48 protein-coding genes and 1 pseudogene (2 of these 49 only partly in view) are annotated in these 57,671 nt (G+C 71.5%); 17 read left to right on the top strand and 32 right to left on the bottom strand.

Going from position 1 to position 57,671, the window contains the following annotated elements:
* Together FHU34_RS14240 and FHU34_RS14235 are read right to left on the bottom strand one after the other, a co-directional pair.
* Window positions 1–1,709 carry the 5' portion of a phosphocholine-specific phospholipase C gene (locus tag FHU34_RS14240; protein WP_145780586.1) on the bottom strand. Its footprint begins 361 nt before the window's first position, so the window shows 1,709 of its 2,070 coding nt (coding positions 1–1,709); the start codon lies at window positions 1,707–1,709; the stop codon falls past the left edge of the window.
* A gap of 79 nt (window positions 1,710–1,788) precedes the next feature.
* Entirely contained in the window at window positions 1,789–2,715 is a 927-nt protein-coding gene (locus FHU34_RS14235; RefSeq protein WP_145780584.1) for an AraC family transcriptional regulator, read from the bottom strand.
* A gap of 102 nt (window positions 2,716–2,817) precedes the next feature.
* Between FHU34_RS14235 and FHU34_RS14230 the strand changes: the two genes are divergently transcribed.
* From FHU34_RS14230 to FHU34_RS14190, 9 genes are all read left to right on the top strand, one after another.
* Window positions 2,818–3,648 (top strand): NmrA family NAD(P)-binding protein, encoded by an 831-nt coding sequence (locus FHU34_RS14230; RefSeq protein ID WP_145780582.1) that lies wholly within the window; start codon window positions 2,818–2,820, stop codon window positions 3,646–3,648.
* 97 nt (window positions 3,649–3,745) lie between these two features.
* Entirely contained in the window at window positions 3,746–4,795 is a 1,050-nt protein-coding gene (locus FHU34_RS14225; protein ID WP_145780580.1) for an SEC-C domain-containing protein, read from the top strand.
* Between the two features lie 89 nt (window positions 4,796–4,884).
* Window positions 4,885–5,631, top strand: a complete 747-nt coding sequence (locus FHU34_RS14220) for a metallophosphoesterase (RefSeq protein WP_145780578.1) — start codon at window positions 4,885–4,887, stop codon at window positions 5,629–5,631.
* A gap of 2 nt (window positions 5,632–5,633) precedes the next feature.
* Window positions 5,634–6,269: a LysE family translocator gene (locus FHU34_RS14215; RefSeq protein WP_145780576.1), complete on the top strand. Its 636-nt coding sequence runs from the start codon at window positions 5,634–5,636 to the stop codon at window positions 6,267–6,269.
* A 122-nt stretch (window positions 6,270–6,391) separates the two neighbouring features.
* A complete protein-coding gene (locus tag FHU34_RS14210) occupies window positions 6,392–7,558 on the top strand; it encodes an ROK family transcriptional regulator (RefSeq protein ID WP_145780574.1) in 1,167 nt (388 codons plus the stop codon).
* 50 nt (window positions 7,559–7,608) lie between these two features.
* Window positions 7,609–9,417, top strand: coding sequence for an alpha-galactosidase D (locus tag FHU34_RS14205; protein WP_145780572.1), 1,809 nt, complete (start codon window positions 7,609–7,611; stop codon window positions 9,415–9,417).
* An 80-nt stretch (window positions 9,418–9,497) separates the two neighbouring features.
* Window positions 9,498–11,909, top strand: coding sequence for a glycosyl hydrolase family 95 catalytic domain-containing protein (locus FHU34_RS14200; protein WP_145780570.1), 2,412 nt, complete (start codon window positions 9,498–9,500; stop codon window positions 11,907–11,909).
* The gene (locus FHU34_RS14195; RefSeq protein ID WP_145780568.1) at window positions 11,909–13,135 is read left to right on the top strand and encodes an SGNH/GDSL hydrolase family protein; all 1,227 of its coding nucleotides are present in this window, start codon (window positions 11,909–11,911) and stop codon (window positions 13,133–13,135) included. The genes FHU34_RS14200 and FHU34_RS14195 overlap by 1 nt, the downstream gene beginning before the upstream one ends.
* A 92-nt stretch (window positions 13,136–13,227) precedes the next feature.
* On the top strand, window positions 13,228–13,722 hold the full coding sequence (locus tag FHU34_RS14190) for a DUF2231 domain-containing protein (RefSeq protein ID WP_145780567.1): 495 nt from the start codon (window positions 13,228–13,230) through the stop codon (window positions 13,720–13,722).
* A 40-nt stretch (window positions 13,723–13,762) separates the two neighbouring features.
* Here FHU34_RS14190 and FHU34_RS14185 read toward each other — a convergent pair whose 3' ends face one another.
* The 12 genes from FHU34_RS14185 to FHU34_RS14130 all read right to left on the bottom strand — a co-directional run bounded on the left by FHU34_RS14185 (window position 13,763) and on the right by FHU34_RS14130 (window position 28,140).
* Complete coding sequence (locus FHU34_RS14185; RefSeq protein ID WP_145780565.1) at window positions 13,763–14,416, bottom strand: DUF998 domain-containing protein; 654 nt, start codon at window positions 14,414–14,416, stop codon at window positions 13,763–13,765.
* Between the two features lie 126 nt (window positions 14,417–14,542).
* Window positions 14,543–17,878, bottom strand: a complete 3,336-nt coding sequence (locus FHU34_RS14180; RefSeq protein ID WP_244311669.1) for a S8 family peptidase — start codon at window positions 17,876–17,878, stop codon at window positions 14,543–14,545.
* Window positions 17,879–17,980: 102 nt separating this feature from the next.
* A complete protein-coding gene (locus FHU34_RS14175) occupies window positions 17,981–18,973 on the bottom strand; it encodes an LLM class flavin-dependent oxidoreductase (RefSeq protein ID WP_145780563.1) in 993 nt (330 codons plus the stop codon).
* Window positions 18,970–19,296 (bottom strand): TIGR04076 family protein, encoded by a 327-nt coding sequence (locus FHU34_RS14170; protein ID WP_145780561.1) that lies wholly within the window; start codon window positions 19,294–19,296, stop codon window positions 18,970–18,972. The genes FHU34_RS14175 and FHU34_RS14170 overlap by 4 nt, the downstream gene beginning before the upstream one ends.
* Window positions 19,293–19,667: a nuclear transport factor 2 family protein gene (locus FHU34_RS14165; protein WP_145780559.1), complete on the bottom strand. Its 375-nt coding sequence runs from the start codon at window positions 19,665–19,667 to the stop codon at window positions 19,293–19,295. Before FHU34_RS14165 ends, FHU34_RS14170 begins: the two co-directional genes overlap by 4 nt.
* Window positions 19,668–19,701: 34 nt before the next feature.
* A complete protein-coding gene (locus FHU34_RS14160; RefSeq protein ID WP_145780557.1) occupies window positions 19,702–21,345 on the bottom strand; it encodes a DUF885 domain-containing protein in 1,644 nt (547 codons plus the stop codon).
* On the bottom strand, window positions 21,342–22,580 hold the full coding sequence (locus FHU34_RS14155; RefSeq protein ID WP_145780555.1) for an amidohydrolase family protein: 1,239 nt from the start codon (window positions 22,578–22,580) through the stop codon (window positions 21,342–21,344). Before FHU34_RS14155 ends, FHU34_RS14160 begins: the two co-directional genes overlap by 4 nt.
* Window positions 22,581–22,590: 10 nt before the next feature.
* Window positions 22,591–23,568: an ABC transporter ATP-binding protein gene (locus FHU34_RS14150; protein WP_145780552.1), complete on the bottom strand. Its 978-nt coding sequence runs from the start codon at window positions 23,566–23,568 to the stop codon at window positions 22,591–22,593.
* Window positions 23,565–24,542 carry an ABC transporter ATP-binding protein gene (locus FHU34_RS14145; protein ID WP_145780550.1) on the bottom strand — a complete coding sequence of 326 codons (978 nt, stop codon included), beginning with the start codon at window positions 24,540–24,542 and terminating at the stop codon, window positions 23,565–23,567. The genes FHU34_RS14150 and FHU34_RS14145 overlap by 4 nt, the downstream gene beginning before the upstream one ends.
* A 1-nt stretch (window position 24,543) precedes the next feature.
* A complete protein-coding gene (locus FHU34_RS14140) occupies window positions 24,544–25,443 on the bottom strand; it encodes an ABC transporter permease (protein WP_145780548.1) in 900 nt (299 codons plus the stop codon).
* Entirely contained in the window at window positions 25,440–26,525 is a 1,086-nt protein-coding gene (locus tag FHU34_RS14135; RefSeq protein WP_208744998.1) for an ABC transporter permease, read from the bottom strand. The genes FHU34_RS14140 and FHU34_RS14135 overlap by 4 nt, the downstream gene beginning before the upstream one ends.
* Window positions 26,526–26,535: 10 nt before the next feature.
* Window positions 26,536–28,140, bottom strand: a complete 1,605-nt coding sequence (locus tag FHU34_RS14130; RefSeq protein WP_145780545.1) for an ABC transporter substrate-binding protein — start codon at window positions 28,138–28,140, stop codon at window positions 26,536–26,538.
* A gap of 284 nt (window positions 28,141–28,424) precedes the next feature.
* Between FHU34_RS14130 and FHU34_RS14125 the strand changes: the two genes are divergently transcribed.
* From FHU34_RS14125 to FHU34_RS14105, 5 genes are all read left to right on the top strand, one after another.
* Window positions 28,425–28,961 (top strand): cupin domain-containing protein, encoded by a 537-nt coding sequence (locus FHU34_RS14125; protein ID WP_145780543.1) that lies wholly within the window; start codon window positions 28,425–28,427, stop codon window positions 28,959–28,961.
* A 125-nt stretch (window positions 28,962–29,086) separates the two neighbouring features.
* Window positions 29,087–30,970: a Xaa-Pro dipeptidyl-peptidase gene (locus tag FHU34_RS14120; RefSeq protein WP_145780542.1), complete on the top strand. Its 1,884-nt coding sequence runs from the start codon at window positions 29,087–29,089 to the stop codon at window positions 30,968–30,970.
* 719 nt (window positions 30,971–31,689) lie between these two features.
* Window positions 31,690–32,352, top strand: coding sequence for a C39 family peptidase (locus tag FHU34_RS14115; protein WP_145780540.1), 663 nt, complete (start codon window positions 31,690–31,692; stop codon window positions 32,350–32,352).
* 248 nt (window positions 32,353–32,600) lie between these two features.
* Window positions 32,601–33,545, top strand: a complete 945-nt coding sequence (locus FHU34_RS14110; protein ID WP_145780538.1) for a DUF1996 domain-containing protein — start codon at window positions 32,601–32,603, stop codon at window positions 33,543–33,545.
* A gap of 70 nt (window positions 33,546–33,615) precedes the next feature.
* On the top strand, window positions 33,616–34,272 hold the full coding sequence (locus tag FHU34_RS14105; protein WP_145780535.1) for a DUF305 domain-containing protein: 657 nt from the start codon (window positions 33,616–33,618) through the stop codon (window positions 34,270–34,272).
* 17 nt (window positions 34,273–34,289) lie between these two features.
* Here FHU34_RS14105 and FHU34_RS14100 read toward each other — a convergent pair whose 3' ends face one another.
* The 14 genes and pseudogenes from FHU34_RS14100 to FHU34_RS14035 form a co-directional block, all read right to left on the bottom strand.
* Complete coding sequence (locus tag FHU34_RS14100) at window positions 34,290–35,111, bottom strand: HpcH/HpaI aldolase/citrate lyase family protein (protein WP_145780533.1); 822 nt, start codon at window positions 35,109–35,111, stop codon at window positions 34,290–34,292.
* A complete protein-coding gene (locus FHU34_RS14095) occupies window positions 35,111–36,298 on the bottom strand; it encodes a CaiB/BaiF CoA transferase family protein (RefSeq protein WP_145780531.1) in 1,188 nt (395 codons plus the stop codon). The genes FHU34_RS14100 and FHU34_RS14095 overlap by 1 nt, the downstream gene beginning before the upstream one ends.
* Window positions 36,295–38,253, bottom strand: a complete 1,959-nt coding sequence (locus FHU34_RS33665; protein WP_145780529.1) for an SUMF1/EgtB/PvdO family nonheme iron enzyme — start codon at window positions 38,251–38,253, stop codon at window positions 36,295–36,297. The genes FHU34_RS14095 and FHU34_RS33665 overlap by 4 nt, the downstream gene beginning before the upstream one ends.
* Entirely contained in the window at window positions 38,250–39,188 is a 939-nt protein-coding gene (locus FHU34_RS14085) for a ribokinase (protein WP_145780527.1), read from the bottom strand. Before FHU34_RS14085 ends, FHU34_RS33665 begins: the two co-directional genes overlap by 4 nt.
* Window positions 39,185–40,549, bottom strand: coding sequence for an ADP-ribosylglycohydrolase family protein (locus tag FHU34_RS14080; protein WP_145780525.1), 1,365 nt, complete (start codon window positions 40,547–40,549; stop codon window positions 39,185–39,187). Before FHU34_RS14080 ends, FHU34_RS14085 begins: the two co-directional genes overlap by 4 nt.
* Complete coding sequence (locus FHU34_RS14075; RefSeq protein ID WP_145780523.1) at window positions 40,546–41,694, bottom strand: ADP-ribosylglycohydrolase family protein; 1,149 nt, start codon at window positions 41,692–41,694, stop codon at window positions 40,546–40,548. Before FHU34_RS14075 ends, FHU34_RS14080 begins: the two co-directional genes overlap by 4 nt.
* A 4-nt stretch (window positions 41,695–41,698) precedes the next feature.
* Complete coding sequence (locus FHU34_RS14070) at window positions 41,699–42,991, bottom strand: ABC transporter substrate-binding protein (protein ID WP_145780521.1); 1,293 nt, start codon at window positions 42,989–42,991, stop codon at window positions 41,699–41,701.
* Between the two features lie 39 nt (window positions 42,992–43,030).
* Window positions 43,031–43,870: a carbohydrate ABC transporter permease gene (locus tag FHU34_RS14065; protein WP_088989072.1), complete on the bottom strand. Its 840-nt coding sequence runs from the start codon at window positions 43,868–43,870 to the stop codon at window positions 43,031–43,033.
* A 1-nt stretch (window position 43,871) separates the two neighbouring features.
* Complete coding sequence (locus FHU34_RS14060; protein ID WP_145780518.1) at window positions 43,872–44,807, bottom strand: carbohydrate ABC transporter permease; 936 nt, start codon at window positions 44,805–44,807, stop codon at window positions 43,872–43,874.
* Window positions 44,804–45,907: a LacI family DNA-binding transcriptional regulator gene (locus tag FHU34_RS14055; protein ID WP_244311668.1), complete on the bottom strand. Its 1,104-nt coding sequence runs from the start codon at window positions 45,905–45,907 to the stop codon at window positions 44,804–44,806. Before FHU34_RS14055 ends, FHU34_RS14060 begins: the two co-directional genes overlap by 4 nt.
* A gap of 192 nt (window positions 45,908–46,099) precedes the next feature.
* Window positions 46,100–47,739, bottom strand: a pseudogene (locus FHU34_RS14050) (ABC-F family ATP-binding cassette domain-containing protein).
* Window positions 47,740–47,950: 211 nt separating this feature from the next.
* Entirely contained in the window at window positions 47,951–48,130 is a 180-nt protein-coding gene (locus FHU34_RS14045; protein ID WP_145780516.1) for a hypothetical protein, read from the bottom strand.
* 14 nt (window positions 48,131–48,144) lie between these two features.
* Window positions 48,145–48,885 (bottom strand): alpha/beta fold hydrolase, encoded by a 741-nt coding sequence (locus FHU34_RS14040; RefSeq protein WP_145780515.1) that lies wholly within the window; start codon window positions 48,883–48,885, stop codon window positions 48,145–48,147.
* A complete protein-coding gene (locus FHU34_RS14035) occupies window positions 48,882–49,511 on the bottom strand; it encodes a TetR/AcrR family transcriptional regulator (protein ID WP_145780513.1) in 630 nt (209 codons plus the stop codon). Before FHU34_RS14035 ends, FHU34_RS14040 begins: the two co-directional genes overlap by 4 nt.
* A 140-nt stretch (window positions 49,512–49,651) precedes the next feature.
* On the opposite strand from FHU34_RS14035, the gene FHU34_RS14030 reads away from it, so the two are divergent.
* Window positions 49,652–50,755, top strand: a complete 1,104-nt coding sequence (locus tag FHU34_RS14030) for an aldo/keto reductase (protein ID WP_145780511.1) — start codon at window positions 49,652–49,654, stop codon at window positions 50,753–50,755.
* A gap of 84 nt (window positions 50,756–50,839) precedes the next feature.
* Here the strand turns inward: FHU34_RS14030 and FHU34_RS14025 are convergent, their stop codons facing one another.
* The 4 genes from FHU34_RS14025 to FHU34_RS14010 all read right to left on the bottom strand — a co-directional run bounded on the left by FHU34_RS14025 (window position 50,840) and on the right by FHU34_RS14010 (window position 55,360).
* The gene (locus FHU34_RS14025) at window positions 50,840–51,805 is read right to left on the bottom strand and encodes an alpha/beta hydrolase (RefSeq protein WP_145780509.1); all 966 of its coding nucleotides are present in this window, start codon (window positions 51,803–51,805) and stop codon (window positions 50,840–50,842) included.
* A gap of 77 nt (window positions 51,806–51,882) precedes the next feature.
* Window positions 51,883–52,779 (bottom strand): acetyltransferase, encoded by an 897-nt coding sequence (locus FHU34_RS14020; RefSeq protein ID WP_145780507.1) that lies wholly within the window; start codon window positions 52,777–52,779, stop codon window positions 51,883–51,885.
* A 157-nt stretch (window positions 52,780–52,936) separates the two neighbouring features.
* Entirely contained in the window at window positions 52,937–54,133 is a 1,197-nt protein-coding gene (locus FHU34_RS14015) for a low temperature requirement protein A (RefSeq protein ID WP_145780506.1), read from the bottom strand.
* Window positions 54,134–54,331: 198 nt separating this feature from the next.
* The gene (locus FHU34_RS14010) at window positions 54,332–55,360 is read right to left on the bottom strand and encodes a glycoside hydrolase family protein (protein WP_145780504.1); all 1,029 of its coding nucleotides are present in this window, start codon (window positions 55,358–55,360) and stop codon (window positions 54,332–54,334) included.
* A 318-nt stretch (window positions 55,361–55,678) separates the two neighbouring features.
* On the opposite strand from FHU34_RS14010, the gene FHU34_RS14005 reads away from it, so the two are divergent.
* Window positions 55,679–56,719 carry a LacI family DNA-binding transcriptional regulator gene (locus tag FHU34_RS14005; protein WP_145780502.1) on the top strand — a complete coding sequence of 347 codons (1,041 nt, stop codon included), beginning with the start codon at window positions 55,679–55,681 and terminating at the stop codon, window positions 56,717–56,719.
* Between the two features lie 20 nt (window positions 56,720–56,739).
* Window positions 56,740–57,671 carry the 5' portion of an FAD-dependent oxidoreductase gene (locus tag FHU34_RS14000; RefSeq protein ID WP_145785583.1) on the top strand. Its footprint extends 694 nt past the window's final position, so the window shows 932 of its 1,626 coding nt (coding positions 1–932); its start codon is at window positions 56,740–56,742; its stop codon lies off the right edge, out of view.

Here is a 57,671-nt window from a genome sequence, read left to right as displayed (position 1 = left end):
CCGGACCCGATCGTCCAGGTGTCGGTCAGGTGCTTGCCCGGCTCGACGGTGTAGCTGCGCGGGGCGTCCGCGCTGCCGGCCTGGCGGACCTGGAAGACCGCGGCGGCCCCACCGGTGTTGCGGAAGTCGATGCGCAGCGAGTCGCCGTCGCGCCGCCCGTCGGCGTGCAGGGTGTACGGGATGGCGCGCGCCGGGCGTACCCCGTGCTCCTGCTTCGGCAGCCGCTGGTCGGTCGGCGGCACCGGCACCTCGTCCGGGTGTCGGACCAGGTCCTCGGGCTTGAAGTCGTCGGTGTCGGGCAACCTGACGTCACGTGTGCGGTTGGGGTGCCGGAAGTCGAAGGCGCTGGTCAGGTCGCCGACGACGGCGCGCCGCCACGGGGTGATGTTCTTCTCGATCAGGTCCGGACGGCCGTGCCCGAACCGCGCCTCCAGGAACTTGATCAGCGAGGTGTGGTCGAAGACCTGCGAGTTCACGTAACCGCCGCGCGTCCACGGCGAGACGATGACCATGGGAACCCGGATGCCGAGGCCGTAGGGCCCGGCCGGGTGGTCGGCGTCGCCCGGGAAGATCTCGTTCGTGGTCGGCACCGTCGACTGGCCGTGCTCGCGGCTCTGCGGAGGCGTCGGCGGGACCACGTGGTCGAAGAAGCCACCCTCCTCGTCGTACGTGATGATGAGCGCCATCTTGCTCCACACCTCGGGGTTCGACGCGAGGATGTCGATGACCTGCGAGATGTACCAGGCGCCGAACGCCGGCCCCCAGTTCGGGTGCTCGGTGTACGCCTCGGGAGCGGTGATCCAGGAGACCTCCGGGAGGCGTCCCGCCTCGACGTCGGCGCGGAAGTCGGCCAGCAGCGCCTCCGGGTCGCGGCCCTGGGTGCGGACCTCGGTGCCGGTCTTGGCCTTGTCGGCGAGCGGGGTTCCGGGCTGCGCGTTCTGGTACTGGTGGAAGTAGAGCAGCGAGTTGTCGCCGTAGTTGCCGATGTACGGGTCGTTCGTCCAACCCCAGGAGCCGGCGGCGGTGAGGCCGGTGCCGACGTCCTGGTAGATCTTCCAGGAGATGCCGTTGCGCTCCAACCGCTCCGGGTAGGTCGACCAGTCGTAGCCGGCCTCGGCGTTGGTGATGACCGGTCCGCCACCCTTGCCGTCGTTGCCGACCCAACCGCTCCACATGTGGTAGCGGTTCGGGTCGGTCGGCCCCATCAGCGAGCAGTGGTAGCTGTCGCAGACGGTGAACGCGTCCGCGAGCGCGTAGTGGTACGGCAGGTCCTGGCGGGTGTGGTAGGTCATCGCCGTTACGCCCTTGTTCGGCACCCACCTGTCGAACCGGCCGTCGTTCCAGGCGGCGTGCCCGTCGTTCCAGCCGTGCGGCGGGTCCGGCAGGAAGGTCTGGCCGAGGTCCTTCACCTCGGGGCGGAAGGGCAGCAGCTCGTCGGCCCCGTTGGGCTGGTGCCACACGTCCTTGCCGGACGGCAGTGTCGCCGGATGGGGGTCACCGAATCCGCGTACGCCGCGCATGGTGCCGAAGTAGTGGTCGAAGGAGCGGTTCTCCTGCATCAAGATGATGACGTGCTCGACGTCCTTGATCGTGCCGGTCCGGTTGTTCGCCGGGATGGCGAGCGCCTTGCTGAGGTCCAGCGGGAGCGCCGCGCCGATCGCGTGGACCCCCATCGCCTTGAGAAACGTACGCCGATCCACAGTGCCCATAGCTCCGCCTTTGTGCGATCTGGTCGAGAAACTGGCGACCGGACGCTACCGACGACGGGTTGACGGCAGATGACCGTAGTTAGTTGGTTTTGCGACCACTCGACAACCGGCTCCGGGCCCTGCTCGGGCTCACCCCGTGGACCCGTTTGAAGGCCGCGCTGAAGCCGAAGGCGTCCGCGTACCCCAGTTGGTGTGCGACAGCGGCGACCGTCGCCGTCGATTCGGCCAGCACGTCGGCGGCCAGGGTCATCCGCCAGTCGGTGAGGTAGGTCAGCGGTGGCTCGCCGACGAGATCGGTGAACCGTTTCGCCAGTGTCGACCGGGAGACTCCGGCCTGCGCGGCCAGGCTCGCGAGAGTCCACGGCCGGCCCGGGGCGTCGTGCATGGCGCGCAGCACCGGGCCGACGGTGTCGTCGCTCAGCGCGCGGTACCAGCCGGGAGGCTCGGCGTCCGGTTGGTCGAACCAGTCCCGCACTGTGCACACCAACAACCAGTCCAGCAGGCGGTCGAGCACGATCTGGCGGCCGGGCCTGCCGGCGTCGAGCTGTGCGTCCAGGTAGTCGCGGAGCGGGGCGCAGTCGTGCTCGTCCGGGACGACGAGCACCGGTGGCAGCGCACCCAGCAGCCGTTGGGGCACCCGACCCCGAACGTGGTACACCCCGACGAGCAGCACGAGGCGCTCGGTCTGGTCCGCGCCCGTCGAGTCGATCGCCCCGGTCTGGCCGCGCCGGACGTCCCGGAGCTCCCCCGGCTGGAAGCTCGATCGCGGCTCGGCGGAGAAGGTGAACGGTGCCGGGCCGCGCGCGGCGGCGACCTCCCCGACCCGTACCAGGTGGGGCTTGTCGCTCTCCGGATGGGAGAGCCAACCCTCGCCGCGCAGCGGGACACAGAGCGTCAGCGGGGCGCCGTCGGTGAACCGCAGCGCCGAGGGCGGTGTCAGGACGGAACGGCCGAAGGCCGCGCCGTCCGCGTGCACGCTCCGCAGCAGACTGTCGAACGGGTCCATGACACCGACGATAGATCCCGGATGATGGCGCTCGGACGATCACACATGCCCGGCGTACGACAGCACATGGGCCGACCGTGACCGGTCGAGTTGACTCGTGGCATGACGACGGACGCACAGTCGATACTCGTGATGGCCGGAACCGGTAAGACGGGCCGCCGGTTGGTACCGACGCTCCGGGTGGCGGGCCAGCACGCCCGGGCGGCCTCCCGCTCGGGCGAGGTGCGCTTCGACTGGTCGCGGCGGGACACCTGGGAGCCGGCTCTGGCCGGCGCCTCGGCGGTCTACCTGCTGGCCCCGGAGGACCCGACGCTGGCCGCCGACTTCGTGACGCGGGCGGTCGACTCGGGTGTGCGCCGGATCGTGGCGCTGTCCGGACGCGGGATCGACCAGGTTGGTGACTTCTCCCCCGGCATGGTCGCGGCGGAGACGGCCGTGCGGACATCGGGCGTCCAGTGGTCGATCATCCGGGCGAACAACTTCAGTCAGAACTTCAGCGAGGACCTGTGGCGCCAACCGCTGCTCGACGGCCGACTGGCCCTGCCGATCGGCGACACCCCGGAGCCCTTCGTCGACGCCCAGGACATCGCCGACGTGGCCGCGACGCTCCTGACCTCCCCCGACCATCACGAACAGGTGTACGACGTGTCGGGTCCTCGGGCGCTCACCTTCGCCACGGCGGTGGCGACGATCGCCCGGGTGACAGGACGTTCGATCCGCTATGTCGAGCTGACCCCGGAGGAGTACCACGCCGAACTGCTCGCCGAGGGTTATCCGGAGGAGACGGCCTCGGCGCTCAACCTCCTGTTCGACGGGATGCGCGCGGGCCATCTCGCCGAACCCGCCGACGGTGTACGTCGGGTGCTCGGCCGGGACCCGCTCGACTTCGACAGCTACGCCGCCCGGGCCGCGGCGGCCGGAGCCTGGTCGTAGTCCGCCCGGCACGCCTGGTCACGGCTCCGGCGGTGTGAGAGCGGCGTAACAGGTGATCTGCCCGCATACCGCGCGCACCCCGACGTACCGTGAGATCGTGCCGACGAGAGACGTACTCACCAAGGCTGACCTCGCTGAACTGCGCCGCTCGGCGCTCGGGACGGCCAACCCGCTCGGTGTCGCCGCCGACCTCGCGGAGGCGGCCGAGCAGGGCCGGCTGGAAGATCCGGACGACGCCGGGGACGCCCTGACCCTGGCCGCCGAGATCGCCGAGATCCGGGCGCGGCCCGAGGCGGCCCTGCGCTACGCGGAGCAGGCTGTGGCGGCGTACCCGTCCGGGGACGACCCGCGGGCCGGGTTCGCCCGGGCGCTACGGGCGCGGGCGCTGTTCCGGGCCGGCGGTCAGGACGACGAGGCGATGGCGGAGTTGACCGCCCTGCGCCCGTTGCTGCTCACGCAGCCCGACGCCCCCGCCTACGTCAGCGCGGCGCTGGACGTCGGTGGTCGTTCCGCGATCGCCGAGACGTGGCTGAGCGAGGCCGCCGACTCCGTGCTCAACGAGCGCGCGACCGCCGCCGGTTCGGCCACGTCGACCAGCACCGCGACGGACGCCGTGGTCGATCTCGGTCCGCCGGACGCGCCCGGTGTGACCTTCTTCCTGCTGCAACAACGGCATCGGGTACGCCGGAATCTCAACCTGCCGCACGACCGGCAGGACGACCTGGCGGACCGGTTGGAGACCCAGCTCGTGCGCCGGGCCGGCGAGCGCAGGGACGCCGAGTCCGACCTGCTCTTCTGGCCACGGGCCGAGTTCGACAGTTTGATCTCCCAGCATCCCGCCCTCGCCGAGGTGTACGGCCCGGACTGGGACGCGCACCGGGGCCGGTTGGAGACGGAGTTGGTGCGGCTGCGGGGTGCCGGTCAGGCGGGGTTGGGTGTGTTCGGGGCGACGGTGGCGGGGCTGACCGCGTTCGCCGGTCGACGTGACGGCGACCCGACCGACGCGGGCGTCCGGGCGGGGTACGCGGCCGAGGTGTCGGCGCGGCCCAGCGCGCGCATCCCGTGGCCACCGGAGCGCAACGACTCCTGCTGGTGCGGATCGGGCCTGAAGTACAAGAAGGACTGCCTGCCGCGTTCCCGGAGCTGACCACTGCGGCTATCGCGCTGCGGCCGCCGACCTGACCCGGAGTAGCGTCCCTAACGGCTTTGACGTCGATAGCCGTTAGGAGTGCCTTCGTGCTGGTCATCGCGCATCTCAGTGACACCCACCTCGACAGCCATCCCCGGTCGGCCGAGCGGACCGCCCGGGTCATGGACTACCTGCACGGCCTGCCACGACCTGTCGACGCGATCCTGATCACCGGGGACATCGCCGACCACGGCGAGGTGGCCGAGTACGAGACCGCCGCGAAGCTCTTCGACTCTCCGCTGCCGGTCATGGTCTGTCCGGGCAACCACGATGTGCGCGACGCGTACCGCAAGGGTCTGCTCGGTGACGACCGCGGCGGCGCCGGGCCGATCAACGCCCGCCACGACGTGGCCGGGGCGGTCTTCCTCCTCGCCGACTCCTCGGTGCCCGGCGCGGACGACGGTCACCTGGACGAGGAGACGATGGTCTGGCTCGCCGACGAGCTGGGTTCGGTGCCGGCCGAGACGCCGACGTTCATCGCCTTCCACCACCCGCCGGTGGTGCTGCACCACCCGGTCATCGACCCGATGCGGCTGCTGCGGGCCGAGCCCCTGGCCGAGCTGGTCGCCGCCCATCCGCAGGTCGTCGCCGTGCTGACCGGGCATTTCCACACCGCCGCCGCGAGCACCTTCGCGGGCCGTCCCCTGCGGATCGCCCCGGGTGTGGTCTCCACACTGCGGATGCCGTGGGAGGGCGAGGGCCCGTTGGCCACCCAGACCCAGCCGCCCGGCGTCGCGTTCCACGTGTACGACGACGCCGGCCTGCTCACCACCCACTACCGGGTCGTGGTCTGAGCATGCGCGGGGTCGCGGTGCTCGGCTTCCTGCTCGCCGTCGCGCCGATCACCGCCACGCCGGGCGCGAGCCTGACCCTGGTCGTCTCGCGGGTCGCCAGCGGCGGGCGGCGGCAGGGCTGGTGGGTGATCCTGGGTACGGTGACCGGGCTCTACGTGCACGCCACGCTGGCCGCTGTCGGCCTGGCCGCGCTGGTGCTCCGCTCGTCGCAGGCGTTCTGGGTGGTCAAGCTGGTCGGCGCCGGTTATCTGGTCGGGCTCGGGCTCTGGATGCTCTGGTCCGCGTCGCGCCGTCGCACGGAGGCGGGACGGCGACCGACGGTTTCCGCCCGAAGGCTGCCCTGGCGCGTGGACCACCCGTACCTGCAAGGGTTGCTCGGCAACGTGCTGAATCCCAAGGCCGCCGCCGTCTACCTCACGTTGGCACCGCAGTTCCTCGAACCGGGCCGACCGGTGCTGGTGCCGATGGTGCTTCTCGCCACGGCACACGCCGCGCTGGCCACCTGTTGGCTCGCCGGCTGGACCGTCGTCTCCGGTGCCGCCGCCCGGTTGCTCCGCACCGCATCGGTGCGCCGAATGCTCGATCGGCTGACCGGCGTGATCCTGGTCGGCCTCGGCGTCCGTGCGGCGGCGACCTGAGTCTGCAGTGGCCGCGCGCCTGCTCCACTCATCGGGCAGCTCGGCAGGCTGCCGACTCTAGGACGGAGCACTGAGGCAAATCAATACTTGAAGAAGTTAATTATTCGTCATAGATTTCGCCCATGTTTCCTGGCATCGACGCTGGTGTGTTCGCCGGCCCACCGGCGGCGACGGCGGTCTTCACGACGGTGCTGACCGAGGGGCCGGTGAGTCGGGTCGCGCTCGCGCGGCGGCTCGGGCTCTCCTCCGCCGCCGTCACCAAGGCCGCACGACCCCTCATCGACCTGGGTTACCTGCACGAACTGGCAGCCACCGAACGATCCGGCCCGGGTGCCGGACGCCCCGCTAGCCCTCTCGCGGTCCGCGCCGAACGCGAGTTCTTCCTTGGTGTGAAAATCACCGCCGACGAGGTGATCGGCGTGGTGTGCGACCTTCGCGCGCAGGTCCATGCCAGCGCCCGTCGGCCGCTGGACGCCCCCGACGTCGATGCCGTCCTCACCGAGGTCGGCCGGCTCGTCGAGGACCTGTTCGACGCATTCCCTGGCGACCGGAGTCTGGTCCGCCGGCTCGGCCTGGCCCTCTCCGGCGACATCGACCGCGGTATCGGCCTGGTGCGCTACTCGCCGTTCCTGCACTGGCGGGACGTGCCCCTGGGCCGACTCGCCGCCCGACGCACCGGTCTCGCCGTCACAGTGGAGAACGACGTCAAGGCGCTCACCGCCGCCGAGCACTGGTTCGGCGAGGGGGTGGGAGCCGAGTCGTTCGCGCTGGTCACAGTGGGCACCGGCATCGGCTGCGGGCTCGTCGTCAACGGTCGCCTGGTGTCCGGCTCGTACGGCGTGGCCGGCGAGATCGGCCACCTCACCGTCGACGCCGACGGCCCCGACTGCCACTGCGGCGGTCGCGGATGCGTCGAGGCGATCGCCGGCACCGACGCCATCGTGACGCAGGCCCGCGACCACACCGGCCGCCCCGACCTCACCATCGACGACGCCGTCGCCCTGGCCCGCGAGGGTCACGAACAGGTGCGAGCCGTCTTCACCCGGGCCGGGACCGCGATCGGCTGCGGCATCGCGGCCGTCGCGAACCTGGTCGGCCCCACCCGCATCGTCGTGTCCGGTGAAGGGCTGGCCGCGTACGACCTGTTCGACAGCCACATCCGGACGAGCTTCGAACGGCAGGCCTTCGGCGCCGCCGCACGGTGCCCCGTCTCCATCCGCCCGTTGCCCTTCGAGGCGTGGGCCCGGGGCGCGGCGGCCGTGAGCATCCAGTCGCTCGTCGTCCCCTGACCGGCCGTCCACGACCTGCTCGACCCATCCGCGCCACCAGGAGGTTGACCATGCCGTCACCGACAAAGCCCCGCACCCGAGTCCCGTTCGTCGCGGCGGTGCTGGGCGTGCTCCTCGCCGCAGGCGCCGTCCCGGCCCAGGCCGCGCCGACCGAAGCCGCCCCGACGGTCGCCCCGACGGCGGCGGGCCTCGCGGAGCGCCCCTTCATGGGGTGGACCAGTTGGACCATGCAGTCGTCGAAGTACCCGGGCCTGAACCCGGACGGCGACTACAGCTACCTCACCGAGGCCAACGTCCTGAAGCAGACGGACGCCCTCGCCGCGAAGCTGAAGCCGTACGGCTACGAGTACGTCAACATCGACGCCGGCTGGTGGCGGGACAACGCCTGGGTGCCGAGGTTCGACCAGTACGCCCGGCAGACACCCGACCCGGTGCGGTTCCCACGCGGCATGAAGGCCGTCGCCGACCACATCCACGGCAAGGGGTTGAAGGCCGGTATCTACCTGCCCGTCGGGCTGGAGAAGGAGGCGTACGTCAACGGTGCCGCGCCGATCTGGAACGCGCCCGGGTGCACCACCGCCGACGTCGTCTACCCGGACCTGCGGACCACCAACGGCTGGGACAGCGCGTACAAGCTGAACTTCGACAACCCGTGCGCGCAGAGGTACATCGACTCGCAGGCGCAACTGTTCGCCGACTGGGGTTACGACTTCCTCAAGCTCGACGGCGTCGGGCCGGGGTCGTTCAAGTCCGGTGACAACTACGACAACGTTGCCGACGTGGCCGCCTGGCAGAAGGCCATCGCCACCGCCGGCCGCCCGATCCACCTCGAACTGTCCTGGTCGCTGGACATCGGCCACGCCGCCGACTGGAAGCGGTACTCCAACGGGTGGCGGATCGACACCGACGTCGAGTGCTACTGCAACACCCTGGTCAGCTGGGAGAACTCGGTCGACGACAGGTTCGACGACGCGCCGGCCTGGAGCCGCAAGGCCGGCCCCGGCGGGTGGAACGACCTCGACTCGCTCAACGTGGGCAACGGCGAGATGGACGGCCTCACCAACGCCGAGCGGCAGTCGTACGCGACGCTGTGGGCGATCTCGAAGTCACCGCTGTATACCGGGGACGACCTCACCCGCCTCGACGACTACGGGCTGTCGTTGCTGACCAACCGCGAGGTCATCGCCATCGACCAGAATGGCGGCGCACCCGCCCGGCCGGTCACCCCGGCCGGTGACCAGCAGGTCTGGGGCGCGAAGAACCCCGACGGCAGCTACACCGTGGCCCTGTTCAACCTGGCCGACGCGCCCGCCTCGGTCACCGCGCACTGGGCGTCCTTCGGCTTCACCGGCAACGCCTCGGTCCGGGACGTGTGGAACCGCCGCGACCTCGGGACGAAGAAGAACACGATCACCGCGGCGCTGCCCGCGCACGGCTCGCGGCTGTTCACCGTACGGCCCGGTGCCGCCCTCGCCACGACCAGCTACGAGGCCGAGGCCCCGGCCAACACCCTGACCGGCAACGCCTCCGTCGGCGGCTGCGACGCCTGCTCCGGAGGCAGGAAGGTCGGCAACCTCTACGTCGGCGGCAAGGTGCGGATCAACGACGTCACAGTACGCAGGGACGGCATCTACACCGTCGCCGTCTCATACGTCAGCGGTGACGCGCGGTCGGTGCACGTCTCCTCCAACAGCGGCAACGGCACCTACCTGACGTTCCCGTCCACGGGTGACTGGGGCACCGTCGAAACGGTCACCGTCCAACTGGCGTTGAAGGCGGGCACCAACACCATCACGTTCGACAGCGGCACCTGGTACTCCCCCGACATCGACCGGATCGCCGTACCGCAGACCCTCTGACGTGCCCGGCGCGGCCCGGCGCAGCAGCCGGGCCGCACCGCCGCGCGCATCCGCCGAACGCCCAGGTTGGAGAACCCGACATGGATAACCGTCACCCCGAACCGCGCGACATCCACCCGAGCCGCCGCGGTTTCCTCGCGATGGCCGCCGCCACCGGCGCGGCCACCGCCCTCGGCGGGCTGCCCGCCTTCGCCGCGACGCCCACTCCCCGGCGGCCCACCGAGTCGCCGATGCTCGCCCCGGGCCTCGCGTCGAGGAACCAGCTCTGGTGGCAGTCGCCCGGCTCCGCCACCTCCATGATCGAGCAGGGCCTGCCTATCGGAAACGGCAGACTCGGGGCCCTCGCCAGCAACGACCCGTCCCGGGAACTTCTGACGATCACCGACGCCACGCTGTGGACCGGTGGCCGCAACGACACGCTCGACGGCGACGGTCAGTTCCCCTACGGGCGCGAGGACTTCGGCTCGCTGACCATGCTGGCCACGCTCACCGTCGACATCCCCGGGCACGACCTCGGCACCGTCGACACCTACCGCCGCACCCTCGACCTGGCGCAGGGACTGGTCACCACCGCGTACGACATCGGTGGGGTCGGCTACCGCCGGGAGATCTTCGCCAGCCGCCCGGACGACGTCATCGTGCTGCACTTCTCCCAGCAGGGCGGCGGCGCGTACACCGGCACCGTCACCCTGGCCGGCACGCACGGCGAGTCCACCACCGCCGACACCCCGGGCCGGTTCGCGTCGTTCGGCGCCTCCTTCGCCAACGGGCTGCGCTACGGGGCCGCCGTCACCGCGTACAGCGGCACCGGAGAGGTCGCGGTGACCGGCACGTCGATCGCCTTCACCGGCTGCCGGGACCTGACCGTCGTCGTCAGCGGCGGCACCAACTACGCCCCCACCGCCGCCACCGGCTTCCGCGACACGTCGGTGGATCCGCAACGGCTGGCCCGGGACAAGGTCCTGGCAGCCGCCCGCGCGTCCGTACGCGACCTGCTGCACACCCACGTCGCGGACGTCCGCCCGGCGTTCGAGCGGTTCGCCATCGACCTCGGGACGTCGGTCGCCCAACGTCAACTCGACACCTGGGAACGGTTGCAGGCGCGTTGGCGGGACAACGTGCCCGACCCGGAGTTGGAGGCGGCGTACCTCCAGTTCGGCCGCTACCTGCTGCTCTCCGGATCGCGGGGCAGCCTGCCGATCGGTTTGCAGGGCCCGTGGCTGGACGGCAACGACCCGGACTGGATGGGCGACTACCACAGCGACGTCAACATCCAGATGACCTACTGGCCGGCCGACCGAGCGGGCCTCACCGACACCTTCGACGCCTACGCCGACTACTGCGTCGCGCAGCTGCCGGTCTGGACCGAGGTCACCCAACGGCTGTTCAACACCTCGACCAACAGGTTCCGCAACACCAGCGGAAAGGTCGCCGGGTGGGCTGTCGCCTTCTCCACCAACCCGTACGGCGGAAGCGGATGGTGGTGGCATCCGAGCGGCAACGCCTGGCTCTGCCAGAACCTGTTCGAGCACTACGAGTACACCCAGGACCGCGCCTACCTGGCGAAGGTCTACCCGGTCATCAAGGGCGCCGTGGAGTTCTGGGAGACCCGGCTCGTCAGCATGACCGTCACCGACGCGGCCGGCGCGTCGCGCGAGGTCCTGGTCGCCGACCGGGACTGGTCGGCCGAGCACGGGCCGCAGGACACCAGGGGCAACACCTACTCTCAGGAGTTGGTGTGGAACCTCTTCGAGAACTACCACACCGCCGCCCGGGTGCTCGGCCGCGACGCCGACCACGCCCGCACTGTCGACGCGCTGCGCAAGCGCCTCTACCTGCCCGAGGTCAGCCCCACCTCGGGTTGGTTGCAGGAGTGGATGTCACCGGACAACCTCGGTGAGACCACGCACCGGCACCTCTCCCCGCTGATCGGGCTCTTCCCCGGAGACCGGATCCGCCCGGACGGCTCCACCCCCGCCGCGATCGTCGCCGGTGCCACCGCCCTGCTCACCGCACGCGGCATGAACAGCTTCGGCTGGGCCAATGCGTGGCGCAGCCTGTGCTGGGCGCGGCTCAAGGACGCGGAGAAGGCGTACCAGCTCGTCGTCACCAACCTGAAGCCGTCCACGAACGGCAGCAACGGCAGCGCCATGAACCTCTTCGACATCTACGAGACGAACCCCGGCCGGGGCATCTTCCAGATCGACGCGAACCTCGGCACCCCCGCCGCCATCGTCGAGATGCTCGTCTACTCCCGCCCCGGTCACGTCGAGTTGCTGCCGGCGCTGCCCGCCGCCTGGGCGTCCGCCGGTTCGGTGAGCGGCGTCGGCGTACGCGGAGGCTTCACCGTCGACCTCAGGTGGCGCGACGGGCGGGTCACCCAGGCGAAGCTGACGAGCGTCGGCGGCCGAGACACCACTGTGCTGGTCAACGGTCGGTCCCGTCAGGTCAGCCTTCGCCCCGGCGAGTCGGTCGCCCTGAGGAACGTCTGATGCGGGCCGGGTTCGCACGGCGTGGAACGGCCGTTGTCGTCGCTGCGCTGCTCTGCGTACCCCTGGCCGCGTCGCCGGCGCTGGCGCGAACTCGGCATGATCCGGCGGCCGGTGCGGACGGGCACTTCGCGGTCACCTGGGCCGCGAGTGCCGACCGGCAGGGCGCGGGGCCCGCAGAGCGCAGCTACCGGCTGGTCGTCCGCACCAGCGTCGGCGGGGACGCGCTGCGGATCCGCCTCACCAACGCCTTCGGCGAGCACCCGGTGACCTTCGCCAGCGCGTACGCCGGGTTGCAGCGGCAGGGCGCCGAGCTGGTCCGGGGCAGCAACCGGCGGCTGACGTTCGGCGGTCAACCGTCGGTGACGGTGCCGGCCGGGGAGACGGTGCTCAGTGACCCGCTGACCGGCAGGCTGGCCGCCCAGAGCAACCTCGTCGTCAGCCTGCACGTCACCGGTGCGCAGGGACCGACGAGCGGGCACGGCATGGCCATGCAGACGTCGTACGCGACCGCCGGCGACCACGTTGCCGAAGAGGCGGCGACCAACTGGACCGACACGATGACCGCCTGGTACTGGCTGGACGCGGTCAGTGTGCGGACGTCCACGGCGATCAGCTCGGTGGTGGCCCTCGGTGACTCGATCACCGACGGGTGGGCCTCCAGCACGGATGCGAACCGGCGCTGGCCCGACTACCTGTCCCGGCGGCTCCAGGCCGCCCCGGACAGCCCGGTCAAGGGCGTGGCCAACGCCGGCATCTCGGGCAACAAGGTGCTCGCCGACGGTGCCGGCGAGGCGGCGCTGCACCGGTTCGACAGTGACGTGCTCTCCCATCCGGGGGTCAGCACCGTCTTCGTGTACGAGGGCATCAACGACATCAAGGCCCACACCGGCGTCACCGTCGACGACCTGACCGCAGGTTATCGGCAGTTGGCCGAGCGGGCGCACGCGGCGGGCAGGTGCGTCGTCGGCGCCACGGTCACGGCGTTCAAGGGCTGGCCGGAGTACGACGCCGCCGGCGAGGCCGTGCGCCAGGGCGTCAACGAGTGGATCCGGCACAGTGGCGTGTTCGACGCCGTGATCGACTTCGACCGGATCACCCGCAGCCCGTATGACCCACAGGCGCTGCTGCCGTTCTTCGACAGCGGCGATCACATCCACCCGAACGACAAGGGGATGCAGGCGATGGCGGACGCCGTCGATCTGGCGGCGTTGCGCTGCGACAGCTGAGCGATCGACGGGGATGACACGCCCACGTGGTACCGATAGCGTCCTAGTGTGGACGATCAACGTCCAGGCCGATGTCACCGGAGGAGACGCCGATGTTCGAGGAGTTCATGGGCATCCCCGCCCACCCGCTGGTGCTGCACGCCGCTGTCGTGTTCGTGCCGCTGCTGGCGCTCCTGACGATCGGCTACGCGCTCGTCCCGCTGATCCGGCCGCACACCCGTTGGGTGCTGGGGCTGCTCGCGGTGGGTGCGCCGATCGCGGCCCTGCTGGCGAAGCTCACCGGCGACGCCTTCTTCGAGCGCATGCGTGCCGCCAACCGGGTGACCCCCGAGTTCCTGCCGACGCTGGAGACGCACCAGGAGTTCGGCGACATCACGCTCTGGGCCGCGATCCTGTTGGGGATCGTGGCGCTGGCACTGGTCTGGTTCGTCGCGCCGAGGGCCGCCGAGGCGAGCGCCGACGGACGGCCCTCTCGACCGCTGACCCTCGCGTTGCAGGTGCTGTCGGTGATCGCCGCCGGCATCGCCGTGTACTACGTGATCCGCACTGGCGACTCCGGCGCGAAGGCCGTCTGGGAAGGCCAGTGACCTCGGCCGCTCATCGGCGGCTGGTCCGACGAGACGCGCCTCAGCGGTCGGCGACGTCGTCGCGTGTCCTCCAGGAGAGCGCCACGAGCCACCCGGAGATGAGCACCGCTCCGATGGCGAAGCGGATGCTCGCACTTCCCTCGCTCCAGGGAAGGGCGGTGAGCACGAACGCGACGGCGGCGCTGACGGCACTGTAGAGCGCCCAGGTCCGGTTCCCCTGGCCGGCGAACCGTCGAGCGAGCAGCAGGCCGGCCGCGATCAGCGACAGGAACGCCGCCGCGCCGCAGACCGTGTGCAGGACGCTGCCCGTGCTGGCCTGGTCCGGAAGGCCGGTCGGGGCGCCCGGCGGCCAGCCGAGCCCGGGATCGGGGACGAAGATTCCACCGCCGATCATCGCCACCCCGTACACGCCGACCAGCACCGGAACCGCCCTGCCGGCCCGACCCGGTCGCAACGCCCGCCACAGGCCCACCCCGAAGGCGACGGCCAGCACACCGGTGCCCACGAACGCGGTGACCTGCAACCAGCCGAGGTCACCGCGGGTGAGTGAGCTGACCGCGTGCCGCCGCAGGTCGAACCCGGATCGGGTGAACGCCTGGCCGAACGACAGGACGGGAAAGAGGAGGCCGGCGACCGTGCCGCAGCCCAGCAGGAAACGGGTTGGGCGCAGCGGTGTCTCGGCGGTTGGCGTCATGGGCGTGCCTCTCGTTGTCGGCGTCGCGGTTCACCGTCACGACGAACGAGGTGGGATCGGATCGACACCGCGACACAGAACGGTGGTGCGACCCGGCCGGAGCCGGGCCGCACCACCGTGTTGACCTCAGCCGGCGTGGTACGCCCGGATGATGGTCTGGTCGACCCCGCTACCGCCGTTGGCGGTGGCCTTCACCCGCAGCGACACGGGCTGCCCGGCGGCAGCCTTCGGCAGCGCAACCCGGTAGCTGTCCCCGCTTCCGGTGACCCGGGCGGTCTTCCAGGTGGCGCCGTCGTCGGTCGAGGTCCAGACCTGGAACGAGGTCACCTTTTGTGTCTTCACACCGTGCGCCTGCCGGACGGCCAGCTCGGCCGTTCCGTCGACCGGATGGTTGTTGTGGTCCATCGGCAGGGCGTAGTCGACAGCGAGCAGCGGCAGCGGCACGCTCCCGGTCCCGTCGGGGCCGGCGGACCGGAACGTCCACGAGGTGTTGACCTTGGTCGAGATCGGCAGGATCAGACTCGTGTCGACGTCGAGCGTCACCCGGTAGTCGGCCATCGGCTGCGGAACGGTGAAATCGCCGAATGGGCCCGACCGCTCGTCGACCAGCTTGCCGTTGCGGTACAGCGACAGCTTGCGCTTCACGCCGATCGCCTCGCCCTGGAGGCAGTCGGCCCGCTGGTGCTTGTCGGTCAGCGACACCAGGTCGAGGTGCAGGTTGCCCCGGGTCCGCGACGGCGCGGTGGCGCAGCTCCAGTCGGCACCGGCCGGGTCGTCGTACCAGCCGGAGTGCAACGGCTGACGCGCCCAGATCTTGGTCTGCCGGCTACCCGGCTGGTAGCTGCGGGGTGCCTCGTCCGCGGCCAGCCCGCCGTAGACGCCCTGGTCGGCCCAGAGGATGTCGGGCGAGAGGTAGTCGGTCCGGCTCGGCGGCAGGTTCCCCTCGTGGGTCTGGGTCACCCCCACCCCGTCGCGGGTCATGCCGGTCCGGACCAGCTGGGTGAACATCTCCGGCGAATCCGTCTGGTGGAACCGCTCGTCGATCCGGGCCAGCTTGGCCTGCTCCGCCTTGTTCACCCGGAAGGCGGGGTCGGCTGGCACGCCGCCCGCGTACTCGTGCACCAGGTTGTAGCGGTACGGCTCGGCGGTGCCGGCCGGCGAGTCCAGGTTGACGGCCGCCCAGGTGCGCCGGGAGCCGACGGTGGGCTTGGGCAGCGCAGTGGTGCGGACCGTCGTCTTGGTTCCGTACCCGCTGATCTGGTGCCACCAGGCCAGGCCGTTCGACGCGGTCTGGACGTTGGTGAAGTCGGTCCTGGTCGGCGTGGTGGGTACCCCGTCGACAGTCGCCGTCACCGGCTTGGCTCGCGCCGGGTCGAGCGTCACGGTCCGGGTGCCGCGCACGTCCAGGTCGGCCTCGGCGGCGAGCGTCGTCTCCAGCACGTCACTGTCGACGTAGTAGGCGACCGAGGCGCCGAACACCGAGTACCGGCCGGCGGGAACCCTCAGGGTGAAGGTGTCTCCGGGAGTGCCGGACCCTCCGCCGTAGTAGAGCGTCGGGTCGGTCAGGTTGGCGACCATGAGGTTGATCCAGCTCTCCGCGCCGTCCTTCAGGCCGGGCATCGGCTTCGTCCGGATCGTCAGGTCGTAGCTGGGCGGCTCGACGTAGAAGCTCACCGGGGTCGTCGCGACGACCTTGCGGCCGGAACGGGCGGTGACGGTGGCCAGGTAGAAGCCCGGCCGGGCGGCCAGCGCCGCGCGGTTGATCCGCACTGTCGCACCGTCGGTCGCGCCGCGCTTGAGGGTGACCCGGTTCGTCGACAGCGACGCCGCGCCGCGGGGCACCGGCTGGCCGTCGTGGTTGACCACTGCCACGTCGAGATCGAGGACGGTCGTCGACTCAGCGGTCCAGCTCAGCTTCGCCTCGCTGGTCCCGGACTGCGGGTACGCGAACGTGCCGAGGTTGACCACCGGTTGGTTGCTGGTCGGGCCACCGAGGGCCCGGGCCGCGTTGAGCCGGCCGGCTCCGACGGCGTACGCGTCGACGCCGGTCAGCGGGTCGGCCGCGCCGACGAGTGCGGCCTTGAGCTGCTGGCCGGTCCAGTCCGGGTGGCGCTGGGCGAGCAGCGCGGCGGCGCCCGCCGCGTGCGGGCTGGCCATCGAGGTGCCGCTGATCGCCTCGTAGTGCTTGTCGATCGGGTCCTGCAGGTTGGTGCCGGCGGCCCGTGCGGCGACGATGTCGACACCGGGTGCGACCAGCTCCGGCTTTGCCACGTGGCTGGTGACCAGCGGTCCGCGGCTGGAGAAGTCGGCGAGCTTGTCGTCGCGGTCGACGGCGCCGACGGTCAACGCGCTGGCGGCGGAACCGGGCGAGGAGATGGCCGCGCCGCTGTTTCCGGCGGCGATGACGAACAGGGTGCCGGTGGACTTACTCAGACCGTCGACGGCGAGCGAGAGCGGGTCGTTGCCGTCGTCGGCGTCGCTGCCGCCAAGGCTCATGTTGATGACGTCGGCGCGGGGGGCGGCCCACTCCATGGCCGCGATGATGCCGGAGTCGTCGCCGTAGCCGTGGTCGTCGAGGACCTTGCCGATCAGCAGCTTGGCGTCGGGCGCGACACCGCGACGCTGGCCGTGTGCGGCGGCGCCGGTGCCGGCGATGGTCGAGGCGACGTGCGTACCGTGGCCGTTGTGGTCGACGGCGTCGCCGCCCTCGGCGGTGAAGTCGGCCCGGTCGGCGACCCGCCCGACCAGGTCCGGGTGGGTGAAGTCGGCACCGGTGTCGAGCACCGCGACGGTGGTCCCCTTGCCGGTGTAGCCGGCCTTCCAGGCGTCCGGTGCGGCAATCTGGTCCAGGTTGCGGTCCAGGCCGGCGTGCTGTCCGCCGCCGGTCAGCGCGGTGGCGTGGACCTTGCGGTCGAGCCAGACCTTCTTCGCGCCGGCGAGCAGCGAGTTGGTCGCCAGCTTCGCGGTGGCCGGGCTCTTCTTGGGTACGCGGCCGGCAACCGCGCCGATGCTGGGCAACGGCAGCACGTCGCCGAGAGCGGCGACCCGGGCGGACGCGGTGGCGGGCTGCACGATGAGCGGCAGCTCGGCGGAGTTGTCGTCGTCGTACCCGTCCGCGATCAGCGTGGTGACGTCGAACAGGTCGGGGTCGAGGACCGGGCCGACCTGGGACGCGACGCGGGCGGGGACGACGTGCAGGTGACCGTCGGGGCCGCAGCTCTGGTTGATCACCGCGTTCTCGTCGACCGGCCGGATCGTGGCCTGTGGGCACCCCGAGCCGGTGCTTCGGACGGTCACCACGTCGCCGGTCAGCAGGGTGACGGTGTGCGTCTTGCCGTTCGCCAAGGCGGCGGGTGCGCCGGGTCGGTCGATGCCGCCGGCTGTGGCCGAGCCGCCCGGTAGGGCGGTCAGCGTCGTGGCCGTGACGGCAACCGCCATCAGCCACCGCGTTCTCCTGAGCATGGTGCTCCTCGTCTAATGTGGACGAAAGCGCCTCTTCGGGCGACTCCCTTCAAGATCATATGCACGAATACACGATCTTTTAAGGCCCGCGACGAGGGGTTTTCACCGCCGTAACAAAGGGAGCACCCGCCGGCCGAGCAGGTCGATCCCGCCGCGCGGCGTCAACCCGTGCGGGGTGCCGAACTCCACCCGGCTCGCCCCGGCGTCGAACACCGCCGCGGCCTGCGAGGCCACGTGCTCGGGTGTGCCGGAGAAGGCGAACAGGTCGAGCAGGTCGTCACCGATCAGCGCCCCGGCGAGGTCGTCCTCCCGACGACCGACATGCTGCTGGATCCGGGCCAGCAACTCCGGGTCCACCTCGATCGTCGGGTCGTGGGCGGCGACCACCGCCAGGTACATGGCCACCTCCCGGCGGGCCACCCGCCGGGCCACCACACCGTCCTCGTCGACCACTGTCACCGCCCCGAGCACGACACCAGTGCTCTCGCGGTCGGGGGTGGCCGCGTCGTCCAGCCAGGCCCGCATCAGCCGGGCCATCGCCGGGTTCGCCGACCCGCCGACCTTGACCTCGCCGGCGAACCCGGCCGCCGCCCGCGCGGTCTGCCGCCCCCAGGTGCCGACCAGGACCGGCACGTCGGCACGGGCCGGGCTGTACCGCAACGACGTACCGGGCGCCACAGTGAACTCGCTGCCCTGGAAACCGCCGTCGTCACCGGCCAGCAGCATCCGGACGACAGCGACAGTCTCGACGATGCGTCGGATGGGCCGGACCTGCGGCACGCCGATCTCGTCGAGCCAGGTGCCCCGGGCCAGCCCGAGGTAGGCCCGGCCGTGCGAGGCGAGATCCAGTGCAGCCACCTGGCCGGCGACCTCCACCGGGTGCATGGTGAACGGGTTGAGGCACGCCACGCCGAGGCGGATCCGGCTGGTGTGCCGGGCCGCCACCAGCAGCGGGAAGATCGGCGGTTGGTACATCAGGTCACCGAAGACCGACAGCACGTCGAACCCGTGCCGCTCGGTCAGCTCGGCCAGCTCGGCGTACTCGTCGGCGGACTTGTCGGACTGTAGGCCGATCCCGACCAGCCCTTCGCTCACGTCAGCTCCCCGGTGGGGATCTGCCGGCGGCCGGTCCGCTCGATCCGCATGATCAGGCGCTCCTCCGGGTCCGGGCAGGCGACATGGCTGTCCTGGGCCAGCCAGTCCCCCTCGGCCAACTCCCGCTGCTTGGCGGGGATCAGGGGCAGGCACGCGGCCAGCGCGTACAGGCAGAAGTGCCCACCGGCCGGGATGGTCAGCCGGTTCGACTCGGTCACGTCGAAGTGGTCGCCCGGCTGGAGACCGCACACCGAACGACCCTCGATCCGCTCCACCACGACGCGCAGGTCGTACAGGTCGGTGGTGGGTTCCTCGACGCTCATCGCACGGCCTCCGCGTGGTGGTGCACGATCCGCCAGGTGCCGGCCTCGCGGCGCAGGACGTCGGTCACCCGGAAACACTCGTCCGGCCGGGCGTCGGCGAAGCGGGCCCGCAGCACGTAGCGCACCAGGCCGGTGTCGCCCCAGGCGTCGGCGTGCAGGTGTTCCGGCGCGACCGACAGCGGCGGCGGCCCGGCGGCCCGGGTGGCCCGTCGGTCCCGCAGGTCGTCCAGCGCGCCCAGCCCGGACAGCAGGCCGTCGGCGTCGGATTCCCAGAACGTCAGGTCGGGGTGCAGGTGCGCGTCGAACGCCTGCCGGTCGCCGAGCGACCGGTACAGGTCGGTGATGGTGGTGGTGAGCTGATCAGCGCTCATCGGCTGTCACTTCCGATCCGAGGGGTACGACAGGTCAGGGCAGGTGGGCCAGACGGGCGCGCAGCGGGTCCAGTCCCATGGGTCCGAGCGCCAACGCGGTGTGGTGGAAGCGTTTCCGGTCGAACGCGGTCCCCTCGCGCTGTTCGGCGTCCCGGCGGGCCTGCTGCCACAACCGCGCCCCGACCTTGAAGGCGAGGGCCTGCGCCGGCCAGCCGAGGTACCGGTCCACCTCGAAGCGGGCCGTCTCGGCGTCCAGTCCGGCGACGCGGGTCAGGACGTCGACAGCGAGCGCCGGAGTCCACCGCCGCTCCTCGGTGAAAGCGTTGCCGGCCGGGATCGGCAGCCCGAGGTGCAGGCCCAGGTCGATGACCACGCGAGCGGCCCGCCACATCTGGCCGTCGAGCATGCCGAGACGCTCGGCCGGGTCGGCGTACAGGCCGATCTCGTCGGCCAGTCGCTCGGCGTAGTGCGCCCAGCCTTCGGCGTACCCGTGCACCTGGCAGAGGTGGCGCTGCCAGGGGTGCAGGTCGGCGGTGGTGAGGGTGAGCGCGTGCTGGAGGTGGTGGCCGGGCAGACCCTCGTGGCAGAGCGTCCCGACGTGCCGCCACACCGGCACTGTCGACTCGCCCGAGGGCACCGACCACCAGATCCCGCCGGGCCGGGTCAACGACGGGTCCGGCGGCGTGTAGTACATGACCCCGGACGTGGCGGGGCTGATCCGGCACACCACCCGCCGGGTGGCGGCCGGGATGTCGAAGTGGGTGCCGTCGAGCGCGTCGGTCAACTGCTCGGTGCGCTGCCGCAGCCACTCCTCCAGGGCGGGACCGGCCGGCACCCGGCGGGCCGGATCGGCGTCCAACGCCGCCCGCGCGGCCGCGACCCGCCGGTGGCCCAGCTCGCGCGCCACGGTACGCAGCTCGGCGGCGGTGCTGTCCAACTCGGCCCAGCCGTACGCGTACACCTCGTCGAGGTCGATCGTCGCGCCGAGGAAACTGCGCGCGGTGACCCGGTAGAGGTCTCCCCCGACACCGTCCACCTCGGACGCCACGGGTGCCAGGTCGGCCCGGAGGAACGCGGCGAAACCGGAGGTGGCGGCGGTGGCCAGCCGTGCGCCCAGGTGCAGCTGCCCGGCGAGCGGGCCACCGGGGTAGCCCTCCACCAGCCGCCCGTAGAAGTCGGCGCGGGTCCACGCCGTGCACTGGTTGGCGACCACGAGGACCTGCCGGCGGGCGACCAGGTGTCCCTGCTGCGCCGACCGGCGCAGCGTGGTGGCGTACCGGGCGAGGGCCTCGGGCACCTGACGCAGGTGCGCGGCCACCACCGCCCAGTCCTCAGCGGTGTCCCGGGGCAGGTTGTCGAAGATCTGCCGGAGCAGGTGCACCGGGGTGGCCAGCGGGGCGAGCAGCCGGGTGGTGAAACCCGCGTCGTACAGGTCGACCTCGCTGGCCAGGCGGTCACGCAGGGCATCGACCAGGGCCGGCTCGCCGAGGCCGTGCGCGCTCGCCGAGGCGGCTGCCGTCGCGGTGCGTCGGGCCAGCTCCGCGCGGGCGTCGAAGCCGTCCGGCGACAGGTCCGGGACCTGCGACACTGGTGTACGCCCCGCCGCCTCGGCGGCCTGCGGGTCCAGCTCGGCGAGCGCGTCGAGGTACCCGTCGGCGACCTGGGTGATGCTGCTCATCGCGGTACGCCGAGCCGGCCGTGGTCGTCGCGGTACGCCACCCCGCCCTTGAGTACGGCGTGCAGGGTGCGCAACGCGGAGACCGAGCGGGTCGGGTCGTCGCGCAGCACCAGCAGGTCGGCGTGCCGGCCGACAGCGATGCTGCCGAGGGTGTCGGCGTGACCCAGCCACTCGGCGGGGCGGACGGTGGCGGCCTTGAGCGCGTCCGCGACCGGCATTCCCGCGTCCACCATGAACTCCAGTTCGCGGACCGTCGCGGTGGTCTCGTCGTAGCCGGCGTGCGGCGGCATGTCGCTGCCCAGCGCGATCGGTACGCCGTTGCGGATGGCGTGCTGGAGGCTCTCCCAGTGTCGAGGGCCGGCCGCGAGGGCCCGGTCCATCAGCCAGCCGGGCACCCCGGAGTCGCGGAAGAACTGCTCGCACCGACTCACCACGATCGTCGGCACGTACCAAACACCCCGCTCGGCCATCAGCCGCGTGACGTCGTCGGTCAGCTCGTACCCGTGCTCCACACAGTCGAGGCCCAGTTCCACGGCGCGGCGGACCGAGTCAGCCGGGCCGGCGTGCGCGGTGACCTTGCGCCCCCAGTCGTGGGCGACGCGGATGACGGCGGCCATCTCGTCGTCGAGCAGCTGCGGGGTGTCGATCGCCTCGTGCTGCCCGGCGATGCCGCCGGAGATGCACACCTTGATCAGGTCGGCGCCGGCGCGGAGTTGCTCGCGGGTGGCCCGCCGGAACCCGTCCGCGCCGTCGGCCTCCAGGGCGTCGGCGTCCCAGCCGTGCCCGCCGGTGCAGCAGAGGGCGTGGCCGGCGGTGAAGATGCGCGGTCCGTCGACAGCGCCGGCCTCGATGCCCCGTCGCAGGGCGAAGTCCGCGTACCGGCTCTCGCCGACGAGGCGGGCGGTGGTGACACCGGAGTGCAGGGTGCGCCGGGCCGAGTCGGCCATCAGCAGCACCAGCTCGGCCAGGTTGGAGTTGTGGACCGTGTCGGCGAGGTGGCCGGGCAGCCCCAGCGATAGGTGTACGTGCATGTTGGTCAGACCGGGCATGACGTGGTCGCCGCCGAGGTCGACCACCCGGGCGTCGCCGGCCTCGGTCAGGACGTCGTCGACCGGGCCGACGGCGCGGATCATCCCGTCGGCGCCGATCCAGATGCCTCGGTCCGGCTGGAGGATGTCCTCGACACCGTCGTAGAGGGCGAGGTTGACCAGGACCTGTTCGGTGGGCATGCGCATGGGGACGTCCTCAGAGTGGGCGCGCGGCGGTCGGTGCCGCAGCGGAGTCGGTGAGCCAACAGGCGACGCTGCGGTCGCCCAGGTCGACGGTCGGCGGCTGCTCGACGCACCTGTCGAACGCGTGCGGGCACCGCGGCCGGAACCGGCACCCGGTGGGGGCGTTGGCCGGGTCGGGCACCTCCCCGGCGAGGATGGCGGGCAGGCGCGGCGTGGGCCCGATCTGCGGCACCGCGTCGATCAACGCCCGGGTGTACGGGTGTCGCGGCGCGCGCCACAGCTCGCGGGTGGGCGCGGTCTCGACGATCCGGCCCAGGTACATCACGGCTGTCACGTCGGCGATCTCGTGCACCAGCGACAGGTCGTGGGAGATGAACAGCATGCCCATGTCGAGGTCGCGGACCAGCCCGACGAGCAGGTTGACGACCTGCGCCTGGGACGAGGCGTCCAGCGCCGTCACCGGTTCGTCGGCGATGATCATCCGGGGTTCCGGTGCTAGCGCGCGGGCGATCGCCAGGCGCTGCCGCTGACCGCCGGAGAACTGATGCGGGTAACGGTCGGCGGCGCTGGCCGGCATGGCCACCCGGTCGAGCAGTTCGTGCACCCGGGCCCGGCGGGCCGCCCCGGTGACCGCCGCCGGTACGCCGTCGAGCAGTTGGGAGCCGATGGTGCGCCGGGGGTTCAGCGAGGCGTACGGGTTCTGGAAGACCATCTGCAGGCCGACCTCGGCGTCGGACCGGGGTCGCCAGCCCAGCGGGGTGACCGGCCGGTCGGCGTACCGGACGGTGCCGGCGCTCGGCGCGCTCAACCCGACCGCGACGCGGGCCAGCGAGGACTTGCCGCAGCCGGACTCGCCGACCAGGCCGACGATCTGGCCGGGCAGCACCTCCAGGTTGACCCCGGCGACGGCCCGTACCCGCCCCCGACCTCGGGATCGGTACTCGACCTCGACGTCGGTGAAGGCCAGTCGCGCGGGCGCGGGTGTCGTCATGCGGCCACCTCCAGGTTCGGGCGGACCACGCAGGCCACCGACCGGTCCGCGCCGACGGAAACGAGCGGGGGCGGCGCCGTGCCGCAGGACGGTTCGGCGTACCCGCAGCGGGGTTCGAACGGGCATCCCGGTGGCGCCTCGCCGGGTGCCGGCGGCGCGCCCGGGATGGGTCGCAGCGTCCCGCCGGTCTGGGTTCCGTGCGGGCGGGCGCCGAGCAGCGCGGCCGTGTACGGGTGTGTGGGCGCGGTGAGCAGAGCGCCGGTCGGGCCGGTCTCGACCACCCGCCCGGCGTAGAAGATGTAGCCGCGGGTGGTGAGGGCGCTGAGCACCCCGAGGTCGTGGGTGATGAACGCGACGGCCAGCCCGGTCTCGGCGCGAAGCCGGTCCAGCAGGGCCAGGATGCCGGCCTGCACTGTGACGTCGAGGGCCGTCGTCGGTTCGTCGGCGATCAGCAGTCGAGGGCGGGCGGCCAGGGCGATGGCGATGGCGACCCGTTGCCGCATCCCGCCGGAGAACTGGTGCGGGTAGGCACGCAGGGCCCGTTCCGGGTCCGGGATGCGGACCTGGTCGAGCAGCTCCACCGCACGGCGGGCGGCGGCCCGCCGGTCCATCCGCAGGTGCACCCGCATGTGTTCGGTGAGCTGCCGGCCGACGGTGAGCATCGGGTGCAGGGCGGCGCTCGGGTCCTGGAACACCATGGCGATACCGGCCCCGCGCACCCGTTGCCAGCCCTTGTTGTCCAGGCCCAGCAGTTCGGTGCCGGCGTACCGGGCCGAGCCGCTGACGGCCGCCCCCGGGGGCAGCAACCCGAGCAGGGTCTGCGCGGTGAGGCTCTTGCCGCAGCCGCTCTCCCCCGCGATGCCGACCAGCTCGCCCTCGTCGACTGTCAACGACACGTCGTGCAGGATCGGCAGCGGGCCGCGCGGCGAGGGCAGGGTGACGGCCAGGGAGTCGACGTCGAGCAGCGGTGCCACCTCAGCGTCCCTTCGTGTAGCGGGGGTCGAGCCGGTCCCGCAGCGCGTCACCGAGCACGTTGAACGCCATCACGACGGTCAGGATGGCGAGGCCGGGAAACACGCTGACCCACCACATCGACAGGTCCTGCGCGCCGAGGGCCACCATCGAGCCCCACTCGGCCGCCGGCGGGCGGGGGCCCAGGCCGAGGAACGACAACGCGGCGAGCAGCAGCACCGCGTTGCCCAGCTCGAGCGTGGCCAGCACGATTGCCGGGCCGACGCTGTTGGGCAGTACGTCGCGACGCAGCGCGCGGACCGGCCCGACGCCGAGCAGCCGGGCGGCGTTGAGGTAGTCGTCGCCACGCATGCCCAACACGGCGCTGCGGATGACCCGGGCGTAGACCGGCCAGGAGACGATGACCAGCGCCAGCACGGCGTTACGGGTGTTCGGGCCGAACGCCGCGGTCACCGCCATGGCCAGGATGATCTGCGGGAACGCGAACACCAGGTCGGTCAGGCGCATCAGCGCCTCGTCGACGAACCGACCGACGTAACCGGCGACCAACCCGAGCAGCCCGCCGACCAGCAGGGCCAACGAGACGATGGCCAGGGCCAGCGGGATGGACAGGCGGGCGCCGTGGATGACCCGGCTGAGGATGTCCCGGCCGAGCGAGTCGGTGCCGAACCAGTGCGCCCCGGAGGGCGGCGCGTACGCGTCAGGGCTCTGCGCCAGTGGGCCGTACGGGGCGAGAACGTCAGCGAGCAGCGCCACCAGCAACCATCCACCGAGGATGGTCAGGGCCACCATCGTGATCGGCTGACGCCAGACCGGCCGGTTGGTCGCGCCGCCGCGCAGCCGGCCGAGCCAGCGACGCCGGCCCAGGGCCCGCTCCGCCTTCGGGTCAACGAGTGTCGTCATGAGAGCCGGATCCTCGGGTCGATGAGACCGTAGAGCAGGTCGACGGTCAGGTTGACCACCGTGTAGACGAGCGCCACGAACAGGCTGACGCCGAGGATCGAGGGCAGGTCCAGTGCCGTGGCGCTGCGGTACGCGTACTGGCCGACGCCGGGCCAGCCGAAGATGCTCTCCACCAGCACCGTCCCGGACAGCAGCGAGGCGAAGGCCAGCCCGGAGACGGTGACCACCGGGACGAGACCGGCGCGCAGCAGGTGCCGGCGCAGCACCACCCTTGTCGGCAGACCCTTGGCGTACGCGGCGCGGATGTAGTCCTGCTGGAGCACCTCCAGCATCGCCGAGCGGACGAACCGGACCAGCATCGCCACGGTCAGCGAGGTCAGCACGAGCACCGGCAGGGACAGGTGCTGGGCGGCGTCCCACGCGACGTCCCACTGCCCGGCGAGTGCCGCGTCGACGGTGTACATGCCGGTGACGGTGGGTGGCGGGCTGAAGTCCGTGGAGAGTCGTCCGCCGCTGGGCGCCAGGCCGAGCTGGTAGAAGAAGACGTAGAGCACGACGAGGGACAGCCAGAACGGCGGGGTGGACAGCCCGATCAGGGCGCCGATCCGGACGAGCTGGTCGGTGAGCCGACCGTTGCGGACCGCCGCGAGCATGCCGATCCCGGTGCCGATGAGCAGCGCCAGCACCATGCTCGGGATGGCCAGCTCCAGGGTCGCCGGCACGTAGTGCAGCAGGTCGTCCAGGACGGCCCGCCCGGTCTGCTGGGAGAGACCCAGGTCGCCGTGCAGAAGGTTGCCCAGGTAGTGCACGTACTGGGCCCAGAGCGGCTGGTCCAGGCCCCACTTCTGCCGGAAGGCGGCCACCGCGGCGGGGTCGTTGAGGGCCTGGTCGGAGAGATTGGCGGTCACCGGGTCACCGGGGACCACGTTGACCAGGCCGAACGTCACCACCGTGACGCCCAGCAGCAGGCCGGCGGTGATCGCCACCCGCTTGGCCAGGAACGTCAGCAGCGGGTGGGCACCCCGGGGCCGGGACGCGGTCGTGGCGACCGCGCCCGGCTCACCGTCGTGGACTGTCGTCATGCCGTCGGGACTACTTGCGGCCGACCGCGGCGACGTCCACCTGCCAACCGGCGGCGGTGTAGTCCGCGCCGGTCAGGTCGGTGGTCGCCACGACGATGGAGGAGTTGCTGGCCAGCACCAGGTACGGCGAGGACGCGTTCATCAGCCGCTGCCACTCCTGCATGGCGGCGGCCCGGCCGGCCAGGTCGAGCGTCTCGGTGACCTTCTTGCCGGCGGCCACCACGGCCGGGTCGGCCCGCTCGACCGTCCAGCCGGAGCGCAGCGCGGTTGCCTGCCCCGGTGCCATGTTGTTGATGAGCGAGTCGGCGACCGGGTAGTTCAGGCTCTGCGGGGTGAACCCGAGGGGTGACTTCCCGCCGCGCATCTCGTCGAGGAACGTGGTCAGCGGCTGCGGGTTCAACTCCAGCTTGATGCCCGCCTCAGCGGCGTCGCCCTGCACCTTGGTGGCCACCGTGCCGAGGTCTACACCCTTGTAGGTGATGGCCGGGTAGGTGAACTTCACTGTGGGGTTGGTCAGGCCGCCCTCGGCCAGCAGCGCCTTGGCCTTCGCCACGTCCCGCTTGGACTCCTCGCCGGCCGGCAGCGCGCCCGGGAAGGCCGGCGCGACCAGCCCGGCACCGGGCGCCGCGCCCTTGCCGTACAGGGCCGCGATGCCCTGGTAGTCGATGGCGGCACGCAGGGCCTGGTTGAACTTCGGGTTCGAGGTGACCGCCGAGACGCCCGGGTCGGCGTTCAGGAAGAGGAAGTAGACCGTGTCCTGCACGCCGGAGGTCTGCAGGCTGCCCGGCAGGCCGTCGAGGAGCTTGCCGGAGATGTCCAGGGAGATCTCGGCGGCCTCGGCGCGCTGCATGGTCAGCTTCTGGGTCTGCACGTCCATGTTGCGCAGCACCACCCGGGAGAACTGCGGCTTGGTGCCCCAGTACTTCGGGTTGGCCTCCAGCACCACCTGCGCCGACGGGTCGTACGACTTCAGCACGTACGGGCCGCTGCCGAGGGAGTTGGTGTCCAGGTACTGCTGTGCGGTGTCGCCCTGCGCGGCGTCGGCGCCGTCGCGGGCACCGTGCTCCTTGGCGGCCTTGGAGTTGAGCACAGCTGTCGACGGCATCGACAGCACGACCGGGATGTTCGGGTCGGGCGTGGCCGAGGCGACCACGACGGTGCTGTCATCGGTCTTGGTCACGGTCAGGCCGCTGACGGTGACCGCCGGGCTGGCCTTGATGTTCTTCAGGCGGTTCAGCGAGAAGACGACGTCGTCGGCGGTGAGCGGGCTGCCGTCGGCGAACGTCACACCCTGCCGCAGCTTGAAGGTGAACGTCTTCGCGTCCGGTGACGCCTGGTACGACTCGGCCAGCGCGGGGACGGGCTTGCTCACGTCCGAGCCCTTGAAGGTGAGCAGGGTGTCGTAGAGGGCGTGCACGGCGGTCAGGCCGGTCGCCTCGTAGACCCGGCCAGGGTCGAGGGTCTTGAGTACGAACGAGGTGTTCACGGTGAGCGTCTTGGCCGCACCGTTCGCGTTTCCACCGCTGCCGCCGGCGCTACAGGCGCTGACGGACAGGACGGCCAGCGTCGCCAGAGCGGACGCTCCGGCGAGGAGCCGGCGGGGGGACACCGACATGCTGTTCCTACCTTCTATCGCGCGGCCCGCCGTGCGGGAACCGCGGGGCGTCGACGCCTCGGGCGACCCGACCACCGGCGGAAGCGGCGGGAGATCGTCGCGGGGTTCTCGGGAAGCGCCGTCTCGGGTTGGATGTAGGCCGGACTGGGACGCCGTCCGGTTCGTCTTGACGCGGCCTTGTCTAGTGGCGTCGAACGTTGCCGCCTGTTGTTCAGCGATACTAAACAGAGCCGTATAGTCGGGTCAATCAAGATTCAGCCACACTGTTTTTGGAACGAGGACACATGCTCGGTGACCGACTCCGCGACCTGCGTCAGCAGCACTCCCTCACGCTGCGCCAGCTCGCCACAGCCGCCGACGTGTCCCCCGCGCTGCTCAGCCAGATCGAGAACGGCGCGACCGACCCCAGCCTGTCCACCCTGCGGAAACTCGCCCAGGTCTTCGACACCTCGATCGCGGAGCTGTTCTCCGAGCCCGAGGCGCCACCCGTGCACATCAGCCGCGTCGGCGCCCGGACCCGGCTGGCCGCGCCACCCGGCCAGATCACCTACGAACGACTCACCCCCGGTCGGGGCGACCTGGAGGTCCTCCAGGCCCACCTCGCACCCGGCGACGCCAGCTCGGCGGAACCCTGGGCACACCCGTCCACCGAGTGCGCGATCGTCGTCACCGGCGAGGTCGTCGCGCAGATCGGCGGCGAGTCGTACACCCTTACCGCCGGCGAGTCGGTCACCTTCGACTCGCGCCTGGCACACCTCTACCGCAACGCCAGCGACCAGCCCGCCCACCTGATCATCGCGGTGACACCACCGACTCCCTGACCGGCCACCGTGGACGGCAGTGGGGATCGACGGAATGCCCAACCGGTCCTAGCATGTCGACGAATGGATCTTCGAGATTGGTCAGTGCCGACCCCGGCAACCAGCCCAACCGAAGGGAGACGCGCGTGCGTCGACCCCGTCATCTAGCGCTCCTGAGCGTCGGTGTGTCCGGCGCCCTGGTGCTCAGCGCAGCCCCCACCGCAACGGCTGCACCGCCCGCCGCCACCACGCCCACCGGCATCGTGGTCAGCGACGGCATGACCCAACCGGTGTTCTCGCTCGCCGACGCGATCGAGGAGCGGGTGTTCGTCCAGACCCCGGTGGACACCGACCACGACGGCCGGCTCGACCGGGTCGCGATCGACATCTCCCGGCCCCGCGAGACCGCCACCACCGGCTTCAAGGTGCCGGTCATCTTCGAGCACAGCCCGTACCGCAAGGGCACCTGGGGCGACGTGCCGTACCCGAGCGTGCTCGTCGACGACCTGCCGCAGAACGGTCTGACCGACCGCTCCGGCCGCCGGGCGCTCGACGCCGGCATGCAACGGGCCCAGGCCAAGGCCAACCTGCCCGGCTCGCTGGACGACTACTACGTGCCACGCGGGTACGCGGTGGTGCTCGGTCAGAGCGTCGGCACCGGCGACTCGGACGGCTGCCCGACCAGCGGCGACCAGGCCGAGACACTGGGCACCAAGGCGGTCATCGACTGGCTCAACGGCCGGGCCAAGGGGTACGACGCCAACGGCGCCCCGGTCACCGCCGGCTGGACCACCGGCGCGGTCGGCATGACCGGCGTCTCCTACAACGGGACGCTGCCCAACCAGGTGGCCACCACTGGCGTCAAGGGGCTCAAGACCATCGTGCCGGTCTCCGCGATCAGCAGCTGGTACGACTACTACCGGGCCAACGGGCTGGTGGTCGCACCCGGCACGTTCCAGGGCGAGGACCTCGACATCCTGGCCCAGTACACCGCCGGCCAGGCACGCGCCGAAGGGCAGTGCGCCGACGAACTCGCGAAGATCACCGAGGAGCAGGACCGGATCACCGGCGACTACTCGACGTTCTGGCAGGACCGCGACTACCTCGACGCCCGCAACGTCAAGGCCAGCGTCTTCGTCGTGCACGGCCTCAACGACTGGAACGTGAAGACCGAGCACTTCGCCGGCTGGTGGGACCAGCTCGCCAAGCGCGACGTACCCCGCAAGATCTGGCTGCACCAGGGCGGACACGGCGGCCCGGGCAGCAGCGCCTCGGTGACCCTGCCGAGCGGCCAGACGTGGACCTACAAGCAGACCGAGAACCGCTGGTTCGACTTCTGGCTGTGGAACGTGCGCAACGGCATCATGGACGAGCCGACCGCGGTGCTTCAGCGCGAGGACCGGGCCTACACCACGTACGCCAACTGGCCCGACCCCGCCGCCCGTGAGGTGGGGCTGCGGTTCGCCGCCACGGACGCCACCGCCCCAGGCGCCCTCACCACCGGCAAGCCCCCGAAGGCCAAGATCGAGCAGAGCTTCGTCGACGAGGGCCGGACCATCCACCCGGACACCCTGGTGTCCAACCCAGACACGGCGAGCGCGAACCGGCTCGCGTACCGCTCCCCCGAGCTGACGCAGAGCGTACGCATCTCCGGGCGTCCGGAGATGCGACTGCGGATGGCGATCGACAACAAGCCGGACGCGAACCTCACCGCGTACCTGGTCGACTACGGCCCGGCCGGCTCGACCGCCGCGCCGACAGTGGTGACCCGGGGCTGGATGGACCCGCAGAACCGCAAGAGCGACGCGCGCACCGAGCCGGTCAAGCAGGGCAAAATGTACGACTACCGGTGGACCATGGAGCCGAAGGACTACGTCTTCCCGGCCGGGCACCGGATCGGCGTGGTCGTCTTCTCCAGCGACCAGGAGTACACGCTGCTGCCGTTGGGCGGCACCGAACTGCGGGTCGCGCCGAACGACAGCGAACTGCGGCTACCGGTCGTCGGCGGGCGGAGCGTCCTCGGCTTCTGATCCCGTCGCTTACGCACCCTGGTGGGGCAGTCCGAGATGTCGCGGGCTGCCCCACCAGCACGTCAGGGGCCCGCCGCAGGGCGCCCCTGCCGCGCCGGGGCCGGGCCCCGGCCAAGATTCGCGCAACTTCGGGGAAGGTGCTGCCTCACGGCGCCACGAGGCAGCAGTTTCGGGGATAGTGCGAGATCGTCGAGCAAGCGGTCGCGTGCGCCCGGCTCCCGTCGCGGGTGGCGGTGATTCCGCGTGATGGTGGGCGCAGATCGTGCGATACCGCGCGCCCTACCGGCTTGATCCACTCCACTTCGCCGAAGTCGGGGTATCCCCGGCACTCGGATACCGCGATATCGCCGAACCCGAGTGGATCAAGGCGGGTGTATCGTCGCCGGCCGGGATGATCGCCCACTATGCGAGGTTTGTCCGGGTGGCTGGGGTCACCCGGGCGGCGGAATCCGGGCCGGCCCGGGGTCGTTATACCTGGCACGGCCGCGACGCTGGGCCGTGGTGAGCGGCAGCCGCCGGGAACACCGGCCAGCCCGCCCCGGTTACATCCCCGAAGCACAACAGGCCGGGAGCCCGGCGGAATGATCCGCCACCCCGCACGGTTACACCTCGTCCCGACGCCGGCCCCTTACCGGGGTCGCCGGGCACTGAACGTTCCCGCATGGCCGTCCCCCGTGAGTCGTGCGGCATCCCCCGATGAAGCAGAGGAGCACGCCATCATGCGTACCGATCTGATTCGTAAGACTGCTCTGACCGCTGCTGGTCTGGCGTTCACCGGTGGTGCCATCGCCGGCCCCGTGACGACCGCGTTCGCTGCCCCGAGCACCGCCAAGCCGACCACGCAAACCCAGACCGACCGTAAGGGTCATGGTGAGCGGGAGTTGGGTGTGCGTTACGAGGCGCAGCCGAACTTTTACTACTGCGGTCCCGCAGCGACCCGTAACGCCCTGAGTGTGCAGGGTAAGGACATCAACGTGGACGAGATGGCCAAGGAGATGGGCACCACCGAGGCCGGTACGAACTCGATCAACGACATCACCCCGGTGCTGAACAAGGAGACCGGTAAGAACGACGCCTACCGGTCGGTGGAGATCCGTAACCCCGACGCTGATGCCAAGCAGACCGATCAGCTGCGCGCCGACATCGTCAAGACTGTCGACGACGGCCGGGCTGTGGTGGCGAACATCGCCGGCACCAGCACCGACACCGACGGAGTGAGCCACTCCTATGAGGGTGGGCACTACATCAGCGTGGTCGGCTACCGCGACAACGGCAACACCGTCACCATCGCCGACTCCGCCGACCCCAACCAGGCCTCCTACCAGATCACCGTCGAGCACCTCGCCGACTGGATCGCCACCCGCGGCTACGCCACCAGCTAAACCACACAGCACACGAACGACGAAGGGCCGGACCCCACCACGGGGCCCGGCCCCTTCGTCGTCGTTTTCCACCAACTGCGCAACGTATTGACAAGTTTCGACATTGCGGCGAGGCTTGTGGGTGCTGAGAGCGCTCTCTCGCATCGGCCGGAACCGGCCGCCACCACAACTGGCCAGGGCTATCCCCGACGTCTTCGGCGGCGGCGTCGGAGCCGACCCTGACCCGTCCCCCCGACAGGAGTCACGAGATGGACAGGGCCGCACCCCTATCCGGCACCCACCGCCGCCTGCGCATCGTCACGGCGATCGGCGCCCTGCTGGTGCTACTCGGCACGTACCTGGTGTCCGCCACCGGCCAGGCCGACGCCGCGCCGACCAGAGCCGACCGGGCCGACGCCGCACCCGACCGGGCCAATGGCGACTTCGGCACCAACGTCATCCGGGTCGCCGAGTTCCCCGCCGACTGCACCTACAGCCACCGGCTGCCGGACGACCCGATCATCTTCCCCGGGCTACCCGGGGCATCGCACATGCACAGCTTCTTCGGCAGCACGGTGACCAATGCCCGGACCACACTCCCCGACCTGGTCAACTCCCCCACCACCTGCAACCCGCGAGTGGACGTCTCGTCCTACTGGGTGCCGACGCTGTACCGGGACAACGTGCCGGTGGAGCCGGCGATCGCCACGTTCTACTACCTGGGCGAGGGCGTACGCTCCGACGTCGTCGCGAACACCCAGCCGTTTCCGCTGGGGCTGCGGCTGGTCGCCGGCAACGCGAAGGCCACCGGGCCGAACGACAGCATCGCCCGTTGGTCGTGCCTGCACGCCGGGCACGTGCCGCCGTCGAAGGACTTCGTGAACTGCCCGTCCGGCACGATGCTGGAGTCGTACCTGGACTTCCCGCAGTGTTGGAACGGCCGGGACCTTGACTCGGCGGACCACAAGAGCCACCTGGCGTACCCGGTGAACCAGGCCTGCCCGAGCACCCACCCGGTGCACGTGCCGAAGTTGCGGCAGGTGCTGCGGTACCCGGTCACCGGTGACCCGTCGCGGTTCCGGCTGGCGTCCGGGCCGGGTTACACGATGCACGGCGACTTCTTCAACGCCTGGCCGGTGGCGGAGATGGCCCGCCGGGTCCAGGACTGCATCCGTCCCGTCATCAAGTGCGGTCACGACGGCCGACCGATCTGAGCGACAGGTGCACACCACGACGGCGGGCCCGTGTCACACGGGCCCGCCGCCCTGGCGGGAAGGAGGTCGGATGCGCCGATCAGCAGCATCTACAGTGCTCGTCGCCGTCCTGCTCGTCGCCGGCTGCGGTGCCGGGCAGCCCCGCGACCCGACCAGCATCGCACCGACCGAGCCACCGGCGGTCGACCTGGCACCGGCCCGGCCACCGACTGTCGCGCCGGCACCGACGGGTACGCCGGGGTCGTTCAGCCCCACCGACGTCGCCTGGCTCCAGTTGACGGTGGCGATGGCCGAACGCCTGCTGCCCGTACTCGAACTCGTGCCGGCGCGGACCACGGACCCGGCCTGGCGACGTCTGGCCGCCCAGGTCGAGGCCACCGAGCGCGCCGACCTGGACCGGGCCCGCCGGCTGTTGGCAGTTGCCGGTGCGCCGACGACCAACCCGCACGAGGGTCACGACATGCCGGGCATGGTCACCGCCGAGCAGGTGACCGCGCTGCGGGCGTCCACCGGGTCGCCATTCCACCGGCTGCTCGCCGGGCACCTACGCGCGCACCTCGCGCAGGCGGCCCGGATCGCCGGCGCGGAGCAGCACGCCGGGGCCCACCCGGCGACCACGGCGATGGCCGGGGCGGTGGTCCGGGACGGCAACGCCGCCCTCGCGCGGCTCGACCGGCTCGATCGGCCGACGTCGGCCGCACCACCGGCCAACGCGCCCGCTCGGTGACCTCCGGCCGGTGACCCTCAGGCGCTGTAGCGCGCGGCCAGGTCGACGACACGCTGGGCGGCGGCCACCATCGCCCGGTCCGCGAACCGGCCGTCGGGCAGGACCACGGTCCCCGAGTCCCGCAATTCCGCGTCCGCCACCGCGGCCAGCAGTTCGGCGGCGCGGGCCACCTCCTGCTCGGCCGGACGGAACGCCTCGACGATCACCGGGAGCTGGCGCGGGTGGATCGCCGTGCGGCCGAGGAACCCGAGCCGTCGCCCGACCGCGCACGACGCGGCCAGACCGTCGAGGTCCACCACGTCGGCGTACACCGCCATCGCCGGTGGGGTCAGGCCGGCCGCGCGGGCCGCGACCACCACCCGGCCGCGCGCCCAGAGCAGGCCGTCGTCGTCACTCACCCCGAGGTCGGAGCGCAGGTCGGCCTCACCGAGGCCGATCGAGACCACCGCGGGGTGGGCTGCGGCGATGGGGTACGCGGACTCCAGCCCGACTGCCGACTCGATCAGCGGGTGCAGGGGTACGTTGACCCGCTCCCCGAGGGCTGTCACCGTCGCGGCCGACTCGACCTTCGGCAGCCGTAGCCCGTTCAACCCGGGCCGGCTGGTCACCGCCGTCAGGTCGGCGTCGACGTCCGGGCCGGTCAGCTCGTTGACCCGGACCTGCACCGGCACCGGGTGCGTGTCGGCGAGGAACTCGGCGACGGCGTCGCGGGCGTACGCCTTGCGCCCGGCGACCACGGCGTCCTCCAGGTCGAGGATGACCGCGTCGGCGCCCGAGGCGACCGCCTTGGCGAACCGGTCCGGGCGGTCACCGGGCACGTAGAGCCAGCTCAGCAGCATCAGAGCACGCCCCGTTCGCGTAGCGCCGCCAACTCCTCGCCGGTCAGGCCGAGCGCCCCGAACACCGTGTCGGTGTCCTGACCGTGCCGCCGTCCGGCGTGCCGGATCTCGCCCGGTGTCTCGGTGAGCCGGAACGGCACGTTCTGCATCCGTACCTCGCCCAACTCCTCGTCCGGCACGGTGCGGACGGTGCCGAGTGCCGCGTACTGCGGGTCGGCGAGGATGTCCCGTACGTCGTAGACGGGCGCTACCGCCGCCTGCGCCTCCTCGAACGCGGCCACCACCTCGTCGCGGTCCCGTTGTGCGACCCAGGCGCTCACCGCGGCGTCCAACTCGTCGGCGTGCGCGGCCCGGCCGCTGCCGGTGGCGAACCACGGCTCGTCGACCAGCTCGCGTCGGCCCACCAGCCGCAGCACCCGTTCGGCGATGCTCTGCGCGCTGGTGGAGACCGCCACCCAACGCCCGTCCGCGCACCGGTAGGTGTTGCGCGGGGCGTTGTTGTTGGACCGGTTGCCCAGCCGGGGCTGGACGTAGCCGATCTGGTCGTACCAGGTGATCTGCGGCCCGAGCATCGCCATGATCGGCTCGATGATGGCGAGGTCCACGACCTGCCCGGTGCCGGTGACGTCCCGGGCCCGCAGGGCCAGCATCACCGCGTACGCGGCGGCGAGCGCGGTGACCGAGTCGGCCAGCCCGAAGGGCGGCAGGGTGGGTGGGCCGTCCGGTTCCCCGGTGGCCGCCGCGAAGCCGCTCATCGCCTCGGCGAGCGTGCCGAACCCGGGCCGGCGGGCGTACGGGCCGACCTGCCCGAAGCCGCTGATCCGGGTGACCACCAGCCGGGGGTTGACGGCGTGCAGCTCGGCCGGGCCGAGCCCCCACCGCTCCAGGGTGCCGGGGCGGAAGTTCTCCACCAGCACGTCGGCGTCGGCGAGCAGCCGGAGCAGCAACGCGGCACCGTCCGGGTCGGACAGGTTGAGGGTCACGGTGCGCTTGTTGCGGCCGAGGACCTTCCACCAGAGCCCCACACCGTCGCGGGCCGGCCCGTGTCCCCGGGACGGGTCCGGCTTGACCGGGTGCTCCACCTTGATCACGTCGGCGCCGAAGTCACCGAGGAACGCCGCCGCGAGTGGGCCGGCGAACAGGGTGGCCAGGTCGACGACCTTGACGCCGTCCAGCGGTGCGGTCACCGGTTCACCTCCGTCGTCTCGGGAAGGTCGGCCGCGCAGCGGAAACCGACCTGGTCGGAGCGGGTGAGACCGGCGCCGGTGAGCAGCAACTTCACCGAGACGTCCGCCGGTTGCGGGCCGCCGTCGAGGTACCAGTCGGAGCCCTCCGCCCGGTAGGCGGCACCACCCTTGAGGATGGCGAACCGGGTACGGCCGTCTGAGTGCTCGCTGTCGGTCAGGTTCCACACCAACGGCTCCCGCCGTACGAGCAGCCCCGCCTCGGCGGCGACCTGCCACTCGTCTTCGGTGGGCAGCCGCAGCCCGGCCCACTCCGCGTACGCGCGCGCGTCGGACAACTCCACACCGGTCACCGGGGCGTCGGCCGGTCCGCTGCCCGCCGTGAACCGTTCGGGGCGCACCGGGCGGTAGCCGCTGGCGCGCAGGAACTCGGCGTACTCGGAGTGGGTGACCTCGCGGACGGCGATGGCAAAGCGGCCGAGCTTCACGCTGCGCCGCATCGTGCCCGGGTGGTGCAGTCGGGGCGGCAACGGCTTCCACTCGTCGACGTAGGGCGCCTCGCCGTACAGCCCGGTCTCCCGCACCCGGTGCCGGACGACGAGGTCCCGTCGGCCGCCCTCGACGGCGACCATGCCCGACGGCACCTGCAACCGGGGTGCCCACGGGGTGCGGACGCGTACCGCCTCGCGGGCCGGGAAGGCCGGGTCGCCGGTCGGCGGCTCGTGCTGGTACGCGGCAGCGGTGCCGGCCGCGACGGCCGCGATCGCGCCGGCCGGGAGTGGACCGCCCACCGCGAGTCGACCGTCGGCGGTCTCGGTGACTGTCAGCTCAACACCGGTGACCAGATCGACGAAACGTCGCCCGGCGCTCGGGTCGACGACCAGCCACGGGCCGTCGTGGTCCGCGCCCCGGTTCACCACTGTCCACAGGGGCCGGTCGTCGTGCGTCCAGCGGGACGCGTACACCTGGCCCTGGCCGGGGTGGTCGGCGAGCGGCACCCAGTCCTCGGCGCGCAACCACGCGGCGTGGCTGCTCTGCACCCGGCGCATCGCCCGCAGCACCGCGCGGTCCCGCTCGTTCCAGCCGACCCAGACACCGAAGACGCTCTCCCAGACCAGTACGCCCACGCCGTTGAGCCAGGCGGAGTGCAGCTCGTCCAGGTGGTCGCGGTGCCAGCGCCGGGTGTGGTGCAGCACGTGCCGCCGCTCGAACCACTTGGCCCGCAGCACACCGGGCACCTCGGAGTCGGCGAACCACTGCGCCCAGGACATCGCGTGGTCGGCGATGCGGGCCAACGGAACCCGGCTCTCGCCCTCCAGGATCATGCCGGGGCGGACCGCGTCCAGCGCGGCGCGCAGCTCCCCGGCGCCCTCCTTGAGGGTGTCCAGGAAGACCCCGTCGACGCCGAGCTTGCCGGCCAGCTCGGCGACCTCCTCGGCGTCGGTGCCCGTCTCACGGCGGGTGCCGGTGTCCCACGGGTTGTAGTCGACGAAGACCCGCACCCCGCGTTCCTGGAACGCGCGCACCACGTCGGCCAGCTCCGGCACGTCCCGGTACCAGTCGAACTGGTTACGGTCGTCCAGGCCGATAACCGGGTACGCGTGCCAGAGCACCACCCCGTCGAAGCCCCCGAAGTCCCGGCCGGCCGCGTCGAGGAACCCGTCGACGGTGAAGACGCCGCGCTCGTGGTCGTAGAGCGCCTCGTCCCAGAGCCAGGCCAGGCAGACGCTGAAGCAGTCGCCGGTGATCTCGTCATAGTGCTCGCCGACGTAGCCGATCCGGTCCCGGGCGTCGGCCCGCCAGCGGGTGATCTGCTCCCGCCAGGCCGGCCAGTCCGCCGGGTCGCCCGGCGCGGCGAAAATCTTCGCCTCGTCCAGGGTGCTCAGGTCGGCGTGCCCGCCCAACGGCACCTCGGTGGGCCTGTCGATCGGGCGCGGGACGTACGGGTTGAAGCTCACTGGGCACCTCGATAGGTCGCGTCGTAGAGGGCGTCGATGACCGGCCGGTCGGGCAGGGCGGTGGACGCCCCGGGCCGCTGAGCGCAGGCCGCGCCGGCGGCACAGGCCCAGCGCAGGCTCGCCGTGACGGTGTCCTCGCTGACGGCGCCGCCGCGCTCGGCCCAGCCCACGGCGAGCGCGCCGGTGAACGCGTCCCCCGAGGCTGTGGTGTCGACCGCGTCGATCTCCGGCGCCGGGACCGCGAGACGCAGGCCGCGCCGGTCGGCGTACGCGGCGCCGCGCGCGCCGAGGGTCAGCACCACCCGGGGCACCAGCTTCAGCAGCGCGTCGAGCAGCACCGGTGGTTCGTCGGAGGAGACCCCGGCCACGACGGCGGCCTCGTGTTCGTTGACCACCAGCACGTCGACCAGGTCGAGCAGTTCGGTCGGCAGCGCCGCGGCCGGGGCGGCATTCAGCACCACTGTGGTGCCGTCGGCCCGGGCCCAGTCGGCCGCCTGGGTCACAGCGGTCAGCGGCACCTCCAGTTGGAGCAGCAGCACGTCCGCCGCCGCGATCGTGGCCCGGTCGTCGGCGTCCAGCTCGGTCAACGTGCCGTTGGCCCCGGGCGCGACCACTATGAAGTTCTCCGCCTCCCGGTCCACGCCGATCAGCGCCACGCCGGAAGGGCCGGCGACGGTCCGCAGACCCCGCACGTCCACGCCCGCGCCGACGAGGCTCGTCCGCAGCTGCGTACCGAACTCGTCGTCGCCGACCGCACCCACGAAGTCGCAGGCCGCCCCGGCCCGTGCGGCGGCGACCGCCTGGTTGGCGCCCTTGCCGCCGGGCACGGTCCGGAAGTTCTCGCCGAGCACCGTCTCGCCGGGGCGGGGCAGCCGCGACGCCGTGACCACCAGGTCCAGGTTGCTGCTGCCCACCACCGCCACACGTGCGCTCATGCCACGCTCCCTTCCGTTCCACCCTGTTCCGCCAGGGCGAGGGTCCGCTGGGCCAGCTCGTCGAAGCCGATCCCGTCGAAGCCACCGATGCTGCTGGCCAGCCGGTTGCGCAGCGGCGCCACCCAGCGGGCCGGCAGTCCGGACGCGCCGGTGAGGGCACCGGTCACCGCACCGACGGTCGCGCCGGTCGAGTCGGTGTCCCAGCCGCCGCTGACCACCGCGGTGATGGACCGCTCCAGATCCCCCCGGCCGTACGCCAGCGCGGCGGCCACCAGCGCGGCGTTGTTGCGCACGTGCACCCAGTGCAGGTGGCCGTGCCGGGCGTACAGCTCGTCGACAACGGCCTCCCAGTCGTCGGTCCCCGCGCCGAGGGCGCGGGCCTCGCGGACCGTTGCCGCGAACCGGCTGCGCGGCGGCAGGATCGCCTCGGCGGCGTCCAGCACCTCGTCCACGGTGTCCGCGACCGGGGCTGCCGCGGCCAGCGCGGCGGCCCAGATCGCACCGTGCACCCCGCCCCGGACGTGACTGACGGCAGCGTCGCGCAACGCCAGCTCGGCGGCGCGGTCCGGCCGGCCGGGGTTGACCCAGCCGTACACGTCGGTGCGGATCTGCGCGCCGATCCACTCCCGGAACGGGTTGTGCCGGCGGGCGCTCTGCGGCGGCGCGTACCCGAGGAGCAGGTTGCGGTACGCGACCCGCTCGGCGGTGAAGACCCGTCCGCCGGGGAGCCAGTCCAGCCACGCCTGCGCCACGTCGGCGCTGGTGAAACCCCGACCGTGCGTCTCCAGCACCCGCAGGGCCAGCAGCGGGTAGTTCAGGTCGTCGTCCTCGGGCATCCCGTCGATGTTCTCGGCGAGGCTGGTCGGCGCGCTGCGCCGGTTCCACGGCCAGCGGGCGGCGACGTCGGCCGGGAGTCCCTTCGCGGTGAACCAGTCACGCAGCGGCCACCTGCCGGTAGCGACCAGGATCTCCCGAATCCCGTGGCGCGGGATCTTCTCTACCGGCTTGCCGAGCAGGCAGCCGGCCGCGCGACCCAGCCAGGCGCCGTGCAACCGGTCGTAGCTCGCCTCGGTCGGCAGCGACCAACCGGCCGGCCAGCCGGCTTGCAGCGTGGCCAGGTCGTCCGGCTCGTCGGCGGCGTTGACGGTGGGCAGCGCGTCGGCGGCGTCCAGCAGCTCCACCGCGAGCGCCCGCAGGTCCGGTGCCGCCGGGTTCGGCGACGCCCCGCTGACCGACGGGGTGAGGTCCCCGCCGGCCGCCGTCCAGCGCGCGGCGAGCGCGGCGACGTCGCGTCCCTCGTCCCGGCTGGCCGCCAGCTCGTGCGGCAGCAGGTCCTCCGGCTGCACCCAGGTGATCCTCACCGGGTCGGCTCCTGCGCCAGCGCGGCGAAGCGGTCGGCCCGCCGGGCGAACCGGGCCTGGTCGCGCTCGAAGACCTCGCCGGCCACCGCGGCGAGGACCCGGGCCGGCTCCACCAGGTCGGTCTTCGACGCGGTGGCGACCACCTCGGACCACTCCGTCGGCACCGCGTCCGCGCCGCCCAGCGCCCCGGCGATGGCGGCGGCCATGGTGGCTGTCGAGTCGGCGTCCCGGCCGTAGTTGACCGATCCGAGCACCGCTGCCCGGAAGTCACCGCCGGCCACCACGAGCATGCCGAGGGCCACCGGCAGTTCCTCGATGGCGTGCAGACGGCTGGGCCGCCGCGCGCCCAGCCCGGGACTGCGGTACTCCTCCCCCACCGTGTCGTAGGGGGCGACCGCCGCCCGCAGCGCCGGAATGGCCTGCTTCCAGTCGCTGTGGCCGCGAGCCTCCTTGACCACCGCGTCGATGGCCGCGCGGGTGCCGTCGCGGGCCAGGTCCAGGGCTGCGGCGACGACGTCCTCGACGCCCGCGCCGGGGGTCGCCGCCGCCGCGACCGATGCCGCGAAGACGGCGGCGGCCTCCCGCCCGTAGCTGTGCTGGTGCGCACCGGCGATCTCCACCGCCTCGGCGTACGCCCCGGCCGGGTCGCCCGCGTTGACGATGCCGACCGGCGCCATGTACATGGCCGCGCCACAGTTCACGATGTTGCCGACCCCGGCCTCACGCGGGTCGGCGTGCGCGTGGTGCAGACGGGTGACCAGCCACCGCTCGGCAGCGGCGAGCCGGTGGAAGGTCACCCCGTCGCGCTCCAGGTCGGGGATGTACACCACCCGCTCGATCAGGTCGGGAACCAACAGCTCCACCACGTCGTACGCGTCGAGGTGGTCCCGTTTGGCCGCGTACGCGCGGACCAGTGCGTGGGTCATCAACGTGTCGTCGGTGAGGTGCCCGTCGCCCTTGTGGTACGGAGCGAGCGGTCGCGCGGTGGCCCAGTCGGCGTGGTACGGGGGCACGATGCCCTCGACCCAGCCGCCGAAGCGCGCACGGATCTGCTCCGGCAGCGCCGTCTCGGTGGCCCCACCCAGGGCGTCTCCGACCGCGGCGCCGACCAGGCAACCGACCGATGTGTCGAGCAAGAGTGACATGTCGTTACCTCGAAACCTGCTTGCCACCGTCGACCAACTGCGTACCGAGCTGATCGATGGTGATCTTGTTGGCGAAGTACTGCTGGAGAGCCGGGGTGGCGTACTTGGTCTTCCACTCCGGGTAGCCGTCGGCCTGCTGGAACGGGGCGACGGTCAGGTCCTTGGCGCTGGCCGCCGCGACGTCCCAGCCCTGCTTGCCGGCGGTCAGCTTGACCAGTTCCTCGTTGGCCTGCTTGCCGGTCGGCACCAGCCAGTCACCCTTGGCCAACGCGGCCATGTTGGTCGGGTTCAGGAAGTACTCGAGGAACTGCGCGGCCTGCTTCTTGTGCTTGCTGTCCGCGGAGACCGACAGCGTCTGCGGGTTGGCGGCCTGCTTGGCGGAGAGTCCCTTGAGCGGCGGCAGCGTGACCCACTCGAAGCCGGCCGGCGCCTGCTCGACCATCTGCTGACGCAGCGACACCGAGCCGGGCAGCATCGCGTACTTGCCGCCGAAGAAACCGGGCAGGGTGTCCGCGCCGCTCATGCCGAGCGCCTCCGGGGAGGCCGACTTGGCGGTGTAGAGCATGTCGTGGATCCGCTTCGGGATCTCCTTCTCCCCGTCACCGACCTTGACCTCGGCGCGCCGGCCGTCGCCGTAGAAGAACGTGCCGTCGTAGTTGAGCGCCAGGTTGAGCACCCGGTTGGTCGGCGACTTCAGCGCCCACGCCGCGCCGTACTGGCCGGGCTTGGTGAGCTTCTGTGCGTTGGTCTGGAACTCGTCCCAGGTCCACCCGCCGTCGGCCGGCGGCACCGCGACACCGGCGGCGTCCAGCAGCTTCTTGTTGGCGATGACGACCTGCGACTCCAGCAGGAACGGCACGCCGGTGACCTTGCCGTCGACGGTCGCGGTGTCCCAGATGCCCTTGTCGATCTGACCCTTCAGGTCGTCGGAGACCAGGTCGGACAGGTCGGCCAGGTAGCCCTGCTTGCTGAACTCACCGATCGAGGACGCCTCGTAGTGCACGATGTCCGGCGCGTCGCCCCCCTCGAACGACGTGAGGAGCTGGTCGTGCACCGAGTTCCAGTCACCCTGGACGTACTCGACCTGGATGTCCGGGTGTTCGGCGTTCCACTTGGCGACCAGGTCCTTGTTGACCTGGAGCGACTCCTTCTGCCAGGCGAGGCTGAGGAAGCGCAGCTTGGCCGGGCCGGAGCTGGCCTCGTCGTCGCCGCCGGCACCGCACGCGGTGAGCGCGCCGAGGCCGACGACCGCGACCGCGGCGCCCGCCGCGAGTCGACGGAATCGGGTACGGAGCATGGGGGTTACCTCCTTGGTGGTGGTGGTTGGGGGGACGCCTCAGCCCTTGACCGCACCCGCGAGCGACCCGGACGAGAGCCGGCGCTGCATGAACGCGAAGAAGATCAGGCTGGGCAGTGTGGCGAGCAGTGAACCGGCGGCCAGTGGCCCCAGTCGGGCGGTGCCCTCGATGCCGACGAACCGGGCCAACGCCACCGGCAGGGTGGCCAACTCCGGGGTCTTGATCAGCACCAGCGCGAAGAAGAACTCATTCCACGCCGAGATGAAGGAGAACAGCGCGGTCGCGACCAGGCCCGGGGCGAGCAGCGGGAAGACGACCCGCCGCAGGACCTGCACCCGGCTCGCGCCGTCGACCGAGGCGGCCTCCTCCAACTCGCGGGGGATGTTGCGGACGAAGCCCTGCAACATCCACAGCGCGAACGGCAGCGCCCAGACCACGTAGATGAGCACCAGTCCGGCGTGCGTGTTGGCCAGGCCGACCTGCCGCAGCACCAGGAAGATCGGGATGATCAGCAGCACGAACGGGAAGAGCTGGGACAACAGCACCCAGCCCAGCGCGGCGGTGCCGAGCTTGGAGCGGAACCGGGCCAGCGCGTACGACGCCGGCATGGCGACCAGCACGGTCAGCACCGCCGAGGCGAGCGAGACCTGGAGGCTGTTGAGCGCTGCCCGGCCCAGCTCCTGCTCGGTGAAGGCCTGGACGAAGTTCTGCAGTGTCGGGTTGTCCGGGATCAACGTCGGGTGCAGCCGGACCAGCTCACGCGGCGGCTTGAACGCCGTGGAGAGCAACCAGACCAGCGGGAACCCAAGGAAGATCAGGTAGCCGGCGAGGGCCAGGTACTGCAACGTCCGGCTGGTGCGGCTCGGTTTTCCGAACATGTCAGTTCGCCTCCCTGAGCCGACGACGGAGATAGACGGCGAGCAGCGCGATGATGAGCACGACCATCACGTTGCCGAGCGCGGCGGCGTAGCCGTAGTTGCCGTAACGGAACGCCTCCTCGTAGGCGAAGAGCATCGGCAGCATCGTCTTGCCGCCCGGCCCGCCGGCGGTCAGTACGTAGACCAGGCCGAACGAGTTGAAGTTCCAGATGAAGTCCAGCGAGGTGATGGCCACGATCACCGGCGCCAGGGCGGGAAGCGTGACGTGCCGGAACCGGTGCCAGGTGCTCGCCCCGTCCACCGCCGCCGCCTCGTGCAGCTCACGACCCACGCCCTGTAGACCGGCGAGCAGGACGACAGTGGTCTGCGGCATGCCCGCCCAGACCCCGACGATGATCACCGCAGGCAGCGCGGTGCTGAAGTCGCCGAGCCAGTTGGTCCGCAGCCCGTCCGCGCCGACGCGGTGGAAGAACTCGTTGATCAGGCCGGCGTCGGGGTGGTAGACGAGCTTCCAGAGGATGCCGACCACGACCGGAGGCATCGCCCACGGCACCACGGCCAGCACCCGGGCCACGCCGCGGAACCGCAACTGCTGGTTGAGCAGCAGGGCCAGCCCGAGGGCGAGCAGGAACTGCAGGACCGTCACCCCGACCGCCCAGAGCAGGCCGATCTTGAACGAGTTCCAGAACAGTTCGTCGCCCAGGAGTTCCCGGTAGTTGGCGAGGCCGGTGAAGCTGACCTCGACGTTGCGCCCGGCCCGGGCGTCGGTGAACCCGAGGTAGATGCCGCGCAGCAGCGGAAACACCGACAGCACCAGGATCGGCAGCAGCGACGGCAGGAGAAGGAGGTAGATGGTGGTGCGGTCGGACCGGAACCGGTTCGGCCGGCGGGCCGGTCCGGCCCGCTCGACGTCCGGCCGTTCGGTCAGGGTGGTCATGCGGTCACCCCTTCGCTGGACGGGTGGGTGGTGGTCGGTGGGGAGTCCGGTGCGGCGGAGCGGGGTGCCGGCAGCGTCGCTGCGCTGGACGCGCGGACGGTGAGGCTCGGCGGCACCTGCTCGCGGCGCGGCGGCAGGGTCGCGTCGGCGATGCGTTGCAGGAGGAGTTCGGCGGCGCGGCGACCTCGCTCGGCCGAACCGAGCGAGACGCTGGAGAGCTGGGGGAACATCATCCGGGCCAGTTCGGTGTCGTCCATGCCGACCACTGCGACGTCCTGCGGCACCCGACGACCGGCGGCCAGCAGGGCGTGCAGCGCACCGACAGCGATCAGGTCGTTGGCACACACCAGCGCGTCCGGGTCGGTGCGGGCGAGAAGCCGCTCGGTGGCTGACCGGCCGGCCGCGTACTGGAAGTCGCCGACCTCGACCAGTTCCTCGTCGAGCGCGATGCCGTGTCGGGCCACTGCGGCCCGGAATCCGGCGTCGCGCGCGGCGCCGGGAACGGTGTCGAGCGGACCGTTGACGAAGCCGATTCGACGCCGGCCGGTGGCGACGAGATGGTCCACGGCCAGCGCCACACCCTGCCGAGAGTCGGTACGCACGTTGTCCACGGCGGCGTCCGCGCCGAGTTGTCCGACGACCACCACCGGCACCGGGCTGTCCACCAGCGCGGTCAGGTGATCGTCGGTGACCCGGATCGGCGAGACGATCATCCCGTCCACGTAGCGGTTGGCCAGCCGCCGCAGCAGGGCGGTCTCGTTGTCGATCCGCCCGCCGGTGGCGTGCACCAGCAGCTGCCGCCCAGAGGACGCGACCACCGCTTCGATGGCGCGCATCATCTCCACGTACACCGGGTTGCCGATGTCCTCGACCGCGAGCGCGATCAGGCCGGTGCGCTGGGACTGCAACGAACGGGCGATCGCGTTGGGCACGTAGCCCACCTCGGCCGCCGCCTCGCGGACCTTGCGGATCGTCTCGGGGCTGCCGCCGACGCCGTTGAGCACCCGCGAGGCGGACGCGATGGACACGCCGGCGCGGGCGGCAACGGTGTGCACCGTGGGCCGGCCGTCAGCCGGTTCCTGTAAACGTTTACGACCCACGTCCGGCACCTCCACCCGATAGCTGTAAACGTTTCCGGGGAGTCTGCTCCGCGAATGGCGGAGAGGTCAACCCCCCGTTACGAAAACGTTTCCAACCCCCCGGACCAGCAAACCTGCCCCGCGCCCCTCAGCTCCCGGTGATCAAGAGGTTTGCGTCACGACACGCCGGGCGGGATGACGCAAAGCTCTTGATCACCGAGGCGGGGTTGGGGTCACTGTCAGTTCTCGGCCGGGCCAGCGGGCGCGGAGTCGTCGGTCGTGGCTCGCCACGACGACCGCACCCGGGCCGGTGTTCAGGGCCTCCTCCAACTCGTCACAGAGCGTCGGTGAGAGGTGGTTGGTGGGCTCGTCCAGCAGAAGCAGCTCCGGCGGGTCGGCCACGAGTACGGCGAGGGCGAGCCGGCGACGCTGTCCCACCGACAGGTCGGCGACAGGCCGATCGAGATCCGCCGACGCGAGCAGCCCGAGCGACGACAGCGGCACCGTCTCGGCCCGCTCCGCCCCGACGACGTCGGCGTAGACGCTCCGGGCTGTCCGCCGTGGACGGTCGAAGACCGTGTCCTGGGTGAGCAGCCCGACGCGCAGACCCGGCCGTCGTCGCACGGTTCCGCTGCCGTGCAGCCGGCCGGCGAGGACGGCGAGCAGCGTCGACTTTCCCGCACCGTTCGGACCGCTGACCACGAGTCGGTCGCCTGCCGTCACGACGAGGTGGTCCACCCGCAGCCGACCGAAACCTCCAACATCCGAACCGTGACGATCGGCTCGTCGCCGACACCAGGGGCGAACGCAGGCGGAGTCGCAGGCGGGTGGAAGCGCAACGGCTCCGGTGGCGCGGCGACCTGGTGCCGTTCCAACACCTCCAGGCGACGGGCGGCATCCCGGACCCGGCGGGAGATCTGATTCTGCACCCGGCCGGCGGTGTGCCCGTACCCCATCTTCTCGCTGTCGCGGGGAGCCCGCCCGTGCGCGACGTGATGCCCGTTCACGGCGGCGGCCTCGCGCAGTTCGGCGAGCTGCGCCTGTTCCTCGTCGTAGCGTCGGCGCCAGCGTTGCGCCTCGGCCCGCTTGGCGGTCAGGTAGGCGGTGTAGCCGCCGCCGTGCCGGACCGGCCCGTCGACCGCCGGGTCGAGGTCGACGACGTCGGTGCAGACCGCGTCCAGGAACGCGCGGTCGTGACTGGCCAGGACGATCACCCCGGGCATGGCCCGCAGTTGGTCCTCGCAGAACGCGGCCGCCGCGTCGTCGAGGTGGTTGGTGGGCTCGTCGAGCAGCAGTGCGCCCGGCCGGCGGATCAGCATCGCCGCGAGGGCGAGGCGGCCACGTTGCCCACCGGAGAGTGCGGCGAGCGTGCGGTCGTGGGGAATCGCGCCGAGGCCGAGGCCGTCGAGCACGGCCTGGGCACGCCGGTCGGCATCCCAGGCGTCGCGGTCCTGCGCCCGTTCCAGAACCTCGCCGTACGCGGCCAGCAGCCGGTCGTGGTCCTCGGCGCCCTCCGGCGCAGCGGCGAGGGCGGTGCCGATCCGGTCCAACTCGGCGAGGTCCGATCGAGCTTCGCGGAGCGCGTCATCGAGGACCGTGGTGATGGGCGCAGACGGGGTGAAGGGCATCTCCTGGTGCAGGAAACCGACATCCGGCGGGCGGGTGACGGTGCCGGCGTCGGGTTCGTCGACGCCGGCAAGGACCCGCAGGAGGGTCGTCTTGCCGGTGCCGTTCTCACCGATCAGGCCGATCCGGTGGCCGGGCGCGGCGGTCAGGGAGACGCCGTCGAGCACTCGACGGGTGCCGCGGACGCGCACCAGCTCATGGGCGACGAGGGCTGGTCGAACAGACATGGGGACCTCGGGGATGGGAGATCCGGGCGCACACGGGTGGCCCGGCGGGAGCAGGGCATGACGACGAGGGCCGCGGCGACTGCGGCGCGATCACGCGCCCGTCGGCGGCCGGTCCGGGTTCTCACCCGGAGATGTCGTCGTCACCTGCCACGCCTGCTCCGATCTCCGGCAATTCGGCCGCAAGGGTAACTCGGCGGTCTCCGGCCCTGGCTCAGCCTCCACCCATGCTCGACGAGCTGTTGTCCGACGAGTTGCCCGGTCGCGACGTGTATCGGCCCGTCAGACGGCCGGCCCGCGCGCGGCGTCCCAGCAGGCCGATGATCGTCAGCAGCAGCATGGCGAAGAGCACGACCCCGCCGCACAACAGCCCTGTCGTCGTTCCCCCCGACACCTCCCGTCCCCCTCTCAGCCGGTCGCCAGTAGCCGGGCGATCGTCGCCGGTTCCGCCAGGTGCGGGAAGTGGCTACCGGGCAGCACTGTGACGTCGACCTCCGGCAGGGCCTCGGTCAGCCAGGCCAGGTAGCGGGCCGGCGGCTCGGACGAGGTCACCCAGCGGTAAGGGATCTTCCGCTCGGCGATGGACCGCAGGTCGCGGAACCGCTCGGCGGCGATGCCCTCGTCGGACCCGTGCAGGATCTCGCCCCAGTAGCCCAGCAGCAGGTCCGGCCGGGGGTCGGTCGCGGTGGCGACGATCTCGCGCGCCTCGGCCGGCAACGACTCGATGCCCATGCTGGCCAACTGGGCGTCCCACACCCGCCGCCACTCCGGGCCGCGCAGCGTCGGCTCGGCCTGGCGTACGGCCACACCGAACGGGCCGGGCAGCAGGATCTGGTCCAGGTTCACCACGCCACGTACCGGATAGCGCGCCGCGTAGGTCGTGGCGACCACCGCGCCGACGGAATGCCCCACCACGATCGGCGTGGCGAGGCCCGCCTCGGTCACCCGGGCGTGCACGACCTCGGCGACCTCGACCATCCGGTAGGACGCCCGCCGGGGTGAGTCGCCGTGACCGGGCAGGTCGAGGGTGAGGACCTGCCGGTCAGGATCGATCGCCGCGAGTTCGCGGCGGACCGGGCCCCACTGTCGCTTGTCGTACGTCAGGCCGTGCAACAGCACCAATGGTGGTCGGTAGTCGTCGTCATTCATGGCCGCGCTTCTCCCGGGTTCCGATCATCTCGGCGGCTTGCCCGCAACGAGTCGATGGTGAGGTCGAGGGCCGCCTCGAGGTGGTCGATCTTTCCGGTGGAGAGCAGTAGCAGTACGCCGCCCTGGATGCCGGCCAGGAGCGCCGCCGCCGCGCGGTCGGCGTCCACCTCGGGGGCGATGTCGCCGGTCGACTGCATGTGCCGCACGCCCTCGGCGATCTTGTCCTGCCAACGCCACATCAGCCCGGTGACGATCGCCTGTGCCCCCGGCGCGCGCCGGCCGGTCTGACCGAGCAGACCGTTGAGCGGGCATTTCACACCCTGGGCGAGGTAGCGCTCGATGAGCCGGTCGCGCCACGCCGTCCAGGCCGGCCAGGACGTCAGGTTGCTGAGCATCGGCTCCTGGTCGACGAGCACCTGGTCGGCCTCGTGCTGGGCCACCGCGAGCAGCAGTTCCTCCTTCCCGTCCGGGAAGTAGTGGAAGAGTTGACCCTTGCTGGTGCCGGTGTGCGCCATCACGTCCTCGAGGCGTACCTCGTCGACGCCGCGCTCGCGGATCTCGGCGGCCGCGCCCGCGACGATCCGCGCCCGGGTCGCCTCGCCCTTGCGGGTCAACGCGCGTGTCATGAGACCTCCGTCACCAGCATCCGCCCCCAACTGCCGGTCCAACCCTAGCCCCAGGTTTGGACTTGCAGGTCCATTTTTGGCGAGCAAAGGTCTGGCAGGCGGTCCGCCAGGGGCCGGCACGTGATCGGGAGGACGCAACGATGAACCACTATTACCTGCTCGGGCGGTCCGGTCTGCGAGTGAGCCGGCTGTCGCTGGGCACCATGAACTTCGGCGTCGACGGGTTCCACGCCGCGTACGGCAAGACCGAGGAGGAGTCGGAGCCGATCTTCCGCCAGTACCTGGAGTCGGGCGGGAACTTCATCGACACAGCGGACTTCTACACCGCCGGGGAGAGCGAGAAGATCCTCGGCCGCCTGATCGACCGGGCCGGCGTCCGCGAACGGCTCGTGCTGACCAGCAAGTTCACCAACACCGTCGACCCGAGTGACCCGAACGCGAGCGGCAACGGCCGCAAGCACATCATGCGGGCAGTGGAGGCGTCGCTGAGCCGGCTCGGCACCGACTACATCGACCTGTACCTGCTGCACACCTGGGACCGGATCACCCCGATCGAGGAGGTCGTGCACACGCTCGACGACCTGGTGCGCGCCGGCAAGATCCGCTACGCCGGCCTCTCGGACGTACCGGCCTGGTACGCGGCCCGCGCGCAGAGCTACGCCGAGGCGCACGGCCTGACCCCGATGATCAACCTGCAGCTGCCGTACTCCCTGGTGAGTCGGGGCATCGAGGCCGAGTACACGGCGATGGCCCAGACCATGGGCATGGGGCTCACCGCGTGGAGCCCGATCGCCAGCGGCCTGCTCAGCGGCAAGTACCGGCGCAGCGACGCCGGCCTGAGCGGGACCGGCCGGTTGACCAACCCGGACGCCGGAGGTCGCCAGGTCAGCGCCGGCGAGTGGAAGGTCATCGAGGCTCTGGAGAGCGTCGCCGCCGACCTGGGCCGCAGCATGGCCCAGGTCGCGATCAACTGGGTCGCCACCCAACCCTCCGTCGCCTCGGTGATCATCGGGGCGAGCAGCGCCGAACAGGTCAGCAGCAACTTCGAGGCGCTCGACTTCGAGATCCCGGCCGACGCCCGCCGCCGGCTCGACGAGGCCAGCGCGCCGGAGCTCGGGGTGCCCTACGTGATGTTCACGCCGCAGTACCAGTCCTGGGTGGTGAGCCCCGGCCTCGGCATCGGCGACAAGCCGGCCGGCTACGCCCCGCCGGTGCTCAACGCCGCCGCCCAGCCCGCCGAGTGACGTGCTGTTGAGCGGTATACCTCAGAGTCATAAATATGCCTCTGAGGTATACCGCTCGCTACCGCGACCGCTCCGGCGACGGCGTCACCGACCGAGCGGCACATCTGTCGCCGGAGCCGTCGCGTTTTCGTAGAGCGCGACGTACCGCCGCCGCCACTCGTCCCCGTCTGCGCCGAGGTTGAGGGTGTTGTGTTCGACGCCCAGCGCCTCGGGCAGTGCGCAGACCCGCAGCGGCACCGCGTTCGCGTCGGCGATGCGGCGCGGCACGTCGACTGCCGCCTCGAGGTCCACCACGCCGTCGAGCGGGCTGATCACCACCGCCACGCCCCGCAGGCCGGTGCGTCGAGTCGGGCGCGGCAGGGTGCGGGCGATCGCCAGGTACTGGGTGACGGCGGCGAGGGAGTACCCGCGCGACGTGACCCGGTCCCGGAGGACGCGACGCCCGTACAGCTGAATGAGGGGTCTGACCGCGTAGGCCGGCGCCTGTCGCGGATTCGGACCGAAGAACGGCGACAGCACCAGCAGGCGGCGTACGGCGGCGCCGGGCACCTGAGCCAGCCAGGTGGCGAGCACGGCACCGCCGGAGATCCCTACGACGCCCACGTCGTCGCCCAGGGCCGCCGCGATCGCCCATGCCTGCGCGGCGTACGTCGTCAGCTCCTCGGCCTCGACCCGGTGGTGGGCCTGCCGGTCGACGGTCCCGTGCTGCGGTGCCCGCGGCACCCAGACGTTGTAGCCCCTGTCGAAGAACTCCTGGGCCAGTTCGTCGTACTGCTCCGGCGCGAGGGTGTATCCGTGCAGCAGCAGGACGGCCCGGTCGGTACGGGAGCCGTGGCTGAGCAGACGGCTTCGCGACTCGGGCCGGACCTCCGGGTCCGTCGTCTCGTTCGCGACGTGGGCATCGGCGGCACGGACGGCAGTGTCGAAGTCGAGTGGTTGCGCGGGCGCGAGGCGGCGGCCAGGACGCCGTACCGGCCACAGCCAGAGTCCGGCGACGGCCGCCACGACCAGCGCCAGTCCGCCGACGACGAACGCGATGATCTCCGGCATGGGCAGAATGGTGGCAGGGATGGCCGTTGTCGCTGGCCGAGGGGTGCGCCCCGGTGACAGGGCGCACCCCCGCCCGGCTATTCCTGGGAGTTCGGCGGTGCGAAGGTCACCCGGGTACGCAACTGCCGGAACCCGGTCCGTTCCAGCTCCGCCAGCACCGCCACCCGGTGCGCCTCGACGTCGGCGATGACCTCCCGGGCGCCTCCGGCGACGAGCACCCGGACCGCCTCGGCCAGCAGTTCGGGCCGGGCCGCCTCGTCGAGGAGGCCGAGATAGGCGAGCAGCGGGAAGCAGGCGTCCCCGGCGGTGCCGACCAGGCCCACCGGTCGGCCAGCCTCCGTCGCGACCCGCCATCCCTGGACCGCATCCCCCAACCAACCGAGGGGGTCGGTGGCCAGGTCGATGCCACTGACCACCCGTGCGGTCTCGACGCCGGTCAACACGTCCGGCTCGGCGATCCGGGCGACCAGGGCGTTGATCTCCGCCGCGTCGGCGGGGGTACGGAAGTCGTAGCGCCCCGAGGACGCCGGCAGCGGTGCGCCGGTCCAGGAGCACCGGATCCGTTCCTCCCGCTCGACCAGCCCGGCGAGCTGGGCGGCGGCCATCGGTGCCCGCACCACGGCCAGCACCTCGGGTCGACGCCGCCAGTGCGCCGGCAGAGCGGCGTAGTACAGACCGGGACCGCCGAGTGCCTCGTGGGCGGCGCGCAGCAGCGCGGCGCCCACCTCCGGCTCGGCGTCCAGATCGAACCGGTCCAGCCAGGGGGCGCCGATGGCACCCGGTGGGAGCAGCCAGGCGGCCCGGCCGACCACCCGGTCGGCGCGCAGTGCGACCCAGGTGGTCTCGGGCCGGTAGCCGCCGCCGGCGACCCCGTCGGCGTAGGCGACCTGGCGGAGCTGGGGCAGCGGGTCGGGCATGGAGTCGAACACGTGTTCCTCGCCCGCGACGAGCGGACGGATGACGAGATCTGTCATGGCGTGGTCCTTCGGGAAGCGAACGCCCCGGGTCAGATCCGCGCGGACGCCGGAGCGCGGAGGGGGCGCAGAACATCGGACATTGTTCTGACCTCCTCCCGGCTCGACGGCGTGCGGACGACCCTACGCGGGACGGTCGGCGACCCGCAAGGGACCGTCACAGCGTCGGGTTGGTCTCCGACCCGCGCTGGTGGGCCCGCTGGTCCAGAACGGTTATGCCTGCGAGGATCACCGCCACGGTGACCGCCACGGCGACCGGCGGGAGCAGCACCATGGGAACCGCCCCCACGACCAGCGCCGCCACGCCGACAAACAATGCAGGGCAACGTGGCTTGGCGCGACTGCCCTTCTCCAGGAAGCCGCGCCCGATCAGGAACAGCACCGGGCCGCCGAAGACGATGACCACCAGAGCCCAGTCGATCGGTGGATGCGGATCCTCGATGATCTGCCCGAAGCCGACCGCGGTGCAGATGATGCCGCCGACGATGAGCAGCAGGCTGTAGCTGGCCCCCCGGGACAGGTCGATCCCCTCCCCGCTCGGAGACGAGGCGTTCCCAGAACGGACGTGGTAGAAGTAGATCCTCCAGAACGCGACGACCGCCACGAACGAGGCGACGAGGGTGATGGTCCCGTCTCGGGAGAAGCCCGGGAAGCTGACCGCGGCACCGGCTTCGAGCACCACCTCGGCGAGCGCGATCATGAAGAACTGGTTGTACCGCTCCGCGAGGTGCGCCTGCGAGACGGTGACTCCCAGGGAGTTGAGCTGGAGCCCGCGCTTGCCGGGCAGGGGGTAGGTGATGGCGGCACCGACCAGCTCGATGGCGAGCGCGAGAGTCCAGAAGACGCCCCGACCGAGGCCACCGCTGATGCCACCGCTGATCCAGAGCACACCCGAGGCCAGGTGCCAGGTCAGGATCCGGATCGAGAACCCCTGCACCGGGTGACCCCGTAGGGCGAACGCCAGGAAGAGCGGTCGACCGACCTGGATGATCACGTAGGTGACGGAGAAGACGACACCCCGTTGCCCGAAGGCCTGCGGCAGGGAGACCGCCAGCACCAGCGTGCCGAACATCGTCGCCAGCAGGAAGGCCTGGAGTTCGGGACGGCGCGGGTCGTAGGTGCTGGACAGCAGCGCGTTGAGCGACCAGATCATCCACATCGCCGTGAAGAAGAGGACCGTCTGGCCCGCCTCGGACAGCAGCGTGTGCCGGACGATGGTCAGGTCGTCCGCGACCCGCCCGGCGAGGCGGGCGAGCGCGAAGACGTAGACGATGTCGAACAGCAGTTCCAGGACGGTCGCCGAGTTCGGGCTCCGGCTGTCCCCGAGCCCTCGGAACACGGCACGCGTCGACACGGACGGCGGGACCGCTCAGCCGGCCAGAGCCGCCGACACGGGCACGCCGGGGTGACGACGGTGCTCGGTGAATCGCCCCGCTGCCGTCACTCCGGGCCCCCTCACCGAACGGTCCCACCCGATCACTGTGAGTATGTTACCGATTCTTAATCCGTTTTCGGGGCTTATGGCCGCATCACGAGTGCGGGATCGGTGCGGTCAGACCGCCCGGGCGACGCAGATCCTGGCACCCAGACGCGGACCCGCCTCGTAGATCATGTAGCTCACGCCGCCGTCGGTGCCGAAGCTGGGCGACGCGACCCGACCGTCGTCGGAGGCGATCGGGCTGTGGAACACCCCGAGGTGCACCTCCCGGTCGAAGGCGTTGCCGACCTCGGTGAGGTGCATCCGCCCGTCGCCGCCGTGGTAGACGACGTACGCGGTGCCGTTGCGGGTGAGCAGGTGCGGGGCGGAGATGTCGCTGAGCCCGTCGCCGGCAGGTGAGATCAGCGGCTCGGGTGCGAACCGCCACTGGTCCCAACCGTTCGGCGACCACCCCCAGAAGATCTTCCGGGTGCCGGGCCGGACGGTGTGCGCTCCCATGTAGAGCATCACGTACTTGTTGGTCAGCCCGGTGACCCGGTGCTCGAACACCCGGGCGTACGACGTCTCGGTCGTGTTCGGCACGAGCCTGGTGCTCAGGATCGGCGTCTCGTCACCGAAGGTGATGCCGTCTCGGGACCGGGCCACCCGGGTGGTGGTGTTCTCGCCGTGGAAGTAGAGGAAGAACTCCCTGCTGGAGGCGTTCCAGACGACGTGCGGCGACGAGACGTGGCTGACCGTCGTGGTCGGTAGCACCCGGTCGACGATGGGGTTGCCGGGGTGCTCGGTGTACGGGCCTTCGAGCCGGTCGGCGTAGGCGAGGCAGATCCCGCCGGGCGAGTCGTGGGGGGCGTAGTAGAGGTAGTAGCGCCCCTTGGCACCGCTGATCTTGTCGTAGACCCCACGCACGCAGGGGAAGATCGTCTCGCCGGTGGGGTTGTAGGCCAGCGGACTGTCGAACGCGTCGCGGACGTACCGGTAGCTGGGGAAACCGGCCGGGCCCGCGAGGGCCGGTGCGCCCGGAAGCAGTGCGCCGGCACCGCCGGCTGCGGAGGCGGCGCCCAACAGGGCCGCGCCGCGCAACAGCCCACGTCGGCTGAGCTCCGTGGGCCGACCGATGGGCGGATCAGGGTACGCGTGTGCCATCTGGTTCTCCGATCGTGAGGGGACGCTCGTCGACCGCGGAGCGCGGGTGGGGTGGCGATGCGGCAGCACGGAGACACGGACAAGGTCGCGGCCACCATCACTGTCAGTGATATGGCAGCCAGGCCGGCAACCCTTGTCGTCATCGACGAGTCTGGCGGCGTCCGCAGTCGACCGTCAAGGTGCTAATACGAATTATCGAGCGGCATTCAGCAATTGAACTTCTGCGCCCAAGGGTCTTGACGGCGACCTCGGATGGCCGCACCATTTCACCTCACCGACGCTAATGCGTATTACCTCGGTAACGATTGGACACAGAACGTGACTGGTTCGCGCAGGCGAGTCACCCAGCACGACATCGCCCGGATGACCGGCGTCAGCCAGGCGACCGTCTCGCTGGTGCTCAACGGCCGCGACGACGGCAACGTCAGGATCGCCCCGGAAACCCGGGAGCGGGTGCTGCACGCCATCCGCACCACCGGTTACGTCGCCGACCCGGTCGCCCGCCGTCTCGCCGCGCGGCACAACCGCATCCTCGGCGTGTTCACCTACGAACCGGTCTTCCCGACCGGCACCGGGGACTTCTACCACCCGTTCCTGGTCGGCATCGAGGAGTGCGCCGAACGGCTCGGCTGTGACCTGCTGCTGCTCACCAGCGCCCCGGTGTCGGGCGGCCGACGGCGGATCTTCCACGACGACAACCGGCTCCGGCTGGCCGACGGCTGCGTCCTGCTCGGACGATCGCTGGACCACGACGAGTTGACCCGGCTGGTCACCGAGGGTCAGCCGTTCGTCTCGGTCGGCCGCCGCGACAACGCGGGCGGGCCGGTGCCGTACGTCGGCGCCGACTACCCGACCGCCACCGCCACAGTGGTACGCCGTGCGCTGGCCGCGGGTCACACAGCGCTGGCCTACCTGGGACAGGGCGCCGGCCCCGAGTCGCACGCCGACCGCATGCGCGGCTTCCGTACCGCGCTCGACGAGGCCGGACACACACCACGGCACCTGCCGACCACCGACCGCTCCCCCGCCGAGTTGCTCGACGCCCTGCTCGCGGCAGGCGTCACAGCGGCGGTCGTCGAGGAGTACGCCGACGGCGTGGCCATCGCCCAACTCGCCCGCGAACGCGGCCTGGACGTCCCGGGCGACCTGTCCATCCTGGCGCTCGGCGACCCCACCCGACCGGCCAGCACGGACATCGACTTCACCGGCTTCCGCATCCCCCGCCGGGAGATGGGGTGGCAGGCCGTCGAGGTGCTGACCGGGCTGCTGGAGGCGGACCCGGACACCGTGCCCCAGCGGCTGGTGCCCTGCCAACCCGTCGACGGCGCCACCCTCGCGCCGCCGAAGGTGACCCCGTGAAAGGACAGCTCTTGCCAGACATGCAGGCCGAAGTACTGATCGTCGGTGGTGGACTCGGTGGCGTCGCGGCAGCCCTCGCCGCGCTGCGCGCCGGCCGTTCGGTGGTGCTCACCGAGGAGTACGACTGGCTCGGCGGTCAGCTCACCAGCCAGGCCGTACCACCCGACGAGCACTCCTGGGTCGAACAGTTCGGTGTCACCGCCAGCTACCGGAGGCTGCGCAACGGCATCCGGGACTACTACCGCGCCTACTACCCGCTCACCGATCGTGCGCGGCAGGCCACCACGCTCAACCCCGGGGCGGGGCACGTCAGCCGGCTCTGTCACGAGCCACAGGTCGCGGTCGCGGTGCTGGAGGCGATGCTCGCGCCGTACCGGGGCGCCGGTCGGCTGCGGCTGCTCCAGCCGTACCTGCCGGTGGGGGCCGACACCGACGGCGACCGGGTGACCGGGGTGACACTGGCACACCGGGACAACGGCGAACAGGTGCACGTCGTCGCGCCGTACGTGCTGGACGCCACCGAGACCGGCGAGCTGTTGCCGCTGACCGGCACCGAGTACGTCACCGGCTTCGAGTCGTGCGGCGAGACCGGGGAGCCGAGCGCGCCGGACGAGGCGCAGCCGACGAACATGCAGGCGTTCTCGGTGTGCTTCGCTGTCGACCACGTCGACGGCGACCACACCATCGATCGGCCTGCCCGGTACGACTTCTGGCGGGCGTACCAGCCGCCGTTCTGGGGCGACCGGATGCTGTCCTTCCGATCCCCCAACCCGCGCACCCTGGAGATCTCCGAGCGCAGCTTCACCCCCAACCCGGACGACGACCCGTGGTTGGTGATGGCCGACCAACGGCTGAGTCCGGGCGACGGTAACCTGTGGACGTTCCGTCGGATCGCCGCTCGGCGCAACTTCCTGCCGGGCAGCTACGACAGCGACATCTGCCTGGTCAACTG

Origin of the sequence: Micromonospora taraxaci (assembly GCF_007830095.1) — a bacterium.
In the GTDB taxonomy this organism is placed as follows: domain Bacteria; phylum Actinomycetota; class Actinomycetes; order Mycobacteriales; family Micromonosporaceae; genus Micromonospora; species Micromonospora taraxaci.
This window is presented reverse-complemented; position numbering and strand designations above follow the sequence as displayed.

Excerpts from the sequence above, each read along its gene's own strand:
- FHU34_RS14155 (WP_145780555.1), bottom strand. The coding sequence starts at position 22,580 with ATGCGCATGCCCACCGAACAGGTCCTGGTCAACCTCGCCCTCTACGAC.
- FHU34_RS14085 (WP_145780527.1), bottom strand. The coding sequence starts at position 39,188 with ATGAGCGCACGTGTGGCGGTGGTGGGCAGCAGCAACCTGGACCTGGTG.
- FHU34_RS14205 (WP_145780572.1), top strand. The coding sequence starts at position 7,609 with ATGCCGTCACCGACAAAGCCCCGCACCCGAGTCCCGTTCGTCGCGGCG.
- FHU34_RS14070 (WP_145780521.1), bottom strand. The coding sequence starts at position 42,991 with ATGCTCCGTACCCGATTCCGTCGACTCGCGGCGGGCGCCGCGGTCGCG.
- FHU34_RS14115 (WP_145780540.1), top strand. The coding sequence starts at position 31,690 with ATGCGTACCGATCTGATTCGTAAGACTGCTCTGACCGCTGCTGGTCTG.
- FHU34_RS14140 (WP_145780548.1), bottom strand. The coding sequence starts at position 25,443 with ATGACGACACTCGTTGACCCGAAGGCGGAGCGGGCCCTGGGCCGGCGT.
- FHU34_RS14110 (WP_145780538.1), top strand. The coding sequence starts at position 32,601 with ATGGACAGGGCCGCACCCCTATCCGGCACCCACCGCCGCCTGCGCATC.
- FHU34_RS14020 (WP_145780507.1), bottom strand. The coding sequence starts at position 52,779 with ATGACAGATCTCGTCATCCGTCCGCTCGTCGCGGGCGAGGAACACGTG.
- FHU34_RS14165 (WP_145780559.1), bottom strand. The coding sequence starts at position 19,667 with ATGAGCGCTGATCAGCTCACCACCACCATCACCGACCTGTACCGGTCG.
- FHU34_RS14150 (WP_145780552.1), bottom strand. The coding sequence starts at position 23,568 with ATGACGACACCCGCGCCCGCGCGACTGGCCTTCACCGACGTCGAGGTC.
- FHU34_RS14230 (WP_145780582.1), top strand. The coding sequence starts at position 2,818 with ATGACGACGGACGCACAGTCGATACTCGTGATGGCCGGAACCGGTAAG.
- FHU34_RS14160 (WP_145780557.1), bottom strand. The coding sequence starts at position 21,345 with ATGAGCAGCATCACCCAGGTCGCCGACGGGTACCTCGACGCGCTCGCC.
- FHU34_RS14125 (WP_145780543.1), top strand. The coding sequence starts at position 28,425 with ATGCTCGGTGACCGACTCCGCGACCTGCGTCAGCAGCACTCCCTCACG.
- FHU34_RS14075 (WP_145780523.1), bottom strand. The coding sequence starts at position 41,694 with ATGTCACTCTTGCTCGACACATCGGTCGGTTGCCTGGTCGGCGCCGCG.
- FHU34_RS14010 (WP_145780504.1), bottom strand. The coding sequence starts at position 55,360 with ATGGCACACGCGTACCCTGATCCGCCCATCGGTCGGCCCACGGAGCTC.
- FHU34_RS14200 (WP_145780570.1), top strand. The coding sequence starts at position 9,498 with ATGGATAACCGTCACCCCGAACCGCGCGACATCCACCCGAGCCGCCGC.
- FHU34_RS14130 (WP_145780545.1), bottom strand. The coding sequence starts at position 28,140 with ATGTCGGTGTCCCCCCGCCGGCTCCTCGCCGGAGCGTCCGCTCTGGCG.
- FHU34_RS14195 (WP_145780568.1), top strand. The coding sequence starts at position 11,909 with ATGCGGGCCGGGTTCGCACGGCGTGGAACGGCCGTTGTCGTCGCTGCG.
- FHU34_RS14190 (WP_145780567.1), top strand. The coding sequence starts at position 13,228 with ATGTTCGAGGAGTTCATGGGCATCCCCGCCCACCCGCTGGTGCTGCAC.
- FHU34_RS14040 (WP_145780515.1), bottom strand. The coding sequence starts at position 48,885 with ATGAATGACGACGACTACCGACCACCATTGGTGCTGTTGCACGGCCTG.
- FHU34_RS14210 (WP_145780574.1), top strand. The coding sequence starts at position 6,392 with ATGTTTCCTGGCATCGACGCTGGTGTGTTCGCCGGCCCACCGGCGGCG.
- FHU34_RS14135 (WP_208744998.1), bottom strand. The coding sequence starts at position 26,525 with ATGACGACAGTCCACGACGGTGAGCCGGGCGCGGTCGCCACGACCGCG.
- FHU34_RS14060 (WP_145780518.1), bottom strand. The coding sequence starts at position 44,807 with ATGACCACCCTGACCGAACGGCCGGACGTCGAGCGGGCCGGACCGGCC.
- FHU34_RS14180 (WP_244311669.1), bottom strand. The coding sequence starts at position 17,878 with ATGCTCAGGAGAACGCGGTGGCTGATGGCGGTTGCCGTCACGGCCACG.
- FHU34_RS14035 (WP_145780513.1), bottom strand. The coding sequence starts at position 49,511 with ATGACACGCGCGTTGACCCGCAAGGGCGAGGCGACCCGGGCGCGGATC.
- FHU34_RS14105 (WP_145780535.1), top strand. The coding sequence starts at position 33,616 with ATGCGCCGATCAGCAGCATCTACAGTGCTCGTCGCCGTCCTGCTCGTC.
- FHU34_RS14185 (WP_145780565.1), bottom strand. The coding sequence starts at position 14,416 with ATGACGCCAACCGCCGAGACACCGCTGCGCCCAACCCGTTTCCTGCTG.
- FHU34_RS14065 (WP_088989072.1), bottom strand. The coding sequence starts at position 43,870 with ATGTTCGGAAAACCGAGCCGCACCAGCCGGACGTTGCAGTACCTGGCC.
- FHU34_RS14235 (WP_145780584.1), bottom strand. The coding sequence starts at position 2,715 with ATGGACCCGTTCGACAGTCTGCTGCGGAGCGTGCACGCGGACGGCGCG.
- FHU34_RS14170 (WP_145780561.1), bottom strand. The coding sequence starts at position 19,296 with ATGAGCGTCGAGGAACCCACCACCGACCTGTACGACCTGCGCGTCGTG.
- FHU34_RS14100 (WP_145780533.1), bottom strand. The coding sequence starts at position 35,111 with ATGCTGCTGAGCTGGCTCTACGTGCCCGGTGACCGCCCGGACCGGTTC.
- FHU34_RS14215 (WP_145780576.1), top strand. The coding sequence starts at position 5,634 with ATGCGCGGGGTCGCGGTGCTCGGCTTCCTGCTCGCCGTCGCGCCGATC.
- FHU34_RS14025 (WP_145780509.1), bottom strand. The coding sequence starts at position 51,805 with ATGCCGGAGATCATCGCGTTCGTCGTCGGCGGACTGGCGCTGGTCGTG.
- FHU34_RS14030 (WP_145780511.1), top strand. The coding sequence starts at position 49,652 with ATGAACCACTATTACCTGCTCGGGCGGTCCGGTCTGCGAGTGAGCCGG.